Below are 56,145 nucleotides of genomic sequence, written 5' to 3'. Positions count from 1 at the left end.
TGCAGCAGCGGCTCGAGCGGGACGCCAGCACGCACGGCGAGCACCCCGGTCCCCTTCGGGGCGCCGAGCTTGTGCCCGGACAACGACAGCGCGTCGACGCCCAGGGCCCCGAGACCGATCGGCAGCCAGGGCGCGGACTGCACGGCATCGGTGTGGAACCGGGCCCCGACCTCGTGCGCCACCGCCGCGAGCGCGGGGACGTCCAGCACGGTGCCGATCTCGTTGTCGGCGTGCGCGATCGAGACGAGCGTGGTGTCCGGGCGGAGGGCCGCGCGCAGCACCGCGGGGTCGACGCGGCCGTCCGGCCCGACGGGCAGCACGGTGACGTCGAAGTCGTGGAAGCGGGCGAGGTACGCGCAGCTCTCCAGGACGGCCTCGTGCTCGATGGCGCTCGTGACGACGTGCCGACCGCGGGGTGCGGCGAGGGCGATCCCCTTGATCGCGGTGTTCGCCCCCTCGGTGCCGCCGGTGGTGAAGACGACCTCGGCGGGCCGGCACCCGAGCACCCCGGCGACGGCGGCCCGTGCGGCGGTGAGTCCCCGCGCGGCCTCGTCCCCGACCCCGTGCGTCGACGAGGGGTTGCCGAACACCCCCGTCAGGTAGGGCCACATCGCCTCGAGCACCTCGCGGCGGACCGGGGTGGTGGCGGCGCGGTCCAGGTAGAACACGGCTAGTCCCGCACCGGCACCGCGACGTGCTCCGTCGGCACCGCGACGTGCTCGGGCACCGCGACGTCGATGTCGAGTCCGAGGTCGAGCGCCCGCGCCGAGTGGGTCAGCGCCCCGACCGAGATGACGTCGACGCCGGTCGCCGCGATCGCCGCGACGGTGTCGAGCGACACGCCTCCCGAGGCCTCGACGAGCGCGCGGCCGGCGACGATGCCGACCCCGGTCACGAGTTCGTCCGGGGTGAAGTTGTCGAGCATGATCGTGTCGACCCCGGCTGCAACGACGGGTTCGATCTGGTCGATGCGGTCCACCTCGACCTCCACGTGCACGGTGTGCCCGAGCCGCTGGCGGGCCTGGGCGATCGCGTCGCCGATGCCGATCCCGCCGGCCAGGAGCACCGCCAGGTGGTTGTCCTTGGCGAGCACGGCGTCGGAGAGCGAGGTGCGGTGGTTGTGTCCGCCACCGCACCGGACGGCGTACCGCTCGAGTGCACGGAGGCCGGGCGTCGTCTTCCGGGTGTCGACGATCCGCGCCGAGGTGCCAGCGGCGGCCGCGACGTGCGCCGCGGTGGTCGTCGCGATGCCCGACATCCGCTGCACCAGGTTGAGGGCGACCCGCTCGGCCCGGAGCACGGCCCGCGCCGACCCGGTCACGGTCGCGAGGACGTCGCCCGCGACGAAGCGCGTGCCGTCGGCGACGTGCACGACGGCGTGGATCGCCGGGTCGACGGCGTGCATCACGGCGACGAACACCGCCCCGCCGCTCAGCACGCCGGGCTCGCGCGCGCCGAGGGTCGCGGTCGCGGTCGCCTCCGCGGGGATCAGGGTCTCGCTGGTGACGTCGCCCCAGGGCGCGTCCTCCTCGAGCGCGGTCTCGATCACGCGACGGAGCGCGTGCGGCGGGATGGTGCCGGGGTCGGTGGTCATGCGGGTACCTCCTGCGGGACGACTGCGGAGCCGTTGGCGCGTTCGTCCGTGTGCTCGTCGGGGTGTGCGTCGGTGTGGTCGGCGACCCAGGCGTACGAGGCCGGGGCGGTGGGGTCGGTGTCGGGGTGGTCGGTGCGGGCGTGCGCCCCGCGGGACTCGGTGCGGGCCTCGGCGGCGAGCGCGACGAGTCGCGCCAGGTCGAGGAGCGCTCGGTCCTCGTGCTCGCGCACGCCCCCGCCGGTCGGCGCGGTCAGCGCGTCGAGCTCGCGGCGTGCGCTGGCCAGCCCGACGGCGTCACGGAGCAGCCCGACGCGGTCCGTCATGACGGACTGGACCGCCTGCCGGACGGCACCGACGTCGTCGAGGTGGGTCGCGCCTCCAGGCAGGGTCGGACGGGAGGAACGGATCGCGTCGGCCGCTCGGGGCACGCTGGTGACGTGGAGACCCGCGTCCCCGCGCAGGCGGAGCAGGCCGGGTCGCGGTGCGCCGACCGCGTCCGCTGCGCGGACCGCGAAGACGAGTCCCTCGAGCAGGGAGTTCGAGGCGAGCCGGTTGGCGCCGTGGACGCCGGTGCAGGCGGCTTCACCGACGGCGAGGAGTCCGGGCAGGCTGGTGCGGCCCTCAGCGTCGGTGGCGATGCCGCCCATCGAGTAGTGCGCGGCCGGTGCGACCGGGACGCCCTCGCGGGTCCAGTCGAAGCCGGCGGCGCGGGTGGCCCGGGTGAGTCCGGGGAACCGCGTGACCAGGAACCCGGCGTCGAGGCCGGTGGCGTCGAGGAACACGGGTGCGCCGCCCTGGTCGCGCACCGCGGCGGCGATCCCCCGGGCGACGACGTCACGCGGGGCGAGCTCGGCGTCCGGGTGCACGTCGGTCATGAAGCGGTGCCCGGCGGCGTCGCGGAGGACGGCGCCCTCACCGCGGACGGCTTCGGACACCAGGCCGCCACCGGGGACGGCCAGCCGTGTCGGGTGGAACTGGACGAACTCCAGGTCGGCGAGGACGGCGCCGGCGCGCCAGGCGGCGGCGACCCCGTCACCGGTCGCGACCAGGGGGTTCGTCGTCTCGCGGTACAGGTGTCCGGCTCCCCCGGACGCGATGACGACGGCGTCCGCGTCGAGCCGGCGGGGTTCCCCGAGCAGGTCGAGGACGTCGACGCCGACGACCACGCCGCCGCGGACGACGAGGTCGGTCAGGCTCGTGCGCTCGAGGATCGTGACGTGCCGTCGGTGCAGTGCCGCGATGAGGGTGCGTTCGATGGCGGCTCCGGTCGCGTCACCGTCGGCGTGCACGACGCGCCACCGGCCGTGCGCGGCTTCACGGCCGCGGGCGAGGTCGTCGCCGTACCGGTCGAGGGTCGCCGGGTCCGACGACCGGTCGAAGGGCACCCCGAGGGCGAGCAGGTCGCGGACGCGGGCCGGCCCGTCGGTGCACAGGACCTCGACGGCCCGGGCGTCGGCGCTGCCCGCCGCGGCGACGTGGGTGTCGGCCTGGTGCAGCGCCGCGGAGTCGTCGGCACCGAGCGCCACCGCGATCCCGCCCTGGGCGTACGCGGTGGCGCTGTCGGCGAGCGCCCCCTTCGTCACCAGGGTGACGTCGTGCAGGGCACTGGCGCGGATCGCTGCGGTCAGGCCGGCGATGCCGGAGCCGACGATGACGACGTGCACGGTGGTCTCCCTCGTTCGGTCGGGTCCGCGTCTCAGCCGCGCGGCTTGGCGGCGAGCATGCGCTCGAGCGCGACCTTGGCGTCGGCCTGCACGTCGGCGGGGACGACGATCTCGTTGAGGACCTCGCCGCGGACGAGTGCCTCGAGCACCCAGGCGAGGTAGCCCGGGTGGATCCGGTACATCGTCGAGCAGGGGCAGACGACCGGGTCGAGGCAGAAGATCGTGTGCTGCGGGTACTCGGCGGCGAGCCGGTTCACCATGTTGATCTCGGTGCCGATCGCGAACGTCGTCGGCTCGGTGGCCGCGGCGACGGTCTTCCGGATCAGGTCGGTGCTGCCGGCGTGGTCAGCGGCGTCGACGACGGCCATCGGGCACTCCGGGTGCACGATGACCTGCACGCCCGGGTGCTCGCGGCGGGCCTGGTCGATCTGGTCGACGGTGAAGCGGCGGTGCACCGAGCAGAAGCCGTGCCAGAGGATGACCTTCGCCTCGAGCAGGTCCGCGGCCGTGTTGCCCCCACCCGGCAGGCGCGGGTTCCACATCGGCATCAGGTCCGTGCTGATGCCCATCGCCTTCGCGGTGTTGCGGCCGAGGTGCTGGTCGGGGAAGAACAGGACGCGCTGCCCACGCTCGAAGGCCCACTCGAGCACGGTCGCGGCGTTCGACGAGGTGCACACGATGCCGCCGTTGCGACCGCAGAAGGCCTTGAGGTCGGCGGCGGAGTTCATGTAGGTGACCGGGATCACGGGGACGCGGCCGTCGGCGTCGGGCTCGGTGCCGTACACCGCGGTCAGCTCCGCCCACGCGGCCTCGACGCTGTCGATGTCGGCCATGTCGGCCATCGAGCAGCCGGCGGCCAGGTTCGGCAGGATCACGCGCTGGTCGTCGCGCGCCAGGATGTCGGCCGTCTCGGCCATGAAGTGCACGCCGCAGAACACGATCGCCTCGGCGTCGGGTTTCGTCAGGGCGGCGTTCGCGAGCTGGAACGAGTCGCCGAGGAAGTCCGCGTGCCGGACGACCTCGTCGCGCTGGTAGAAGTGCCCGAGGACGACGACCCGGTCGCCGAGGGTGGCCTTCGCCCGCTCGATGCGCTCGTGGAGCTCGTCGGTCGGGGTCGTCTTGTACTCGTCGGGCAGGACGCCCTGGCGCGGGGCGCTCGTCGGGATGACGTCGGACATCGACGACCCCGGGCCGTACCCGGGGCGGGAGTCGAAGTCCCACGTCGGCATGGCGAGATCGGGCGTGCAGGTGCTGCCGCCGGCCTTGCCGTTGGAGATGAGTTCGATCGTCGTGGCGATGGACACGGGGCTTCCTATCGGTTCCGCTGCTGGTGCTGATCGGCCCCGGTCTGCAGCGGGCCGTTGTCCGCGTAGGCCAGGTCGGGGTTCGAGCGGTACAGCCGGGCCGGACGGTGCCGACCCCCGCTCGTGGTCTCGTCGGTCGGCAGGACCGCGTCGGTCTTCTCGACCTGCCGACGGAAGTTCGCGGGGTCGAGTGCTCGGCCGAGCACCGCCTCGTACACGCCGCGGAGTTCGGCGAGGGTGAAGCGGTCACCGAGGAACGCCTGCGCGATCCGCGAGTACGACATCTTGTTGCGCAGCCGCCACAGGGCGTACTCGACGATGCGGTCGTGGTCGAAGGCGAGCGGTGGGTGCTCGTCGGCCAGGAACCACCGGACGTTCCAGTCGTCGGGCACGACGTTCGCCTCGTCCGGGTGCACGAGTGCCCAGTACACGATCGACACCACGCGGCTCGGGGAGCGTCCGACGTCACCGAACGCGTAGAGCTGCTCGAGGTACCGCGGCTGGACGTTCGTCGTCTCACGCAGTCGGGCGGCCGCGGAGTCCTCGAGGCCCTCGTCGTCGCCGACCCAGCCGCCGGGGAGCGCCCAGGAACCCTCGAACGGTTCGGCGACGCGACGGACGAGCGGCATCCACAGCGCCGGGGCCCCGGTGTCGGGGTGCGGGCGCAGTGCGACGATCACGGTGGAGACCGCGACGCGGATGCCTGCTTCGTCCATGGTGGAGATAGTGTCAATCTGACTCGAAGTGTTCGGGTTGAGATGACACTATCACTGCCGACGCGGCGCGCTCGTCACGAGCCGGAAACAGATCGTCACGGGGCCGAAAACTCCCGAGGGGCCGCCGCGGTTAGCGTGGACGACATGACGACGGTGACGAGGGTGCATGCCGTGGTGTCGGGGACGGTCCAGGGGGTCGGCTTCCGGTACTGGACCGCTCGGAAGGCGGACGGGCTCGACCTCGTCGGCTACGCGAGGAACCTCTGGGACGGCACGGTGGAGGTCGAGGCAGAGGGACCCTCGGTCGCCGTGGACTCGTTGGTCGAGTGCCTGCGCACCGGGCCACCGTCGGCGACCGTGACCGACGTCAGCCTGCGGTCGGTGGTGCCGCACGGCGACGCCGACGGGTTCGCGATCCTGCACTGAACGGACGTGCGTGGGAGCTGCGCCGACGACCGGCGTGCTCGGCACCGATCGTTCACCTGCGGATGTCGGATCGAAGCGGAATAATCGCATCCACTCAGGGAGTTGGCCTGTCTGCGCGTCCTGCGCCACACCCGTTCCACCCGTCGTGACCCACCAGGAGCACCCGCATGACCCAGGCCGTCGATTCCGCCCCCCGCACGGGAAGCGTCTCGCAGCCGTCCGCTGCCGAGACCCGACTCGTGATCGGGCTGCTGCTCGTCTCCGCGTTCGTCGTCATCCTCAACGAGACCATCATGGGCGTGGCCCTGCCCCGGCTCATGGACGACCTGGACATCAGCGCCGCGACCGGCCAGTGGCTGACCACCGGCTTCCTGCTCACCATGGCGGTCGTCATCCCGATCACCGGGTTCCTGCTGCAGCGCTTCAACACCCGACCGGTGTTCGTCTGGGCGATGGGCCTGTTCTCGGTCGGCACGCTGATCGCCCTGCTCGCGCCGGGCTTCACCGTCCTGCTCGTCGGCCGCATCGTGCAGGCCAGCGGCACCGCGATCATGATGCCGCTGCTCATGACGACGGTCCTGACCCTCGTCGACCCCGCGCACCGTGGCCGCATCATGGGGAACATCTCGATCGTCATCTCGGTCGCTCCGGCCATCGGCCCGACGATCTCCGGCCTGATCCTCAACGCGTTCTCGTGGCGCTGGCTGTTCGGCTTCGTGCTGCCCATCGCGATCGCGGCGCTCATCCTCGGCATGGTCAAGGTCCAGAACGTCTCGACGCCGCGCAGGGCACCGATCGACGTCGTCTCGGTCATCCTCTCCGCCTTCGCGTTCGGCGGCATCGTCTACGGCCTGTCCAGCATCGGTGAAGCCGGTACGACCGGTCCGCTCGTCCCGGTGACCGCCCTGGTCGTCGGTGCCGTGGCCCTCGCGGTGTTCATCGTCCGGCAGACACGCCTGCAGCGCACCGACAGCGCCCTGCTCGATCTGCGCACCTTCCGCACCCGTGGCTTCACGGTGCCGATCGTCGCGATGGGCCTGAGCTTCATGGCGATGTTCGGCACGCTCATCCTGCTGCCGATCTACCTGGAGCGCGTCCTCGGCCTCGAGGTCCTGCAGGTCGGCCTGCTGCTGCTCCCCGGTGGGCTGCTGATGGGCCTGCTCTCCCCCGTCGTCGGGCGCATCTACGACCGCCGTGGCCCGCGCGTGCTGCTCATCCCCGGATCGATCATCGTCAGCGCCGTGCTCTGGGCGCTCTCCACCGTGGGCGTCGACACCAGCGTCTGGTTCGTCCTCGGTGCGCACGTGGTGCTGAGCATCGGCCTGGCCCTGACCTTCACGCCGCTGTTCACCGCGGCGCTAGGCGGGCTGCCCCCGAAGCTGTACTCGCACGGCAGCGCGGTGCTCGGCACGGCGCAGCAGCTCGCCGGTGCGGCGGGCACGGCCCTGTTCGTCACGCTGCTGACGATCGGTGCGGCCACCGCCGTCGAGGGCTCCGGTGCCCGTGGGGTCCAGGTGGCCACCGCGTCGGGCGTCGGCACCGCCTTCATGGTCGGCGCGATCATCTCGCTGTTCGGCATCCTGGCGTCGGTGTTCGTCCGCCGGCCCGAGGTGCCCGAGGGCGCGCCGACGCCCCCGCCCGTCCACTGACCGACGAGCCTCGCGCACCGACCGACGAGCCGGGCCGGACGCCGAACCCGTGACGGGACCGGCGCCCGGCCCGCGCCCGTCTCCGGACCGCGTGGCAGGGTGGGCGCCATGCGGTCGACGACGAGCGAGCTCAACTGGTCCGGCACGGTCACGTACACGGCCGGACGGGTGGTCCGCCCGTCGTCGATCGACGAGGCCGCCCAGGTCGTGGCCGACGCCGACCGGGTGCACGGCCTCGGCACCCGGCACTCGTTCAACGACGTCGCCGATACCGCAGGCACCCTGCTCGACCTGACCGGCATCCCCACCGACCTGGTCGTCGACACCGAGCACCGCACCGTCACGCTCGGGGCCGGCACCCGGTACGGCGACGTGGCGGCCGACATCGACCGTGCCGGGTTCGCCCTGCACAACACGGGGTCCCTGCCGCACATCTCGGTCGGGGGTGCGGTCGCGACCGGCACCCACGGTTCCGGCACGACACTGGGCTCGCTCGCCACCGCCGTGCGCGCGTTCGAGGTGCTCGGTCCGGACGGCTCCGCCCGGACGATCGACCGGACGGACCCCGCGTTCGACGGTGCCGTGCTGCACCTCGGACTGCTCGGCATCGTGACCCGGGTGACCCTCGACGTCGAACCCGCCTACCGGATGCGTCAGGACGTCTACGGCGCGATCCCCTGGGACACCTTCACGGCGAACGTCGCTGCCGTGCACGCCGCCGCGTACTCGGTGTGCGCCTACACCGTGTTCGGCGATGCGATCACCGAGGTCCTGGTGAAGTCGCGCGTCCCCGAGGGCGCCGAGGACGTGCCGGTCCCGGAGACCTTGGCCGGCGCACGGCGCCTGCCCGGCACCCCCGGCGACGACCGCCGGACCGCGCGCGACGGCTCGGTCGGCCCGTGGTGGGACCGCCTGCCGCACTTCCCGATCGGGTCCGTCCCGAGCCACGGGTCCGAGGTACAGAGCGAGCACTTCGTCCCGCTCCGGCACGCGGCGGCCGCCCTCGACGCGCTCCGGGGGCTCGCCGACCGGATCCAACCGCACCTGCACGTCTGCGAACTCCGGACGATGGCCGCGGACGACCTCTGGCTCAGCCCGACCCAGGGCGAGGACGTCCTCTGCATCGCGTTCACCTGGAAGAAGCACCCGGCAGAGGTCGCCGCGCTCCTGCCCGACCTGGAGTCCCGGCTCGCGGCCTTCGACGGCCGACCACACTGGGGCAAGATGAGCTCGCTCGACCACGCGGCGATCGCCGGGCTGTACCCGCGGCTGGCGGACTTCCGCGACCTCGTCGCCCGGGCCGACCCGGAGCGGACGTTCGCATCCGCGTTCGGCGAGCGGGTGCTCGGGACCTGACCCGGGCCTCCAGGCCGCGCCCCGCTAGTCGGTCGTGAACGCGAGCGGCGTGATCATCCGCGTCTCGCCATCCCAGTGCCGCACGCCGCCGACGTCGAGCGTCTCGGGCAGCGGCACGGCACGCAGCGCAGCGACGGCGCGCGGCAGGTCCTCGTCGCGCACCCGACGGGCCAGCGTGAGGTGCGGCGACCAGTGCCCGGGCACCGACGTCTCGACGCCATCGGGCGCGACCGCGTGCACCTCGCCGTGGAAGGTCGTGAGCGCCGCGTCGAGGACCACCGCGCGCACGAGGACCGACCGACCGGCACCCGCGGGGAAGAGCAGCAGCCCGCCGAGCCGGATCGAGGTCGGCACCGACGTGCGGAACCCGGCCGGCACGGGCAGCGTGTCCCCGGCGGCCAGGGTGACGTGCGGGGCGTTCGACGGCGACGGGTGCCGACCGAGGCTCGGCAGGTCGGCGTCGATCAGGGCCTGCCAGGCGGACCGCACGGCGGCGTCCGACTCCGGGCCGAGGACGAGTTCGATGCTGCGCACGATCCGAGTCAACCAAGTCGTGTCGGGACGCGTGCTCCGACGCAGGCGGCACGGATCGAGTGCTGCGTAACACGACGGAACGGAACTCGCACCGGGGGTGGACCGCACGTCACACTCGTCTCCACGCCGCGGACCACCGCGGCTCCCCCACACGCACTGCCCACGAGGAGCACCAGCATGTCCGCAGCCCCCGCACTGCCCGAGAAGCCGAAGGGCAAGCGCCCGATCGGCTGGATCGTCGCGGCCGCGATCGTCGTCGTGGCGATCGTCGTCGCCGTCGTCGTCGGCGCCCTCCGCTCCGGGAGCAACGACGCCGGTGCCGCCGGTGACGCCGCCCCGAAGACCGTCACGATCGGTGTCGCAGACAAGTCGCTCGGCTACTGGAGCACGTACACGAAGCTCGCGAAGGACAAGCTCAACGTCACCGTCAAGCTGACGAACTTCTCGGACTACTCGCTGCCGAACCCCGCCCTCAAGGACGGTCAGCTGGACATCAACCAGTTCCAGCACATCCAGTACCTGGCGGACTACAACGTCACCTCGAACGACGACCTGCAGCCGATCGGCTCGACCGCCGTGTACCCGCTGCCGCTCTACGCGACGAAGTACGACAAGCCGTCCGAGCTGCCCGCGAACGCGAAGGTCGCGATCCCGAACGACTCGATCAACCAGGCCCGTGCGCTCCTGATCCTGCAGGCGGCGGACCTGATCACCCTGAAGGACGGCGGCTCGGCGTTCTCCACCGCGGACGACATCGAGACGAAGAAGGTCGACGTCCAGCCCCTCGACGCCTCGCAGACCGCGAACGCGCTGCAGCAGGGCTCCGTCGCCGCCGCCGTCGTGAACAACAACTTCGCCACCGCCGCCGGCCTGCCGATCTCGGACGCGATCTACCAGGACGACCCCTCGAGCGCGAGCGCCGCCCCGTACGTGAACGTGTTCGCCGTCCGCGACGAGGACAAGGGCAACAAGACCTACCTCGACCTGGCGGAGCTGTTCCAGGACGACGCCGTGCAGAAGGCCTTCGCGAAGGACCTGCCCGAGGCGGTCGCCCGCGACGAGAGCGCCTCGAAGCTGCAGGACGAGCTCGCCCAGGTCGAGCAGGACGCGAAGGCGGCCAAGCAGTAGTGCCGGTCCTCGTCGAACTCCGCGGCGTCTCGAAGCACTACCGCCGCGCCGACACCGGCGAGACCGTGGTGGCCGTCGAGGACGTCTCCCTGGACGTGCACCAGGGAGAGGTCCTCGGCGTCATCGGGTACTCCGGTGCCGGCAAGTCCACCCTGGTCCGCCTGGTCAACGCGCTGGAACTGCCGAGCTCCGGCACGGTGACCGTCGCGGGCCGCGAACTGACGGCGATCCCCGAGCGGGACCGCCGTCTGGCGCGTCGCAACATCGGGATGATCTTCCAGCAGTTCAACCTGTTCCGGTCCCGCACGATCGCCGGCAACGTCGCGTACCCGCTCAAGGTCGCCGGCGTGCCGAAGGCCGAGCGGAACCGTCGCGTCGCCGAGCTGCTCGACTTCGTGGGCCTGCTCGAACGCGCCCACGCCTACCCGGAGCAGCTGTCCGGCGGCCAGAAGCAGCGCGTCGGCATCGCCCGCGCCCTCGCCGCGTCGCCCGACCTGCTGCTCGCCGACGAGGCGACCAGCGCTCTCGACCCGGAGACCACGTCCGAGGTGCTCGCGCTGCTCCGCCGGGTCAACCGGGAGCTCGGCGTCACCATCATCGTGATCACACACGAGATGGACGCCGTCCGGCAGATCGCCGACCGGGTCGCCGTGATGGAGCAGGGGCGGGTCGTCGAGGTCGGGGACGTCTACGACGTGTTCTCGACCCCGAAGACCGGCGCCGCGCAGCGCTTCGTCCGCACCGCGCTGCACGACCGGCCCTCCCCCGAGACGCTCCGGCGCCTGCGGGACCGCCACCCGGGTCGGCTCGTCACGGTGCAGATCACCGACGAGGCCGGGCTGCAGAACCGCATCGACGCCGCGTTCCGCGCCGCCGGGGTCACCGCCGAGCTCGTCTACGGCGGGGTCGGCGAGATCCGGGAGCGTCGGATCGGGTCGCTCACCTACGAACTGAGCGCGCCCGGCGCCGAGCCCGACGCCATCGATCGCGCGATCGCCGCACTCCGTGCCGACGGCGTCACGACCGACGAGGAGGCCGCCGCGTGAACAACAACTCGTTCCAGAGCGTGATCGACACGTTCGACGTCTTCCTCGCCGCCATCCGCGACACCATCGTGATGTCGCTGATCTCGCTGGTCATCGCCGGGGTCATCGGCCTCGCGCTCGGCCTGCTGCTCTACGCGACCCGGCCGGGCAACGTCCTCGGCAACCGCACCGCGTACACGGTGCTCAACGTGTTCGTGAACCTGATCCGCCCGATCCCGTTCGTGATCTTCCTCGCCGCGATCGCGCCGCTGTCGCGGGTCGTCGTGCAGACCACGATCGGTGTCCCCGCGGTGACCTTCGCGATCTCGTTGGCCGCGGCCTTCGCGGTGTCCCGGATCGTCGAGCAGAACCTGCTGTCGGTCGACCCGGGCGTCGTCGAGGCTGCTCGGGCCTCGGGTGCGCACCCGGTCTCGATCCTGCTGACCGTGCTCATCCCCGAGGGTCTCGGCCCCCTGATCCTCGGCTACACGTTCATCTACATCGGCATCGTCGACATGACGGCGCAGGGTGCGCTGATCGGTGGCGGCGGGCTCGGCGAGTACGCGATCACCTACGGCTCGCAGCGCTACGACTGGTGGGTGGTCTACGTCTCGGTGGCGGCGATCGTCGTCATCGTGCAGCTCGGCCAGTTCATCGGCAACCGCTTGGCGCGGGCAACGCTGCGTCGCTGACGCGGGCTCGCGGGCTCTGAGGGCAACCGCCTGGAGGCCCGGTGCCGGTCCACGAGACCGGCACCGGGCCTCCGGTGCGTCGCCGCCCCGACGGACGCGCCCAGTGTCGTGCGCCGAGCGGTCACGACTCCCCGCTCATCTCCGCCGAGGTCGCACGAACCGTCGCCCGGCGCCCCCCGCAACCGACAGTTTGCGACCACTCGGCGACGCACCCGCGGCATGTCGTGCAACCTCGGCGCGCGCCGCCGACGCGCCCGACGGCCCCTGCCGAGCGGTCACAACTCCCCGCTGACCTCCGCCGAGGTCACACGAACCGTCGCCCGGCGCCCCCGCAACCGACAGTTTGCGACCACTCGGCGACGCACCCGCGGCATGTCGTGCGACCTCGGCACGCGCCGCCGACGCGCCCGACGGCCCCTGCCGAGCGGTCGGAACTCCCGGCTCACCTCTGCCGAGGTCGCACGAACCGTCGCCCGCCGGGCCCGCAACCGACAGTTCCCGACCACTCGGCGCCGCGCACACGGCACGTCGTGCGACCTCGCCACGCGCCCTCCGACGCTCCCGACGGCCCACCGCCGAGCGGTCACGACTCCCCGCTCACCTCCGCCGAGGTCGCACGAACCGTCGTTTACCGGGCCCGCAACCGACAGTTCCCGACCACTCGGCGATGCGCACGCGGCATGGCGTGCGACCTCGGCGGCCGGCATCAGAGCCGCCGACGCGGGTCAGGCGGCGGGAGCCTCGACGGTGGTGACGGCGCCGGTCTCGCCGGGGTGCTCGTAGTGGGCACGGACCAGGATCGGGCGGTGGTCGGAGATGCCGGCCGGCAGGGTCTCGACGCCCGCGATGTGCAGGCCGACACTCGTCGCGAAGTCGAAGTGGCCGGTGAACTTGCGGTAGCGCAGGTACGTCGGCTGGTCGGACAGCGACAGCGCGAACCCGCCCTGCTCGATCTTGCGGCGCAGGTTCGTCTGGAACCACGGGTAGTTGAAGTCGCCGACCATGACCGCGGGGACGTCCTTCGCCAGCTCGCGCAGGAACTGGTGCGCGGCCTCGATCTGCTTGCGGCGCAGGGAGTTCGTCGCGGTCAGGGGTGAGGCGTGGAACGAGGCGACGACGACCTCGGCATCGGCCTCGGTGTCACGCAGGTGCATCGCGATGAGCCGCTCGTGCGCTGGTGCGAGGACCCGGTCGTGCAGCGACTTCTGCAGCGAGTGGATGCTGAAGTCCTGCACCTCGAAGCGGTCGTCGCGCTTGTAGATCGCGAGCCCGAGCCGGTTGGTGCGGGTCGAAGCGGCGAGCGAGAGGCCACCGATCGACGGTGCGAGGTCGTTGCTGTCGCACTCCTGCACGCACAGGACGTCGGCGTCGGACGCCTCGGCCAGTGCGGCGAGCTCGCTGTTCGCGGTGTGCTCGCGGAGGTTGTAACTGACGACACGGAGCTGCGTGGGCTGCACGGTCTGCTCTGATGCGATCGTGCTCTGCTGCTCTGGCGCGGCCATGCTGCCTTCCTGTCCGGGTGTTCCGGTCACCCTGCCGCGGTCACCGTACTCGGGTACCGCGGACGGTTGCTGAGACTGTAACGCCTGCCGGGTTTCGTCCGTGTGACCGTGACGGAAACGGACAGCGGCGGGATCAGGCGCGGACACGGCGGACCGGGCGGACGGTGTCGCCCGCTGTGCGACTCATCAGGATGCCCTCCACGCAGGCGACCACGAGCAGGGCGGCGATGACCCAGAACGCGGCCGCGTACGGCCCGTCGCCGCCCAGCCCGGAGGCCGCGCGGATGACCACGGCGGCGACCGCGACACCGAAGCCCGCGGCGGTCTGCTGCAGCGTCGACGACAGCGTGTTCGCGGGGGTCATGTCGGCCTGCTCGACGTCGGCGAAGGCGATGGTGTTGTACGCCGTGAATCCCACGGAGCGGGCGGCACCGCTGACGACGAGCAGGACGGCGAGCAGCCAGAACGGGGTGCCCTCGGTCATGAACGCCATCGCGACCACGGTCAGCGCGGCGACGGCCGACGACACGATGATCACCGGGCGGTAGCCGAACCAACGGAGGAACGGGGTCGTCATCGGCTTGATGCCGAGGTTGCCGACGAACACCCACAGGACGGCGGACCCGGCGAGCACGGCGCTCCAACCCCAGGCGTCCTGGAACAGCAGCGGGAGCACGAACGGCACCGCGGACACCGCCAGGCGGAACAGGCCGCCGCCGGCGTGCGACACCCGGAAGGTCTCGAGCCGGAACGCGTCGAGCCCCATGATCGGGTGCGGAGCCCGGCGGAAGTGCCGGATCGCGAGCCAGCAGCACACCGCGCCGAGGATGCCGGAGACGACGACCGCGGTGACCGGCACGACGTCGAGCGCGAGCAAGGACGCCATGACCACGAGCGAGCCGAGCCCGACGCAGGCGAGCAGCGACCCGAACCAGTCGAACGGCACCCGCTGCGCCGCACGCTCCTGCGGCACGAGCACCAGGGCGGCGACGAAGGCGATGACGCCGAGCGGGATGTTGATGAGGAAGATCCAGTGCCACGTCAGCGTCTCGACGAGCACACCGCCGATGAACGGCGCGATGATCGGTGCGGCGAGGGCCGGCCAGGTCAGGATGGCGATGGCGGTGACGAGTTGTTCGCGCCCGGCGCTCCGGAGCACGACGAGCCGGCCGACGGGCACCATGAGCGCCCCACCGAGGCCCTGCAGGATGCGCCACAGCGTCAGCTCGACCAGCCCGGTGGACAGCGCGCACAGGGCCGACGCGATCGTGAACAGCGCGATGGCCCCGGCGAAGACGGTCCGCGAACCGATCCGGTCGGTGAGCCAGCCGGACACCGGGATGAACACCGCGAGGGTCACGAGGTACGCGGTGATCGTGACGCCCACCGCGGCGGAGTCGACCCCGAGGTCACGCCCCATGGCCGGGGCGGCGGTCGCCAGGATCGTGCCGTCCAGGAGCTCCATGAAGAAGGTCCCGGCCACCAGCACGGCGACCGCCGTGCTGCGCGTCCGTCGTCTGGGTGTCGTCGCCGTCGTCGTCATCGCCCACCGAGACTATGCCCGCGGACGTCCGCGCCGTCACGGACGTCCGCGCCGTCACGGACGTCCGCGCAGTCACGGACGGGCCGCCCACCGGACGGGACACCGGACGCGACACCGGACGCGACACCGACCACCCGCCGGACGCCGCACCAGCCACCCACCGGGGGCGACGCAGCGCACACGACGCGGGACGGGCCTCCAGGCGCAGTTCCGGGCGATCCTCATGCTCGGGCCGACTACCCTGGCCGGGTGCCGACCCGACCACCCGAACGCCGAGGAACTCGCGCGTGAGCCGCACCGACAGCGCCGGTGTGGTCGCCGCGGGCACGGCCAGCGGTCGACGACGTGTCCTGGACACCGTTGCCTCGTTGCCGGCGTGGGCGGCGGTCCTGCTCGTCTGGACGGGCGGCCGGGTCCTGTCGACCCTGTGGCTCGCGCTCGCGTACCCGCTCATCGGTCGTGCACTGCCGGGCAACGCGATCTGGGGCAACGAGCACGGGTTCGGCGCCTTCCTGGTGGCCTGGGACGGGCAGTACTACGAGCAGATCTCGCTGCACGGTTACCCCGACGCGCTGCCGCTCGACGCCGCCGGCAACGTCGCGCAGAACGCCTGGGCCTTCCTGCCGGCGTTCCCCTTCACGATCCGGGCGCTGACCGCCTCGACCGGGGTGCCGTTCGAGCTCGGCGCCCCGCTCGTCGCGATCGTCGCCGGACTGCTCGCCACCTACCTGCTGCACCGCCTGGTGCGGGACCGCGCCGGGCACGCCGCCGCGATGTGGGCGGTCTTCTTCTTCAGCTGCGGTCCGCTGTCGTTCCTGCTGCAGGTCGGGTACGCGGAGAGCATGTTCCTCGCGCTGTCGTTCGGGGCGCTGCTCGCCCTGGAGCGTCGGCGCTACGGGCTCCTGACGGCACTCGGCGTCGCCGCGGCGTTCACCCGCCCCGGTGCCCTGGCGATCCCGCTCGTGCTCGGCGTCGTCGCACTCGTGCGGTGGGTCCGTGCACGGCGCGAGACCGGCAGGGTGTTCGAGGGCTTCCCGCTGCGCGAGCAGGTCCGGGTCGTCGCCGCGGGGTTGACCATGGTCCTCGCGGGGCTCGCCTGGCCGGTGATCGCCTCGCACGCCACCGGGACACCGAACGCCTACCTGGAGACCGAGATGTCCTGGTGGGTGAACTTCATCGGCCGGGTGGACTTCGTGCCGCTGACGCCGTGGTTCCTCATCGCGGGCCGCTGGCTCGGCGTGGGCGGGATCCTGATCGTGGTGTTCCTGCTCGTCGCGTACCCGATCTGGCTGCTCCGCCGCTCGACGCTGCGGCTCGGGCCCACGACGGTGCTGTACTCGGCCGCGTACGCGCTGTACATCTTCGCGGTGTCGCTGCCGATGGCCTCGACCCCGCGGCTGCTCATGCCGCTCGCGCCGCTGTTCGGGTCGCCCGAGCTGGTCGCAAAGCCCTGGATGCGGTGGACCTTCGTGACGGCCGCGTTGGCCGGGCAGCCGGTGCTGGTCGCGGTGCTGTGGCTGCTCGGCCCTCCGTGAGCGGCTGACGCGCAGCACTCGCAGGCACGCGCCCCGACATGACGCGACGCCGCCGTCCGGACAGGACGACGGCGTCGCGCGTCAGGCGCCTCGCCTCAGAGCTCGACCGTGCCGTGGTCGCCGGTGTCCGGCTGGCTCTGCTTACCGAGCGCCGCCTTGAACATCTGCACCAGACTGCCGACCGGCCCGGTGTCCTGGGTCCAGTACTCGACCGAGACCCCCTCGACCGTCAGCAGCCGGATCGACGGGTCCTGACGGCCCTCGGGGAACCAGGCCTCGGCGAACGGGGACCACAGCTCGTCGACGACCGAGTCGTCCTGGGTCACGGTCGCGGTCCCGGCGATGGAGAGGTACCCGCCCTGCGACTCGATCGAGACGTTGACGTGCGGGTTCCGCGCGATGTCCTCGACCTTCTCGCTGCCGTCCTGCACCAGGAACCGCAGGGTCCCGTGGAACGTCTTGTCCTGCACCGCGAGTGGCCTGGCGTGCAGGTTCCCGTCCTCGCTCACCGTGGTGAGCAGTGCCGTGTGGGCGCCGTGGACGATGTCCGAGATGGCGGCGCGCTGGTCCGTCTGTGTGTCGGTCATGGTGCTCCTTTGCGTCATGCGCCCCGCTCCTGCCGACGTGCGACCGTCGGTGCACGGGGCCGTACCGTTCCGACCAGTGTGCCCCTCCGGCGCTGGACGCGTCAGCCCGGCGCGTCGACGTGGTCCGGTCACGGTCGGCCTGGAGGCCCGATGCACGCCCGCCACGCCGCCCCCGCCCGGCGCGCGCCGGCCTCCGAGCCGTGCATGCGTGTGCAGGAAGCGACACCACACGCGTCGATCGACAGGTGGAACGTCGTTGCATGCACACGCACCGGATGCATGTGCATCGAGCGACCGGACACGAGTCGATCGACGCGCGAATCGTCGGAACATGCGCACGCACGGAACCGGCGGGCGGCACCGTGGGCGGGCCGGCCGGCGTCAGGCGGGTTCGCGGATCGTGGTCTCGACGTCGACGACCTGGGGGATCTTCGGCATCGAGGCGAAGCCGAACGCCACGGGCGGGTCGAGGGGCGCCAGGTCCCCGAGGGGCTCCCCCGCCCAGGTCCCCCGCACCCCGGTGACGTCGTGCGCCCCGGTGACGCCGTAGTACTCGCGCCGGCCGTTGCCCGCCGAGCCAGCGGTACCGGACCCGGGCGCGAGCAGCCGTGCCACGGGGTCGATCGCGGCGAGCCAGCGCGGGTCGCGGGCGATCGGCTTCGGGACGATGCGCAGGATCCGGCCGAGCGGCGAGATGCCGCCGACGTCGATCGAGGCCTGCAGTGCCCCGGCGGACAGCTCGAGCCCGCTGGCGGTGCGGCGGGCGCGGACGTCGACGACCGAGACGGTGTCGAACCGGTAGGTGCCGGAGACGTACGCGGCGACGATCTCGTCGGGCGCGAGCAGCACGCTGGTGCCGTCGGGGAGTTCGAGGAACACGTCCGTGAACGGGCCGAACGGCGAGCGGTCCCACATGCCGACGACGATCCGGACGCACGAGGTGGTGCCGACGCCCATGATCCGGCCGCGGAACCGGCGTTCGACGACGGAGTCGGAGGCGTGACCAGCAGCGGGACCGGAGGCGTGGTCGGGGCGTGACGACATGCCCTGGACCGTACCCGCGGCCCCCGTGAGCCGATCTCGGCGGCCGCCCCGGGCCTCCCGGCCGTCACCCGCGCGCCCGTGTCAGACCGACCCTGAACGCAAAACACCGGTGTCCACGCTCCGAACACCCGCGAAGGGTGGTGTGGAGCGCGAACACCGGTGTTTTGCGGACCGAACCGGACCGGACCCCGGACGGGCCAGCGACCGTCAGGCGACGGGGACGGGCTGCGCCAGCAGCTCGCGCACGCGGGGTGCGACCTCGGTGCCGTAGAGCTCGATCGAGCGCATCATGTCGGCGTGCGGCAGGCGACCCGTGGCGTACCGCATGTCGAAGCGCGAGGCGCCGAGGATCCGCATGTTGCGCGCGACCTTCCGGGCGACGGTCTCCGGGGAGCCGACGTAGAGCGAACCGCCGGCCGACAGGCTCGCGCGGTACCCGGCGACGTCGAGGGGCGGCCAGCCGCGCTCCCGGCCGAGCTGGTCGGTGACCGCCTTGTGGTACGGCCAGTAGCGCTCGGCGGCCTCTTCGTCGGTGGCGGCCACGAAGCCCGGGGAGTGCATGGCGATGGGCTGCTGCGGCAGGTCGAGCTGCGCGAGGGCCTGGCGGTACAGGCGCGAGAACGGGGCGAACTGGGCCGGCTGCCCGCCGATGATGGCGAGGAACAGCGGCAGGCCGTAGGACGCGGCACGGATGACCGACTGCGGGGAGCCACCGACACCGATCCACGTCGGGATGGCGCCGTGCTCGAGCTTCGGGAAGACGTCCTGGTCGACCAGGCCCGCACGCTTCGTGCCGGACCAGGTCACGGCGTCGCCGCCGCGCAGGGCTGCCCAGAGCTGGAGCTTCTCCTCGAACAGGACCTCGTAGTCGCTCAGCTCGTAGCCGAACAGGGGGAACGACTCGGTGAAGGAGCCACGGCCCAGGATGACCTCGGCGCGGCCGTTCGACAGGGCGTCGACGGTGGCGAAGCGCTCGTACACGCGGACGGGATCGTCGGAGGACAACACGGTGACCGCGGAGCCCATCCGGATGCGCTCGGTGCTGGCGGCGATCGCGGCGAGGACGACCTCGGGGGCGCTCACGACGAAGTCGGCTCGGTGGTGCTCCCCGACGCCGATGAAGTCGACGCCGACCTGGTCGGCGAGGACGGCCTGGTCGACGACGTCGCGGATGCTCTGCGCGTCGGACTGCAGGCTGCCGTCGGCGCGCTCGGTGACGTCACCGAAGGTGTCGAGGCCGAGCTGCAGCGGTCCGATCCGGTCGGGTGCGGGCGGCGGGACGTCCGAGGGACGGTCGGTGCCGAATGCGTTGCTCATGGTGTCCTCCTGGTCGCACTTTCATGCGTTTGCATCAACATAGCACGACCGCGGCGTGCGCGCACGGGGTCGGCGGCCGGGTCGGCGCCCGGGTCGGTCCCCGCCCGCACCGGGCCCGGACCGGGGTCGACCAGCCCGCACGAGTACGGTCACCCGCATGCCGAACCTTCCCGACCAGACCGGACGCCGCATCGTCGTCACCGGGTCCAACAGCGGCACCGGACAGGAGGCCGCCCTGCGCCTCGCCGGAGCCGGCGCCAGTGTCGTGCTCGCCGTCCGCAGCACCGAGAAGGGCGAGACCGCCGCCGCCGGCATCCGCGCCGCCCATCCCGCAGCCGACGTGGAGGTCCGCGAACTCGACCTCGCCGACCTGGCGAGCGTCCGCCGCTTCGCCAGCGGCATCGTCGACGAGGAACGTCCGATCGACGTCCTGGTCAACAACGCCGGTGTGATGGCCCCGCCGGAGCGCTTCGAGACCGTCGACGGCTTCGAGCTGCAGTTCGGCACGAACTTCCTCGGCCCGTTCGCCCTGACGAACCTGCTGCTGCCGTCGCTGCTGCGCGCGCGCACGCCCCTCGCCGACGGCCCCCTGGCCGAGGCACCCCGGGTCGTCACGATGTCGAGCCTCGCCGCGATCCCCGGACGGATCCGCTTCGCCGACCTGCAGTGGGAGCGCGGCTACAACGGCTGGCGCGCCTACGCGCAGTCGAAGCTCGCCGACCTGCTGCTCGCACTGCACCTGCACCGCCTGACCGTCGAGGCCGACGTGCCACTGGTCAGCACCGCCGCCCACCCCGGCTACACCCGGACGAACCTGCAGGCAGCGGGACGCTCGCTCGGTCGGTCGAAGCCGGTGCGGTCGAGCAACCGCGCGCTGCCGTTCACCCAGGCCGTCGAGCAGGGCACCGAGCCGCTGCTGTACGCGGCGGTCGGGCCGAACGCCGTGGGCGGCGCGTACTACGGTCCCTCGGGTCCGTTCGGCATGACCGGTCCGACCACCACCGTGTCGATCCCCGGGTCCGCGCGGAGTGCCGACCTCGCCCGCTCGCTCTGGGCCGTCGCCGAGGACCTCACCGGGACGCGCCCGCCGCTCTAGCCGAGACGCCGGCGTCTCGCCAGGACGCCGGCGTCTCGCCAGGACGCCTCCAGCGCCACGAGACGCCGCCGAATCCGGAGGCGTCTCGCGCACCTGGCGGCGTCGTACGGGCACGCCGGCGTCTCGCGCGCTCGAGAACGCGGGGACTGACGGACGGGAGGCCCGTGGTCACGCCACCACGGGCCTCCCGTCCGGTGGTGGGGAGCGCACGCGGCACGCCGGCGTCATCCCGAGGCGCCCCGGAACGCACGAGACGCCGCCGTGTTCGGCGGCGTCTCGGCGAGACACCGGCGTCTCGCGCCGGGCGCGGGCGCGGAGCGCGGCCGGGAGGCCCGGGTCGGGTCCGTCGCGTCGCCAGCGTCAGGCGCGGTGCAGCTCCACCGACCCGTCCAGCTTCCCGGGTTCGGTCAGGCGGGCGTGCTGCAGGACGGTGCGGCCCGGCGCGATCGCCGCGGCGACGATCGACAGGGTCGTCATGTGCCCCTCGGCCTCGTGCACGTCGCGGAGGATCGCGTCGGGGTGGTCGCTCGGCAGCGCTGCGGACTCCGCCAGCACGCCGAACCAGCCACCCCAGCCGTCCCCGGCGTCGCCACCGGAGTCCACGGTGCGGAGTTCGTCGAACGGGCCGAGCACCGGCGGGCCGGCCGGGGCGTCGACGGCGCGGAAGGCCTCGAGCCACCGACCGATGCGCGGCGCCGCGGGGTCGTCGGCCGCACCGTGCGTGACCATGTGGACGCCGGGGCCGAGGTCGGTGGTGCGGACCTGTTCGCCGTCCCAGGTCAGCACCGAGGCGCCCTCGGCCGTGGCGCGCACCAGGTTGAAGGCCCGCGTGGTCGGCAGCGTGCCGTCGTGTCCGGGCAGCAGGTCGTCGGCGACGGCGTCCACCGGCACCACCCCGCGGGTCGTCCACGTGCCGTCGACGCTCGTCACGGGTTCGGCGCGGTTGAGCACCACGGCCAGGCCGGCGCGGTCGGACGCGGCGAGCCACGCACCACCGGCGGAGCGGTCACGGACACCACGGAGGTCCGGGTCCCGGTCCGGCCACCAGGCAGCGGGCGGGTCCCACGGGCGCTCGGGCGACTCGTCCCGCAGGGCGAGCACGGTGACGGGCCACGCGGACCCGGGGTCGACGCGGACGACGACGGTGCACATGCCGTCGATCCTCGCACGTGGCCCCGGTAGCGTGAGCCAGGTGAACGCAGCAGCAGAGCGCGCCCTGACCGTCATCGTGGGGATCACCGGGGGCATCGCCGCCTACAAGGCCGTCGGGGTCGTCCGCGACCTGGTCAAGCGCGGCCACGACGTGCACGTCGTCCCGACCGAGGGCGCCCTGCGCTTCGTCGGGCTGCCGACGCTCGAGGCCCTCAGCCGCAACCCCGTCACCACGAGCGTGTGGGACGACGTCGCCGAGGTGCGCCACGTCGCGCTCGGTCGCCGGGCGGACCTGGTCGTCATCGCCCCGGCCACCGCCGACTCGCTCGCCCGGATGGCGCACGGCCTGGCGAGCGACCTGCTCGGCACGACGCTGCTCGCGACCGAGGCGCCCGTCGTCGTCGCCCCGGCGATGCACCCGCAGATGTGGGAGCACCCCGCGACCCGTGCGAACGTCGCCACGCTGCGTGACCGCGGCGTCCACCTGGTCGGCCCGGTCGTCGGCGCGCTCACCGGCGACGATGCGGGCATCGGTCGGATGGCGGAACCCGAGGACATCGTCGCCGCAGCACTCGGCGTGCTCGACCAGCACCCCGCCCCGGCCGGCCGCCGCAGTGCTGAGACCGGCACCGCGGCCAGCACCGGGGCCCGTGGTGAACAGGGCGACCTTGCGGGCGTCCGCGTCGTCGTCAGCGCGGGCGGCACCCGCGAGCCCTTCGACCCGGTGCGGTTCGTCGGCAACCGCTCGAGCGGCCGCCAGGGCATCGCGATCGCCGCCGACGCCGTCCGTCGTGGCGCGTCCGTGACCCTCGTCGCCGCGAACGTCGAGGGTTCGCTGACCGCCGGGCTGGACGCGACCGTGGTGCCCGTCGGGTCCGCTCTCGAACTCGCCGAGGCCGTGCACGCCGCCGCCACCGAAGCGGACGTCGTCGTGATGACCGCCGCCGTCGCCGACTACCGTCCGGCCGAGGTGCTCACCGAGAAGCTCAAGAAGGACGCCCAGGGCGAGCGCATGACGCTCGAGCTGGTGCGGAACCCGGACGTGCTCGCCGACCTCGTGGCGGCACGGCGGACCGGGCAGATCATCGTCGGGTTCGCCGCCGAGACCGAGCCCGACCGCGACGCGCGGATCGAGCTCGGGCGCGCCAAGATCAGCCGGAAGCCGGCGGACCTGCTCGTCGTGAACCACGTCGGCTGGTCGGCCGGCTTCGAGCGCGAGGAGAACGCGATCGAGGTCCTGGTGCCCGGTGGCGAGGTGGTCCGCGAGACCTCCGGCACGAAGGCCGAGGTGGCGACGGCGGTCCTCGACCTCGTCGCGACAGCCCTGACGTGAATGCGCACTGACGTGAATGCACACTGACGTGAATGCGCACTGACGTGAGCAGCGTCTCCGGCTGCTTCCGAGGACGAGCGAGCACGATGGGGCGCATGCGACGACGTGAGCGGATCCGACGTGCCAACCGCACGGCCACCATCCTGGCTGTGATCCTCGGCGGAGCCGGGATCACCCACTTCCTACGCCCGCGCCACTACGACCGGATCGTGCCGGACGCGCTGCCCCCGCGGTTGACCACGCTGGCCTCCGGGGTGGCCGAGCTGGGCATCGCCGCCGGGCTCGCGTTCCCCGCCACCCGCCGTGCCTCGGGGTGGGCCGCCGCGGCGCTGTTCGCGGCGGTGTTCCCGGCCAACGTCAAGATGGCGAACGACCTGCTCGACCACCCCCGCTCGAGCCGAGCGATGCGGCTGGTCTCGGTGCTGCGGCTCCCGCTTCAGGCGCCGTTGGTGCTGTGGGGCGTGCGCGTCGGTCGGCACGCACCGAAGCCGTGACCCAGCCGTCGTGGACCCGCGCGGCGGTGCCCTTGCTGCACCGCCCGGTCACCCAGCACGCCTGGGAGGACATCGTGTTCGCGCACTGGCGGCACGACCCGGCGTCGCTGCAGCGGCTCGTCCCCCGCGGGACCCGTCCGGACGTGGTCGACGGCAGCGCCTGGGTGGGGCTGTCGGCGTACGTGTTCCGGGAGACCCGGGTGCCGCCGTTCCCGTCTGCCGGGCGGCTCGGCACCATGACCGAGGTCACGATCGAGGTGCTCACGGTGGACGACCAGGGGCGGCGCGGGGTGACCTACCGCACGGTCGACACCGCGAACGTGCCCGCCATCGTGGCCGCGCACGCACTGCTCGGCGTGCCGTACACATTCGCGCACGCACGTTCCCGTCGCCGCGGTGACGCGGTGGCGCACCGCTCCGTCCGGCACCCGACCCGCGCGCTGCACCCGGTGCGGTGGGCGCGGTCGCTCCGGCAGGAACGCCCGACCGGTGCGGTGCGGCCGAAGCACGCGGCCTCGGTGCGGGTGACCGCCGGCGAGGTCGTCGACACCCCGCTGGCCGCCGAGCTCACCACCCGCGCCGGCATCCACGCGCGGTACCTGGCGCAGACACTGTTCTGGCAGCGACAGCACCCGGTGCTCACCACCCGTTCGGCCACGCTCGACCGACTCGAGGGCGACCTGCCCGACGCCGTCGGCATGCCGGGGTTGTTCGACCGCGCCCCGGACTCCCTGCTCGTGGTCGACGGCACGACCGTCCGGTACGGCTGGGGCGGGGTCGTCCGGTGACGCACGAACAGCCCTACCCACAGGCCGACGACCCGTTCGACCTCGACCGCTTCGTCCGGGCCCAGCAGGGCGTGTACGACCTCGCGCTCGACGAACTCCGCCGGGGCCGGAAGTCGTCGCACTGGATGTGGTTCGTGTTCCCGCAGCTGGCCGGTCTGGGGCGGAGCGCCACGGCCGTGCGCTACGCGATCACCGGCGTGGACGAAGCCCGCGCCTACCTGACGCACCCGGTGCTCGGGCCCCGCCTGCTCACAGCGACCGACGTCGCACACCACGCCCCCGCCCGCTCCGCCGACGCTCTGCTCGGGGGCATCGACGCGGTGAAGCTCCGGTCGTCGATGACCCTCTTCGCCCGGGTCGCGACCGGCCCACAGCCGTTCGTCGCCGTGCTCGACCGCTGGTACGACGGCGCCGAGGACCCGGCCACGCTCCGCTTGCTCGGAGAGCGCCCGGAACACGAGTGACGCGCGCGACGCACGCGACGCACGACGCGCGTGACCGGCATCTGAACGTCCACACTGACACGCGCTGAGCCGACCGCAACGCCGTTGTCATATCAGGTACGGTGATGCGAGCACGTGCGATGTCGACCGTGCCCGTTCGCCCGGCGCCCCGACGCCGCCGCCCCCGAAGGAGAACGCATGCCGGTCCCCCGCAGCGCCCCGACCGAACACCAGCTGCTCCGTGACACCGTCCGCCACAAGATCCACGACGCGATCATGGACGGCACGCTCCTGCCCGGGGAACGGCTGAACGACGACGAGCTCATCTCGTGGCTCGGCGTCTCCCGGACACCCATCCGCGAGGCCCTGAGCCAGCTGTCCCGCGCCGGCCTGATCGAGATGGCCCCGAACCGGTACACCCGGGTCACCACGCCGGACCCCGCCGAGGTCATCGAAGCGATGCAGACCCTCGGTGTGCTGTTCGGCGGCGTGGTCCGGCTCGCGGTCCCGCGCCTCGGTTCGGCGAGCCGGAAGAAGATCCTGGCCCAGCTCGACAAGACGATCACCGAGCTCGAGGCCCACGAGGTCGCCGCCGTCAACCACGACGCCCTCGACGTCTTCGCCCTGTACGTCGCCGAGTGCGGCAACGAGAACCTGCAGCGCGTCTGCCGCGACACGATGGACGGCCTGGCGTTCCGGTTGCGCCTGCCGAACCTCGACGAACTGGTCGACTGGGACCGGATGACCGAGGACTTCCGGCGGCTCCGGGCGGCGACGGAATCCGGCGACAACGTCACGGCCGAGCTCGCGACCGAGGCGATCCACCAGCTGCCGGGCGAGAAGCACTGAGTCGACCTGTACTCCCGTACAGGAACCGCCCGTCTCGCGCACGCGAGGCGGGCGGTCGACGTTCCACGGGCCTCCCGGTCGGTGGCCCGGCCACGCGCGTGACGCTCCCAGTCCCGGGGCCGCGCGGACCGATAGCATCGCTGGCGACCACCTGAACCAGGCACCCGGAGCAGCACATGAACCCCCGCCCGACGGACCGTACCGAGGTCGCCGCACGCCTGGCCGCCGCGGTCGGTCGGATCAACCGACGGGCCCGCACCGACTCGGCCTCGCTCGGGTACGGCATCGTGTCGGCGCTCGCGTCGATCCAGCGGCACGGACCCCTGCGCCCCGGCGACCTGTCGCGGATCGAGGTGGTCACGAAGCCCACGATGACCCGCATCCTGACCGAGCTCGAGCAGCGCGGCTTCATCCAGCGCGAGGCCGACCCGCGCGACGGCCGGGCGTTCATGGTGACGGCCACGCCGGAGGGCATCGAAGCGGTCGAGCAGGCCCGCGCGAACCGCACCGGGATCGTCGCCGAACTCATCGCCGAGCTCGACGAGTCGGACGTCCAGGCGATCGCCGGTGCCCTGGCCGCGCTCGAGCGTGTCGCCCAGGGCGAGCACGCCCAGGAACCTCACACCTTCTAGGCCCCGCACGACCGTTACCGAACCGTTACCAAGCGGTGGACGGACCGTTCTGCCAGCGTTCCTGGACGCGCTGCCCAGTCTGACCGGTCATGGTGTCGGCTCCGCCTGACCGCGGCCACCCCACGGCTGCTCCCGGCGGACGGACGGGCCCCACACCACCGTCCGGTCCTCACCGGCTCGAGGACTCCTCGTCGTCGCCGACGGTGTCACCGACACCGCCAGCCTCCGGCGTGCTCGCACGACCTCGTTCGTGCGAGCAGGAGTCCCTCCCCCACCGAGCCGCCGACCTGCGGAACCGATGCGACACACCCCTGAGCTCCCCACCACGACGGCCTCGACCCGACGTGAAGCCCTGAACACCCCCACCCGCCGGATGCGCCGGGCCCTGCGGCACCGCGCGACGCTGATCGCCGGCGGCGCAGCGGTCCTGGCCGTCGCCGGTGGCGCCCTGACCGTCGGCACGCAGCCCGCCATCGGCGAGGCCCTCGGCATGCCGACGGGCACCCCGAGCGCCTCGGCGACCGCGGAGCCCGCCCTGCGCGGCACCGCGCTCGACCGCGCCCAGGCCGCCGCCACGATCACCACGGCGAAGACCGTCATGCAGACCGCGAACCACAAGGTCGACACCTCGGCGCTCGAACAGCGCGTCGACGCCCTGAGCGACTACCCGGACCTGTCCGGCGCTGCGCTGACGAACCGCATCTCGACGACGGTCGCGTCGACCACGCACGTCGCCCAGGCCAGCGCCACGCAGGACAAGCGGGACGTCGACGCGAAGGCCGCGGCCGCAGCGAAGGCCGCAGCCGAGCGGAAGGCCGCCGCCGAGGCAGCGGAGGCCGCCCGGAAGCTCGCCGCCGGCAACACCGTCGCCGGTGCCAAGGCCACGGCGACCTCGCTCGCGTCGTCGGAGTACGGCTGGGGTGCCGACCAGTTCCAGTGCCTGGACAACCTGTGGACCAAGGAGTCCGGCTGGAACTACCAGGCCGTCAACGCGAACGGCGGCGCGACCGGCATCCCGCAGGCGCTCCCCGGCTCGAAGATGGCCACGATCGCCGCGGACTGGCGCACCAACGCCACCACCCAGATCACCTGGGGCCTGCAGTACATCAGCTCGGCCTACGGCACCCCGTGCGCGGCGTGGGGGCACTCGCAGGCGAACAACTTCTACTGATCGGCGCGGGTCGCGACGGCGACCGGCAGACGGACGGGAGGCCCGTGGCGGATCCGCCACGGGCCTCCCGTCCGTTGCGTGGTCGCGGTCAGCCCACCCGCGCGACGCGTACGTCGGAGCGGGCGGGCATCGGACCACGTCGGGCCGACCGTCGTGCCTGCTCCTCAGAGCGACCGGCGGAGGACGACGGATGCCTCGGGGGTGTTCACCTGGAACGCGAAGGTCTCCTCGACGTACATCGTGACGACGACGGCGTCGTGGCCCAGGTAGCCGAGGGCCAGGTCCTCGCCGACGGTGAACACGAAGTCCCCGCCGCGCTGACTGATCAGCAGCGACTCGTCGATGCCGGGCGCTCGCTCGACCCGACCGCCGGTGATGCCCTCGAGCTGCTCACGCAGGGGTGTGCCGGCGTCGTCGGTCTCGACGATGTCCGCCCAGTCACGCGGGCTGCAGGCCAGGGCGTACGGCCCGGCGACCCCGACGTCGCGGAGTGCGGCGACCGCAGCGGTGACCGCGGCCCGGAACGACGCCGGCGAGCCGTCGTGCGACTGTGCGGGCTGGGTCGACGCGTGGCCGGCCCCGGTGATGCCGCCCTCCGGCCACCCGCGCAGTGTCGCCCGGTTCTCGTGGGCCGCGAGCCGCAGCACGGCAGCGTCGAGGTCGCCCAGGTCGACGTCGGTGGCGCCGCGGGAGGAGTCCACGAGCTCTTCGAGCGCGACGGTGAAGGTCGCGCGGACCTCGCAGAGCGGCAGGACCCGGCGTCGCCGTGCGGTGATGCCGTCGGCGACCCCGCCGGTCACCGCGTCGGTGCGGCCGAGGTCGACCGAGGACCACTGCCAGCCGCGCGGTCCGTCGAAGTCGACGATGCGCCGTGCGGCGAGCGCCGGGACCAGGCGGTCACGGGCCTCGGCGTCGAGCACCGCCCAGGTGTCGTCACCGAACGGTGCGAGTTCGCGGAGGAGGTGGTTCATGGCGTGTGCCCTTCCGTGCTGCGGAGTGAACCGATGCCGAGGCCGGGACCGGTGGCGTCGGGGGCCGCCACCACGGACGGCGACGGTGGTGCCGCGAGCGCGGCGAGGTCCACCAGACGATCGCGTGCGGGTGCGAAGAACGTCGCTCCGGTGATCGCACGCGAGAAGTCGAGCAGCCGGTCGTACGTCCCGGGAGGATCGCCGACGAACATCCGTTCCAGCATCCGTTCGAGCACCCAGAGCTCACCGCTGTAGCCGATGAAGTAGGTGCCGTACTCCCCGCTGCCGGGTCGACCGAAGGGCATGTTGTCGCGGAGGACGTCGTGCTCAACCCCGTCGTCGTCGACGATGGTCGCGAGCGACTTGTGCGACGGCCGGACCTCGGTGGCGCTGTCATGCTCCACGTTGTCCGACTTCGACCGGCCGATGATGCGTTCCTGCGCGTCCGTCCCGAGGGCGTTCCACGCCGCCAGGTCGTGCAGGTACTTCTGGACGACGACGTAGCTGCCACCGGCCCAGTCCGGGTCGTCCGCGCCGACGAGTGCGGAGGCTGCCAGGTCCTGCGCGACCGGGTTCGCCGTGCCGTCCACGAAGCCGAGCAGGTCGCGGGTGTCGAAGTACCGGAAGCCGCTGACCTCGTCGACCACGGTGACGTGGTCCCCGAGCGCGGCGAGCAGCAGGCGTTCGAACTCGAAGCAGACGTCGGTGCGTTCACCCCGGATGTGGAAGAGCAGGTCTCCCCCGGTGGACGGCGCCGAGTGGACCGGCCCGGTCAGCGCGGGGAACGGGTGCAGCGCGTCCGGGCGGGCGTGCGGCGAGAACCGGTCCCACGCCACCGCCCCGATGCCGACGACGCAGGACAGGTGCGCGTCGAGGTCGCGGAACCCGACCGTCTTCAGCAGGCCGTCGAGGTCGCTGAGGACGTCGCGGACGGCATCGAGGTCGTCGTCGTCCGGCCCGACGTCGAGGGTCAGGAACACCGCCGAACGGGAGAGCGGTGCGTCGACGCTCTGCGCGTCGATGGGGACGCGGCTGCCCGGTGCGCCGGGCATCAGCGTGTGCCGTGGACGGAGGCCATGGTGTCCGCCTTTCCTCCGCAGCCGTCCTGACGGTGCGGTTCGGTGCCGTGGGGTGTCTCCCGTCGAGCATCGCCACACGGTGCCCCGTCACGCCTGAGTCGGATGACCCGCTCCGCAAGGGGGGATGCCCGCGCGACCACGGGGTGATGTGGTGACCGCGTCGTCGTCGCTAGCGTCCGGAGCAGCCGCCACGGGCCTCCCGGGCGGCGGACGACCGACGATCCAGGAGCGACGATGACGATCAGCATCTCGGACGCACGACCGGCGCACGACGACGGCACGGGGCGGGCGCTGCGCTCGCCGTCCGGCGGCACCGATCCCTTCGTGGTCGTCACCGGACCGGACGCGTCCGCCCGGGCACGGGCACTCGCGGACATCACGGACGCCGCCCGGGCGGACGGCCACACGGTCGTCCGGTGGCGTGCGGTGGGCGGTGACCCCGTCATCGAGGCCGCGTCGCTGGCCCCGTGGCTCGCCCTCGTCCGGGCGCACGACGCCGGGGCACCGGGGCCCACCCGCAGCGTCGTGCTCGTCGAGGACTTCGACGCGCTCGACGAGGACGCCAGGACCGTGCTGCACGACCTGCTCGCCGCACTGGCGCGGGACCTCGGGACGGTCGTGGTGGTCGCCGTGCGCGAGGGCCGGGCCTTGGCGGGATCGGGCACCCGGCTGCCGTCGGCCGACGTCTCCGTCACCGTCACGGCCGCCTTCACCGGGGACTTCGGTCTCGTCGACACCGAGGCCGAACGGGCCGTCCGCCGGGGCACCCGACCCGATCCGTCGCTGGTAGCGGCGGTCGAGTTCGTCCGGGCGGTCCGGTCCGGTGACGTGCACGCCGGCAGGCGGACCGTCCTGACCGCGCTCCGGGAGTCCGACCGGGCGGGCACCGACGACGTCCTGGTCGCGACGCTGCACGTGCTCTGCTACCTCGGCGGACACGACTCCTGGTGGGGCGAGGCGCTGGCGCTGACCGCGGACCGCGACCTCGACCCGGTGCTGCGGCTCGTCGAGGACTGCGTGGACGGCTCCGGCCGGACCGAGCACGAACGTGCCGCGCTGTACCGCGAGGTGCAGGCATCCGCTGCCGACACGCAACCGTGGAAGGCCGTGGCACTGCACATCGCGTGGACGCTGCTCGACTCGACGGATCCGCGCCGGGACCACGTGGAGGCCGCGCTCCGACGAGCGGGCGACGCCGGGCTCCTCGGCTACTTCAGCTCGTGTCGTACCGCCGTGACGCACTACCAAGCGGGGCGGCTCGACGCGGCGCGGGCTGCGTTCGACCACGTGCACCGAGCGGCCGAGCGCTGGCAGGCCGGGACGCTCGTCGCGCTGACCGAGGCGCTGCAGGCACTGGTGCTCTCCGTGCAGGGCGAGCCGGAGCAGGCGGCACGGAAGGCCGACCGCGCAGCACGGTGGGCGGCGCAGCACGGCACGCCGCTGGTCGCCCGGGCTGCGGAGCACGCCCGCTCCGCGCTCGACGTCGCGACGGGACGGTTCGAGGAGGCCTACAGCCGCTCGGCGACGCGACCGGGCAGGGCGGGGCGCTGGCTCGAGAGCAGCTACGGACCGATCGAGCTGCTCGACGCGGTGGAGTCGGCTGCGCGGCTCCGCCTGGCCGACCACGGTGCCGCACTGGTGGCCCGGGCGGAACGGGCGTTCACCGACCAGCCGACCCCGCGCCGCTCCCTGGTGCTGCTCGCCTGCCGAGCGGTCGTCGACGAGACGCACGGAGCCCGCGCCCTCTTCGAGGACGCGCTGGCCAGCGTCGACGGCGACGTCTCGCCGTTCGAGGTGGCCCGCGTCCGCCTGGCCTACGGCGAGTGGTTGCGTCGCGGGATGCACGCCCTGGAGGCCCGGGGCCAGTTCCGGATGGCGGCGCGCGCCTTCGAGGTGCTCGGTGCCGGTGACTGGCAGGCCCGCGCGGAACGCGAGCTGCGCGCAGCCGGTGCCGCCCGTCCGCTGCCGACCGCGCTGGAGGCGGTCGACCTGAGCGAACAGGAACGCCGTGTGGCGTCCCTCGCCGCGGCCGGACTGACCAACAAGCAGATCGCCGGGCAGCTGTACCTCTCGCCGCGCACCGTGAGCGGGCACCTGTACCGGCTGTTCCCGAAGCTCGGCGTGACGACGCGCGCCGGACTCCGGGATGCACTCCTGCGACTGGGAGGCGACGCGACGGGCGACGCCCGGACGTGACCCTGTCAGGGACACCCTCGCCGGCCGCCCGCCCCGTGGGCCCCGGATGCTCCCGATACCGCCCGCGACACCCCGGGCGGACGGTCCGAGAACGTCACCGGAACCCGTCGCCGGGGTAACGGCAGGGCCCGTCGCGAGCCCGCGGTCCGTTCGTAGACTCCAGCCACCGACGAGGACTGGTGGCCGCCGTGTTGACGGACGAGGAGTTGCTCCCCCGCGGAGACGAGGTCTCCGTGCCGGTGTCCGCCGTGCCCAGCAACCGGCTGCCGATCCGCGGCCGGAGCATCGAGCAGGCCCTCGTCGCCGATGCCGTGGCCGGTCTGGCACGGGGTGCTGGTGACGTGCTCGTCGTCCGCGGAGCAGCGGGGGTCGGCAAGTCGCGTCTCCTCGAGGACGTCGTCGACCAGGCGACCGCGGCCGGCCTCCGAGTGGCCGTCGGTCGCACGGACCGCGACGCACGCCTGATCCCGCTCGCACCGATCATGGACGCGCTCGGCGCCGGGCCCCGGCCGATCTCCGACCGCGTCCGGCTCAGCGCGGTGACGCTGGACCCGGAGGCGCGGTACTGGCTCCTCCAGCAGCTCCAGGACGACCTGGAGCGAGCCGCGGCGTCGGACGGCGTCGTGGTCGTCGTCGATGACCTGCAGTGGTGCGACACGACGTCCCTGGCGGTGCTCCGATCGCTGTCGCGCCGACTCGCCGACGTCCCCGTGCTCTGGGTCGTCGCGGTCCGGACCGAGCACCAGGACCCGCCGGTGACGGCGACCGTCGACGAGCTCGCCGCGACGGGACGGATCGTCGACCTCGACCCGCTGGACGAGGAGGCCACCGCCGCGATGATCGCCGACCTGGTCGGCGCGACGCCGGACGGCTCGGTCCTGCGTGCGGCGCGCAGGACGGAGCACATCCCGATCCTCGTCGCCGAACTCGTCCGCGGGCTCGTCGACGAAGGCCTGCTGGCGATCGCGGACGGCGTCGCCACGATGCCGGGCGCCGCGCTGCCCGCGAGGTTCGGTGCGTCGATCCGCGAGGGCCTCCGACGCCTGTCGAAGCCCACGCAGCAGCTCGTGCAGGTCGGAGCGACCCTGGGACGCTCGTTCTCGGTGCGGTCGTTGTCGGCGATGCTCGACCAGCCGGTGCAGCGGCTGCTCCCCGGGCTGCAGGAGGCGATCGAGGCGGGGGTGCTCGTCGACGACGGCACGGACCTGTCGTTCCGCCACGACGTCCTCCGCGAGGCGGCGGAGTCGATGATCCCCGCGGCCGTCCGCGACGACCTGCTCCGGCAAGCGGTGGACGAACTCCTGCGGCAGGGTGTCCCACGGGTCTCGATCGCCGCGCGCATCGCCACCGTGGCGCAGCGCGGGGACGTCCGGGCCGCCGAGGTCCTGCGCACGGTGGCGATCGACCTCGCGAGCACGGATCCCACCGAGGCCGGCGCGCTCGCCCTCCGCGCCGCCGACCTCGCGCACGGCACCCCGGCGTTGCCCGGCGTCGTCGTCGACGTCCTGCCGCTGCTCTGGCACAGCGGTCGGACGGCCGAGGCCCGTGCGCTACTCGACGACCTGCAGGGCCGCCTCGCCCCGGAGGACGACGCACGCCTGCACCTCACCCTGGCGCGGCTGCAGACCGAGGGCTCGACGCCGGAAGCGCTGCGAACGGTCGAGTCCGCTCTGGCCCTGCCCGGCGTGAGCGCCGGCGTGCGGTCGCGTCTGCTCGCCGTCCGCGCGCTGAACCTCGCCCAGGCCGGACGGCACGCGGACCTCGCGACCGCGCTGCGGGAGGCCCGGGCGACGGGCGACGGTGACGCGGACCCGGTCGCCGTCGCCACCTTCGAGGCCAGCGCGTCCGTGCTCGCCTTCAACGAGGGCCGGTTCGCGGACGCGACGCAGGCGATCACGTCGGCGATGAGCCGGATCGCTGCCACCGGGGGCTCGTCGAGCACCTGGTTGCCCGAGGGACTCTGGGTGGCGTTCCTCGCGGGTGCACTCGGCGACACCGAACGGGCAGGACGCATCGCCGAGGCGAACGCCATCGAGACCCGTCGCAACCACCTGGCCCGCCCGACCGCCGCCTGGATGATGCTGCGCACGCGGGTGCTCTTCGACCAGGGCCGCCTGGAGGACGCCAAGACGTCGGCCGAGTCGGTCCTCGACCTGGCCGAGGACCTGGAGCTCGGTCAGTTCGCGGCGCTCACGGCCGGGACGGTCCTCTTCCGCACGGCGCTGCTGCAGGGCGACCGCTCAGCAGCCGACCGGACGCGGCACTTCGCCGAGGCCCTGCACGCCGATCCGGCCTTCGCACGCTCCGGCTCGTGGCTGCTGGCGCTCGAAGCGGACGCACACGGCGACGCCCGGGCCGCCGTCGACCGCAGCGAGGTGGCGTGGCGGAGCCTGGAGGAACCGATCGCGTCGATGTCGAGCCCGGCCGACTTCGCCGACGACGTCCACCTGGCGCGCATCGCGATCCGTGGAGGCCGACGGGACCGGCTCGAGCGGATCGAACGGGTGGCGCGGCTCCGGGCCGCGGCGAACCCGGACAACGACCTGTGCGGCGGGACCTGGCTGCACGTCCACGGACTCGTCCACGACTCCGTGGAGCACCTCGGCGCGGCGGTGGAGCGGCTGCGCCGGGTCGACCGCCGGCTCGTGCTGGCCGCGGCGCTCGAAGACCTCGGGAGCGCCCTGCGGCGGCGCTCCGTGCCCGCGGCCGTCGAGGTGTGGCGGGAGGCGACCACGCTGTTCGACGACTCCGGCGCCCTGCGCGAGGCCGAACGGTCGCGGCGGCACCTGCGGGGCGTCGGCGTGACCGTCCGGGCGGCCACCGCCGACCCCGCTGCGTCGGGCGCCTCGGGACTCCCGGGGCTCACCGCTCGCGAGGCCCAGGTCGTCGAACGGGTCGCCGCCGGCCTGACGACGCAGCAGATCGCGTCCGACCTGTTCATCTCGACCCACACGGTGACGAGCCACGTCCGCCACGTCTACGCGAAGTGGGGCGTGGCATCCCGCCGGGAGCTCGCGGCGCGGTTCCGGCAGCACCGCTCCGGCTGACCTCCGGTCGGGCAGCACCGGGTCACGCCGGGTCACATCGGGCCACATCGCGGTCGTCGTCGAACCCGGCACCGAGCGCACGAACCGCCAGGTGCGGCGCGGTGGAGAAGCCGAGCTCGATCCGCCCGGAGAACCCCGCGAACCCGGCGAGCGCTCCGGCGCGGGTGCGGGTGGCGTCGAGGAACCCGAGGTGCAGGTCGGCACGGACCCCGCCCGGGCCCGGCGTCCGGAAGCCGACGAGACGCCCCGTCACCGCGCGGTGCACCGTCGTCCCGGTCGTGCCGTCCTCGGTCCGGACCTCGTCGAAGACGCCGTCGACCGAGACCGCCACCGCGAAGTCGCGCGGCGGCAGGACGGCGGCGATCCGGGCCTCCAGGTCGGCAACGGAGGCGACCGACGCGACCGTCACCACCAGGTCGGGCGAGAACGTCGAGACGACCGCGAACGCGACCGGGTCGGCCGCGTCCGCGACCGCTGCGGCGCCGTCCGGGAGCATCCGGAAGCACCGGCGGTCGAACACGACCAGGCCATCGGCGGTGCCGGTGCCGGTGCCGGTACCGGCGAGCGCGCCGAGCCCGAGGGTGCCGTGCCGACCGAGGTCCGCGACGGCGACCGGGACGTGGACGGCCGGTCGTCGGTGCCGAGGATCGTCGACGACCTGCTGCGCCCACGTGGCGAGGGTCGTCAAGGACGTGGTCCTGTCATCCGTCGTCTCCCGCACCACGCACTCCTCGTCCGGCCTCGGTTCGACCGTAGGAAGTCCGCCCGCGCGGTACCAGCGCCGTTTGACTCAAGCGCTCCGGCGGGTGCTCGACGCACGGTTGGACCATGAGTGCACGCGCGAACATGGTCTCCCCGTCCGTCCCCCCGTCCGGCACGGGGTGCGTGGAGTGCGACGCGACGGGCTCGTGGTGGGTGCACCTGCGTCGGTGCGCCGCCTGCGGGCACGTCGGGTGCTGCGACGACTCCCTGAACCGGCACGCCACCGCGCACTTCGCGGTCACCGGGCACGAGGTCATGCAGTCGTTCGAGCCCGGCGAGGGGTGGTTCTGGGACTTCGTCACGCAGGACTTCGTGGACGGACCCCGCCTCGCCGACCCGCAGGCGCACCCGACGACCCAGTCGGTCCCGGGCCCGGCCGACCGGCTCCCCCGCGACTGGTCGGAGCAGCTGGCCGAGCGACGCTGACACCGGCCGCGGCCGGTCGCGGCCTCCCGCGACCGGTCAGGGCAGCCTGCGGTCGGTGTCGAGCGCCTCCGACCGGGCGATCACCTCGTGCATCGTGGTGTGCGACCGCACCTGGTACGACAGGTGCGCCACGGCCAGCACCACCGCCGATCCGACGCCCCACGCGATCGAACCCGGGTCGTCGACGCCGAGCTGGTCGACCAGGATGGCGACCCCGGCGCCGGCGACGATCGAGTTCACCACCGCGATCGCGGACGACATCGTGAACAGCAGCCGGTACCACGACGGGGCCCGCCCGATGTCGAGCAGCTCGTTCGCCGCGTGCCGCCCGCGGGGCATCGGGAAGTACGTGTCGGCCTCGGGCAGCAGCCGGCCGTAGTAGCGACGGATCCGTTGCATCGCGGCGAGCGCGGCGACGTCCTCGAGCGAGGTCTCGACGAGGCGTTCGTAGGTGAACGCGCCGAGCAGGACGATCACCGGGATGATCGCGCCGAGGAACCCGAGCGCGAAGGGCGTGTGCGCGAGGAACCCGAAGGCGACGAGCGAGCTGGAGAGCGTGGTGAGGTACAGCGAGGAGCGACTGCTCGACTCACTGACCGTGATGCTCCGCGCGCTCTCGAGGACGAAGTGCTCGGTCATCAAGGCGTTGAAGAAGGCGGTCGGCCGGTCCAGGGAGGTGATCGACTCGGCGGCGGTCGGCAGTGTCGTGTCGGGTTCGTCGGGCATCGCGGGACTCCTCGGTCAGTCGCTCGTCGCCAGGTGGCGGTGGACGAAGGTCACGGCCATGGCGCCCTCGCCGACCGCTGCGGCGACGCGCTTGACGGACCCGGCGCGGACGTCCCCGGCGGCGAAGGACCCCGGCACGTTCGTCTCGAGCCAGAAGGGACGCCGCTCGAGCGGCCAGTGCTCGAGCGAGCCGTCGACGGCGTCCAGGTCCGGGCCGGTGACCAGGTACCCGAGGCGGTCACGGACCATGGGTGTCTGTTCGGCCCAGCTCGTGTCCGGTCGTCCGCCGATGCAGATGAACAACCGCGTGGCCGGCAGCGACACCGTGGCACCGTCGCCGTCGGTCACCTCGATCGACTCGAGTCGGGTGTCTCCGTGGAGCGCCGAGACCTGGCAGCCCGTCCGGACCGTCACGTTCGGTGCGGCCGCGATCCTGGCGCTCAGGTACTCCGACATCGTGGCCGACAGCGACGCGCCCCGCACGAGCATCGTGACGTGCGCCGCGGAACGGGACAGGTTCATCGCCGCCTGGCCCGCCGAGTTCGCCCCGCCGACCACGAAGACCTGCTCGCCGGCGCAGCCGTCCGCCTCGCTCGTCCCGGCACCGTAGTAGACACCGCAGCCGAGCAGCTCCTGCTCGCGCTGCAGCCCGAGCCGACGCCACTCGACACCGGTCGCGCAGATGTTCGCACGGGCGACGACGTGGCCGCCGTCGGCGAGGTCGGCGTGGATGCGGCCGTCGTGGAAGACCCCGCGCACCCCCTCGCGCATCACCAGGAGTTCGGCGCCGAACCGGACCGCCTGTTCCCGGGCACGCTCGGCGAGGTCCGCCCCGGCGATGCCCTCGGGGAACCCCAGGTAGTTCTCGATGAGGCTGCTCGAACCGGCCTGCCCGCCCACGGCGTCCCGTTCGAGCAGGACCACGTCGAGCCCTTCGGAGGCGGCGTACACGGCCGCGGACAGCCCGGCGGGACCGGCGCCGTAGATCGACAGGTCGTACTCCTGGCGGCGCGGTGCGTGGATCCACCCGAGCCGGTCGGCGACCTCGCGCAGGGTCGGTGCGACCAGTTCCGTGCCGTCGGGGAACACCACGAGCGGGAGCCGCGACGGATCGACCTGGACGGCGGCCGCGACCTGGTCGTCGGGTCCGGCACCACCGACGTCGACCGGGAACCAGTCGAACTGCACCACGGAGCGCGACAGGAAGTCCCGCAGGGCGTAGGAGTCCGCGTCGAACGGCCGTCCGTACACGCGGACGCGACGTGACGGGACCACGGCGGCGTCGGTCTCCATGGTTCCTCCGGTCCGTGCGACGACGATCGGTGCGGAACTGCTGCCGCTCCCTCACGAGCACGCTACGGACTGCCGGCGCGCTGCACGTGGTCCTGCGAGGGTCTCCTTCGGCACCGGAGGCGGCGTCGGGTCGCGTCGGGCGGGGTCAGCTGCGCCCACGGCGGACGGGAGGCCCGTGGCGGCGTCGCCACGGGCCTCCCGTCCGGTCTGTGGTCGCGGTCAGCCCACCCGCGCGACGCGTACGTCGACGCGGCTGAGCGCCAGGCCGTGCGCTGCCGCGGTCGCCAGGGCGACGTCGTGGACGGCGCGGGCGACCTCGGGGGCCGGGCGGAAGCCGTCGGTGCCGATGACGACGCGCAGGGCGTCGTCGTCGACGACGATCCGGAGCGGCCCGGTGCTCGTGGCGATGCTGCGGACCGCCTGCACGGCGCTCGCGACCGTCGGGCGGGAGCGGTACAGGTCGGTGACCCCGGGGACCTCGAGGACGGCGGCCTCGATCGCGGCGAGGGTCTCGTCGGTGGTGCTCATCGGGCCTCCTCCGGGTCGGTGCCGGGCTCGTCGGTGCCTGTTTCGTCGGTGCCGGGCTCGGGGTCCGGCAGCAGGTCGCGGACGACGACGTCGATCGCCTCGACGAGCAGGTCGGTCTGCTCGGCCAGGGCGCCGGCCACGGCGGCGCGGACCAGCTCGGCGGTCGCCGGGATCGACGGACCGGACGCGATCGCGATCTCGACGACCACCCGGATCGGGGACGCGAGTTCGGTGACGTCGCCGTCGAGGTGGCAGCGGGCCACGAGCACGCCGGGGACCTCGTCGCCGGTGCGGCGGATGAGGGACCGGATGGCGCCCTCGGTCATCACCGGGCGCTCGGTCTCGGACAGGGGGCGGAGCGGGACGTCGCGACCGGAGCGGGACTCGATCGAGATGTTCGCCAGGACGCCGCTGATCCAGGACTCGTCGGCCGGGGCCTCGTCGCGGGCGGCCGCCTCGAGCGAGCGGAGCGACGCGTGGCGGACGCGGATGATCGCGGCCAGGGCGTTCTGGCAGGCGGGCGAGTCGTCGATGCTCGGGTCCGCCGGCTGCATGCCGGCGTCGAGGTAGTCGGCGAGTTCGTCGATCGAGTGGCCGTCGAGGTCACCGGGTTCGAGGGCGTCGAGTGCTTCCGGGCTGTCGGGCAGGTCCGGCCGGATGCCGTCGTGGTCGGTCATCGCCATCCCTCCATGAGTCGGATCATGTTCTTCCTCGCTCGGGACAGCAGTCCCCGGACCGTCGAGGGTGGCAGGTCGAGTTCGGCGGCGATCTCGTCGTACCGGTACTCGAGCACCTCCTTCATGATCCAGCACCGTCGTTGGGCTTCGGGCAGTTCGGCCAGCGCACGTTCGACCGCGTCCTCGCGCGAGCGTGCCTCGGCGACCCGGTCGGGTGCGTCGTCGGCCGGCGCGGCGACCTCGAGCTCGGTGACGTCGTCGTGGACGCGCCGCGCGCGGATCCGGTCGAGGCACTTCCGGCTCAGGATGCGCATCAACCACGACTTCACGCGCGCGAGGTCCTCGAGGGAGTCGAGGCGGTCCCACGCGGTGATGAAGGTCTCCTGCACGACGTCGTCGAGTTCGTCGGTGGAACCGAGGGTCCGACGGGCGTAGGCGCGGAGCAGCGGGGTGTGGCGACGGATCAGGACCTCGAAGGCCCGGACGTCGCCGTCGGACGACCGGCCGGCGAGGACCGCGTCGTCGAGCTCGGCGAGGGACTGGTGGTGCACGCGTTCCTTCTACTGGTGGTGGATGGTGAACGGCTGGGTGCGTCCGTCCACCGTCGTCGGACGGGTACTGGTGGGACGCAACCCGCACCGCGTTCGTCACACACCGAAGGGGCGCACACCGGACGGTTCCGGTGCGCGCCCCTGACGTCGTGCGTGTCGGCTCGCCCTACTGCTGGTCGGCTCGTCCTCCTGCCGGTCGGCTCGTCCTCCTGCTGGTCGGCTCGTCCTACTGCTGGATGAAGGCGAGCAGGTCGGGGTTGATGACGTCCGCGTGGGTCGTCAGCATCCCGTGCGGGTAGCCCTCGTAGATCTTGAGCGTGGCGTTGCTGAGCAGCTCGGCCTGCTTGAGCGAGGCCGCCTTGTACGGCACGACCTGGTCGTCGTCGCCCTGCGTGACGAGGACCGGGACGGAGATCGCCTTGAGGTCCTCGGTCTGGTCCGTCTCCGAGAACGCCTTGATGCCCTCGTAGTGGGCCAGGGCGCTGCCCGTCATCCCCTGGCGCCACCAGTTCGCGACCACCGGGGCGGAGACCTCCACGCCGGGACGGTTGAACCCGTAGAACGGGCCCTCGGCGACGGCCTGGAAGAACTCGGCGCGGTTCGCGGCGAGGGCGCTCCGGAACCCGTCGAGCACCGAGATCGGCGTGCCCTCCGGGTTGGTGTCGCTCTGCAGCATGATCGGGGGCACCGACGAGACCAGGACGGCCTTGGCGACGCGGCCCTGGGGCTCGCCGTACTGCGCGACGTACCGTGCGACCTGGCCACCACCGGTGGAGTGCCCGATGTGGACCGCGTTCTGCAGGTCGAGGTGCTGCACGAGCGCATCTGTGTCGCTCGCGTAGTGGTCCATGTCGTGACCGGTGCCGATCTGCGACGAACGCCCGTGCCCGCGGCGGTCGTGCGCGATCACCCGGTACCCCTTGCCCAGGAAGAACAGCATCTGCGCGTCCCAGTCGTCCGACGACAGGGGCCATCCGTGGTGGAAGACGATCGGCTGCGCGTCGCGCGGCCCCCAGTCCTTGTAGAAGATCTCTGCACCATCGCTCGTGGTGACGAACGCCATCGTGAACCTCCGTGAGTTTCTGCTCCACATGTGACGCGGACTGGCCGCTGCCTCCCGTTCGGCGGGAGACCGAAGCCCCTTCACCGTAGGACCGGCGCTCCGTCGACCGCTTGGGTCATTCATCCCGATCCGGCCGGGCCGGGCACGGCTTGGTGCGCGGGCGTGTGTGCACCAGAGTTGATCCCATGTCGCTCGTCACCGCCGTCTGCCGCGTCGACCGTCTGCTGCCCGACTCCGGCATCATCGGCGTCACCGCCATCGACAAGCGTCCGGTCACCGGCAGCGTCCGGGTCCGGCCGCTCGGCCTGCGCGCCGACGTGCAGGCGAACCGCAAGTACCACGGCGGTGTGGACCAGGCCGTGTACGCCTACGCCGACGAGGACGCCGCGTACTTCGCCGACCTGCTCGAGCGCGAGGTCCCGCCCGGCCTGTTCGGCGAGAACCTCCGCACCAGCGGCATCGACGTCACCGGGGCCGTGACCGGGGAACGCTGGCGGATCGGTGACACCCTCGTGCTCGAGGTGACCGTCCCCCGCACTCCCTGCGGCACCTTCGCCCGGCGCATGGGGATCGACGGGTGGGTGAAGCGGTTCGCCGACGAGGGGCGGCCCGGGGCGTACTTCCGCGTGGTCAAGTCCGGTTCGGTCGCCGCGGGTGACCCCGTCGAGGTGATCCACCGGCCGGAACACGGGGTGACCATCGGCGAGATCTTCGGCGATCTGGCACCCGATCGAGCACGGGCCGTACTCGAGTCGGGCGAACGGCTGGCACCGAAGGTCGTCCACGACCTGTCGAAGGTCGCCGCCCGGGCCTGAGCCGGTCGAGCCAGTCGGGCCCGTCGAGCCCGATCAGCTCGGCAGCACGCCGCGCGAGGGGTCGATCGGACGCTTCGCCACGGGCAGCCCGGCCACGACCAGGTCGTAGGCGTTCGCCACGAGGTCCTCGACCAGGGTCTCGTCGATGCCGTCGCCCGGCGTCAGCGTGATCCAGTGCCGCTTGTTCATGTGCCACCCGGGCGTGATCTCGTCGTGGTCCCGCACGAGCGCTGCCCCGTGCGGCGGCGCGCACTTGAGGTTCACGATCGGGGTCCCACGCACCTCGCTCACCATCACGAACATCTTGCCGACGACCTTGTAGACCACCGAGCCCTCGCCGAACGGCTGGGTCTCGACGGCCGCCGGCAACGCCAGCGCCGTGCGGCTCGCGATGTCGTGCAGCTGCTCGCCGTCCATGTGACCAGGATGCCGCAGGCCGCCGACAGCGCACCCCGTTCGGGGGCAGGTCATGAGTGTCGATCACGTCGTAGGATCACCACGCCGCGCACCCGACGCGGCGGTCGCTCGCGCGATCACCACCAGTTCCAGGGGGAACCCGTGCGCATCATCCGTACCCTCGGCATCGCCGCCGCCACCGCCGTCCTCGCGACCACCGTCGTCGTCGGCGGGACCTCGACCGCGCAGGCCGCGCCGAAGTCCTACGCCAACTGCACCGCGGTGCACAAGGTGTACTCCGGCGGCATCGCCAAGAAGTCCGTCACGAAGAACAAGGTCGTCTCCGGCGGCAAGACCACCTACCGTGCGCTCAAGGGCACGGTGAAGAAGGACGACGCCCTGTACAAGGCGAACACCAAGCTCGACCGCGACAAGGACGGCATCGCCTGCGAGAAGAGCTGACGCTCCCACTCGCTCGGTGACACCGGCAAGACACCGGTGTTCGCGTCCTGAACACCCGCACGCCGGGGTGCGATGCGCGAACACCGGTGTTTTGCGTGCCCGGTGCGCCCCGGCGTACGCGGGTGGCGCGACGCGACGCGACGCGGGGCGGCGCGGGGCGGCGCGACGCGCTCAGAGCGTCGGGACGCCCTCGTGCCCGGATCGGGGACGCGGAGTCCCGGCGACGCCCGTGACGACCGACCCCGCCGGCACGTCCTTCGTGACCACCGTGTTGGCACCGACGACGGAGTCCGGCCCGATCGTGATCGCCCCGATCAGTGACGACCCGGCGCCGAGCACCACGCGGTCCCCCACCACCGGGTGCCGTCGGGCTCCCGGCCCGTGGTCTCCGCCGCGTCCGCCCAGGGTGACGCCGTGGAACACGAGCACGTCGTCACCGATGACCGAGGTCTCGCCGATGACGACGCCCATGCCGTGGTCGATGAAGAACCGGCGGCCGATGCGCGCGCCGGGGTGGATCTCGATGCCGGTGACCGACCGTGCGATCTGCCCGAGCAGGCGGGCCGCGAACCGGGACCCGGGCAGCCCCTGCGCGTTCCAGAGACGGTGGGTCACGCGGTACGTCCAGATGGCGTGCAACCCGGAGTAGACGATCGCGTTCTCCAGGTCACCCCGGGCAGCGGGGTCACCGCGGCGTGCTGCGGACAGGTCCTCCCGGATGGTCCGCAGCACGCCTCGTCGAAGAGGACGACTCACGCAGTGAGCCCCTCGAAGAGCACCGTCGACAGGTAGCGCTCTCCGGTGTCGCACACGATGGCGACGATCCGCTTGCCGGCGTTCTCGGGGCGTGCGGCGATCTCGAGGGCCGCGTGGATGATCGCGCCGGACGAGATGCCGGACAGGATGCCCTCCTGCGTCGCCAGCGCACGGGCGACCCGGAGCGCGTCGTCGAGCTCGACGTCGAACACCTCGTCGATGACGCTCTGGTCGAGGACCTCGGGCACGAAGTTCGCGCCGATGCCCTGGATCTTGTGCGGACCGGCCTTGCCCTCGGTGAGCAGCGGCGAGTCCTTCGGCTCGACGGCGACGATCTGCACGCCGGGCACGCGCTCCTTGAGCACCTGCCCGACACCGGTGATCGTGCCGCCGGTGCCGACACCCGCGACGAACACGTCGACGTGTTCCTCGGTGTCGCGGAGGATCTCCTCCGCCGTGGTCTTCCGGTGGATCTCGGCGTTCGCAGCCGTCTCGAACTGGTGGGCGAGGATCGCGCCGGGGGTCTCCGCGACGATCGACTCTGCCTTGGCGACCGCGCCCTTCATGCCCTCGGGCCCGGGGGTCAGGACGATCTCGGCCCCGTACGCACGGATGACCGCACGGCGCTCGACGCTCATGGTCTCGGGCATCGTGATGACGACCCGGTACCCGCGAGCAGCGCCGACCAGGGCGAGGGCGATGCCGGTGTTGCCGGACGAGCCCTCGACGATGGTGCCACCGGCCTGCAGCGCACCGGAGGCCTCGGCGGCATCGATGATCGCGACGCCCAGACGGTCCTTGACGCTGGCACCCGGGTTGTAGAACTCGAGCTTGGCGAGCACCTCGGCCCCGCCCGCCTTCGGCAGCCGGTTCAGCTTGACGAGGGGGGTGTTGCCGAACGCCTGGGAGATGTTCTCGTAGATGGTGCCGCTCATCCGGTCCGTCCTTCGCAGCTCAGGTCGCGCATCGCTCTTCCTGGAGGCGCGGTGTGCGCCCGATCCTAGCGACCGGACCCCAGGCGGTCCTGTCCGTGACGGCGCGTGCGCGCCGGACGCGAGTCGCGCCTCCAGGCCCTTCCTGCCCCGGCCTGCGAAAGCGACAGATACCCGCGGAAGGTTCGCAGGGTTCTGTCGCTTTCGCGGGAGTGAGCACGACCAGCGCCGAGGAGAGTCGCTTTCGCGGCGCGAAACACACCGCGTCAGCGCACGAACGCCGTCCGGGCGAACCGCTCGTCGGTCGCCTCGAGCACCCGCAGCACGTTGCCGCCGGCCAGCGCACGAAGGTCCGACTCACCCCAGCCGCGCCGGACGAGCTCCGCCGCGAGCACCGGGTACCGCGACACGTCCCGCAGGTCCGGCGGCAGCACCGGGGTGCCGTCGTAGTCGCCGCCGAGGCCCAGGTGCGCCACACCGGCGACATCGCGGGCGTGCTCGACGTGGTCGGCGACGTCCGACACCGTGACCAGGGGCGGTTCGCCGGACATGCCCGACTCCTCCCAGTCCGCCCATGCTCGCGACACGAACTTCGGCACGAAGGTGATCATCACGACGCCACCGTTGTCGGCCAACCGGGGGAGCACGTCGTCGGGCACGTTCCGCGGGTGGTCGTCGATCGCGACGGTCGACGAGTGGCTGAACACGACGGGCCGGGTCGCCACGTCGAGGGTGTCCCGCATGGTTTCCGGGGCGGTGTGGGACAGGTCGACGAGCATGCCGATCCGCTCCATCTCGGCGACGATCTGCCGCCCGCGGTCGGTGAGGCCGCCGTGCGCCCGCTCCCCGGTCGCGGAGTCGGCCCAGGGGGTGTCGTCGTTGTGGGTGAGCGTCATGTAGCGGACGCCGAGCCGCGCGAGGGTCCGGAGGACCGCGAGGTCGTCGCCGATCGAGTGCCCGCCCTCGGCGCCGAGCAGCGACGCGATCCGGCCGGAGTCGACGGCGGCACGGACCTCGGCGGCGGTGCGGGCGAGCGCGAGGTCGTCGGGGTAACGCTCGATGATCCGGTGTGCGAGGTCGACCTGCTGCAGCGTCGTCGTCACGGGGTCCGGGTCGTCCGCGGGCACGAACACCGACCAGAACTGCCCGACGACGCCGCCGGCGCGGAGCTTCGGGATGTCGGTGTGCAGCGAGTCGGTCTCGGTGTCGATGCCCTCGACGCCGGAGTCGTGGCTGTCACGGCGCTCCCACGGCAGGTCGTTGTGGCCGTCGATGACCGGGAACGGGAGCGCGTCGAACGTCATCCCCCGACGCTACCGCCCACGCCGTCGTGGCTAGGCTCGAACCGTGCAGCCCGTCACCCTCCGCACCGAGCGACTGGTGCTCTCGGCCCCCGAGCTCGGCGACGCCGACGACGATCGGTCCGACCCGATGGTCTGGCCGGCGTCGTGACCGTCTCGTTCCGGGTCGTGACGGACCTACCGGTTCCGCCGGAGCGCGCCTTCGCGCTGTCGCTCGACATCGGCGCGCACGAGCGATCGATGGCCGCGACCGACGAACGCGCCGTTGCCGGCACGACGGCCGGCACGATCGGCCTGGGCGAGTCCGTCACCTGGCGTGCGCGGCACTTCGGGATCGTCTGGCGGATGACGAGCAGGATCACCGCCCTGGAGGCGCCCCACCGGTTCGTCGACGAACAGGTGCGTGGGCCGTTCGCCCGGTTCCACCACGAGCACCGCTTCGAGCCGTCGGCCGGCGGCACGCGCATGGTCGACACCATCACGTTCCGCGCACCGCTCGGCCCGCTGGGGCGCCTGGCCGAGGTGCTCGCCCTGGCCCGGTACATGCCGAAGCTCATCGCCGACCGCAACGCCTCGCTCGCCGCCGAACTGCGTGCCGAGCTGCGCGCCGGATCGGACGGCGATCAGGGCGCAGCGAGCTCCCCCAGCGCGTCGTAGGCGGTGGCGACGGCGTCGACCCGCACCCGGCCACCGGGACCCGAGGCGTCGTAGACGTCGTTCGTGATCGCGGCGACGACGGCGAACAGCGCGGCCATCGAGTCGAACGCCGACGGTGAGTCGACCGGGCAGAGGATCGCGGTGGCGGCGGGAGCGGCGATGACCGCGGCCGTCGGGTCGCCGAGGACGATGACGTCCGCCCCGGAGTCGACGCAGTGCCGGACGATCCGTTCGACCCCGGCGGTGTGCCGACGCACGGTCACCAGGACCACGAGGTCGTGCCGGTCCAGGTCGGCGACCTCTTCACCGAGTCGCTGCCCGGGCGACGGACCGACCCGGACGTCGGACCGCACCTGCGCCAGCTGGGACCGCAGTTGCAGCGCGATCGGGTACGCGCCGCGTTCACCGAGGACGAGCACCCGGCGGGCCCGGACGATCCGACGGGCCAGTCGCGGGCGGTCCGCTCGGCCGAGGGATGCGAAGGCCGCGTCGAGGTTCCGCGCCTCGACCGCGCGCTGGTCGACGTGGGCGGCGTCCTCGGCGACCCACGGCAGGCCCGAACCCCGCGCGGACATCAGGTTCTGCCGGACCTCGGCGGCGTCCTGGAACCCCAGCGACCGCACGAGTCGCGAGACCGTGGCCTTCGAGGTGCCGGACTCGGCCGCGAGTTCGGCGGAGGTGCCGACGAGCAGGAGTTCCGGGTCGTGGCGGACCATCGCGGCGACCCGACGTTCGGCGGGCGAGAGCTGTTCCCACACGGAGTCGATCCGGGCGCGGACGTCGGGGCCGGCGGTGCTCATGCGCGGGCCACCCGGTCGACGGCGACGGCCAGGGCGTCGAGGCCGAGGGCGATGTCCGGCGTCGACACGAACTCGTCCGGGTGGTGACTGATGCCGTCGGGGTTGCGGAGGAACAGCATCGCGACGTCGGTCACGAGCCCGAGCGACATCGCGTCGTGGCCGGCTCGTGAGAACAGCTCCATCGGCGCGGTCTCGCCCGTCGACACGATCCCTGCTCGGACGGCGTCCATCAGCCGGGGCGAGCAGAACACCGCGGGCGCACGGTGCACCTCGGTCGGGGTGACGCTCACCCCACGCCGTTCACCGATGAGCGTGAAGGCCTTGGTGAGTTCGTCCCAGACCTCGTCGCGCTCGTCGTCGAACTCGCCGCGCAGGTCGACGGAGAACCGTGCGAGCCCGGGGACGACGTTGACGGCTCCGGGCTCGACGGTCATCGTGCCGACGGTGCCGACCTGGTGCGATGCCCGACAGATGCGTTCCACCGCGAGCGCGGCCTCGGCGGCGGCGAGCAGCGCGTCGTGCCGGCGCTCGTAGGGGGTGCCGCCGGCGTGCCGGGCCTCTCCCACGGCCTCGACCGAGAACCGGCGGGCACTCGCGATGCTCGTGACGACCCCGAGGGCCTGCCCGGCCTGCTCGAGGTACGGCCCCTGCTCGATGTGCGCCTCGAGGTAGCCGACCACCGACGCCGGGTCGACCGCGGCGTCGCCGACGCGCTCCGGGTCGAGGCCGAAGTCGGTGAAGGCCTGCCGGAGCGTGACGCCGTCACCGTCGGCCAGGTCCCACCAGGCGTCGTCCCAGACCCCGGCCACCGCGGACGACCCGAGCAGGGCCTTGCCGAAGCGCGTGCCCTCTTCGTCGGAGAACGCGATGACCTCGAGCGCGACGGGCAGCGGACCGTCGGCGGTGAGCCGGGCGACCGTGCGGATCGCCATGAGCACCCCGACGACGCCGTCGTACCGTCCGGCGTCCACCACGGTGTCCAGGTGCGAGCCGAGCAGCAGCACGGGGGCGTCGGGCGTCGCGCCCGCGGCCCGGCCGTGCAGGTTGCCGGCGGCGTCCTGCCAGGTGGACAGTCCGGCGTCCTGCATCCAGCCCGCGACGAGGGCGTTCGCCCGGGCGTGCTCGGGCGACAGGTAGACGCGGGTGATCCGGCCCGGTTCGGCGCTGAGGGCGGCGAGCTCGTCGCACCAGCGGGCGACGAGTTCGGCGTCGGCGGTGCCCACGGCGGTCGCGTTCAGGACGGGCACGGCGCTCACGCGAGCACCTCCGCCCCGACGGGAGCGACCGCGGCGGGGTCGTCGCGGAAGACGTCGAGGGCGGCGTCGACACCGCCGCCGTGCGGGACCGCGTGCCCGGCCCGACGCAGGGTGTGCTCGAGCGCGGCCAGGGTCGTGACGACGGTGTCCTTCCGGGCGTTGTAGCCCATCGTGCCGATGCGCCAGACCCGACCGTGCAGCGGCCCGAACGAGGTGCCGATCTCGATCCCGTGGTCGTCGAGCATCGCGCCGCGCACCTGGTCGCCGACGACGTCGGACGGGATCTCGACGGCGACGACGTTGTGCATCTTGTGGGCGACGTCGCCGAAGACCGGGAGCCCGAGGGCCTGCACCCCGGCGAGCATCGCGCGCCCGGCCGTCTCGTGGCGGGCGACGACGGCGTCGCGGCCTTCCTCGAGCAGGATGCGGGCGCACTCGTGCGCGGCGTAGAGCATCGAAGCGGCCTCGGTGTGGTGGTTCAGGCGGCGGGGGCCCCAGTAGTCGAGGATCATCGCGAGGTCGAGGTAGTTCGAGCGGATCGGTTCGTCGGCGACGTCGTCACCGGGTTCGCGGATGCCGGCCTCGACGCTCCGCCGCTCGTCGAGCACGGCCACGGCCTTGGGCGACAGCGTGACGGGTGCGCTGCCGGACGGGCCGCCGAGGCACTTCTGCAGCCCGGCGCTCACGGCGTCGATCCCCCAGGCGTCGACCTCGAGCGGGTTGCCGCCGACCGTCGCCGTGGCGTCGGTGTAGAGCAGGACGCCGTACCGCTCGCAGATCGCACCGAGCTCGTCGAGCGGCTGGTTCATCGTGGTCGAGGTGTCGCCCTGCACGACCGCCAGCACCTTCGGCCGGACGCGGGCGATGGCCGACTCGATCGCGGACGGCGTGAAGACCTGGCCCCAGTCGGTCTCGATGGTGTGGACCTCGGCACCGGCGCGGCCGGCGATCTCGGCGAGCAGGTGCCCGAACCGGCCGAACACCGGCACGAGCACGCGGTCCCCCGGGGCGAGCAGCGACACCAGCACCGCTTCGATCCCCGCGCGCGAGGTGCCGTCCACGAGCAGCGTCGCGTCGTTGCCGGTGCCGAACACGCGGCGGTAGAGCGCCTGCGTCTCGTTCATCGTCGAGGTCATCCAGGGGTCGTACTGGCCGACGAGCGGCGTCGACAGGGCACGGAGCACGCGCGGGTCGGCGTCGATCGGACCGGGCCCCATGAGGAGACGAGCGGGTGGGTTCACTGGGAGCATGGTGGTTCCTTCCGTTCCTGATCTGACGATACCGGAACGATCGTTACAGGGGTGTTTCCGCCGCGAGCACGGGCCGTCCGGCCAGCTGCCCCTCGACGCCGACCACGCCGCCGTCCACCGTGGCGATGCGACGGCCGCGGAGCCAGGTCTCGGTGACGCTGCCGCGCACGCGGAGACCGTCGAACGCCGACACCGGGTTGCGGTGCTCGAGCCCGGCGACGTCGACGACGGACTCGGCGGACGGGTCGAACACGGCGAAGTGCGCCAGGGCACCGGGAGCGATCACCCCGCGGTCGCGCAGCCCGACCAGGGCGGCCGGACCGGTCGTGAACAGCGGGAGCAGCGCCTCGAGCGGGATCCCTCGGTGCTCGGCCTCGGTCCACACCGCCCGGAACCCGACCTGCAGGCCGGCGACCCCGCCCCAGGCCAGACCCCAGTCGTCGGTCTTCAGGTCGGCGGTGGAGGGCGAGTGGTCCGACACGACGAGGTCGATCGTGCCGTCGAGCACACCGGCCCACAGCGCGTCGCGGTTGGCGTCGTCGCGGATCGGTGGGCAGCACTTGTAGGCGGTCGCGCCGTCCGGGATCGCGCCCGCTTCGAACGACAAGTAGTGCGGGCAGGTCTCGACCGTGATCCGGACGCCGTCGTCCTTCGCGGCACGGAGCATCGGCAGCGCGCCCGCGTCGGACAGGTGCAGCACGTGCACCCGCGCACCGGTCGCCCGCGCGCCGTCGATGACCTGCGCGATCGCGGACCGTTCGGCGGCGACGGGCCGGGTGGCCAGGAAGTCGGCGTACCGACCACCGAGCGCCTGGTGCGGCACGAGGTGTTCCGGGTCCTCGGCGTGCACGATCAGCAGGGCGTCGATCCGGGCGACCTCGGCGATCGCGGCGCGGAGCTGCTCGGGGTCGAGGTGCGGGAACTCGTCGACACCGCTCGGCGCCGTGAAGCACTTGAACCCGAAGACGCCGGCATCGTGCAGGGCGTCGAGCGAGCCGAGACTCGCGGGGACCGCGCCGCCCCAGAACCCGACGTCGACCGCCACCCGGCCCTCGGCACTCGCACGCTTGACGGCGAGCGCCTCGACCGTGGTCGTCGCGGGGATGGAGTTGAGCGGCATGTCCACGATCGTGGTGACGCCGCCCATCGCAGCGGCCCGGGTCGCGGACGCGAAGCCCTCCCACTCGGTGCGGCCTGGCTCGTTGACGTGCACGTGCGTGTCGACGAGTCCGGGGAGCAGCACCTGCCCGGCCGGCACGGTGTGGACCTGCACGGCGTCGACGACCGCGTCGACGGGCAGGACGCCGGTGACCCGGCCGTCGTGGACGACGACCGCGGCCGGGCGGAACGCCCCGTCGATCCAAGCTCGCTGCGCGCGGACGACCAGGTCTGCCGTGTCGCCCGCCGGGAGGCCCGTCACGCGCCCGCCCCGGCCGTCGCGACCGCCGCCGGGTGGCGTTCGAAGCCCGCCAGCAGCCCCGACATCGCCTTCACCGGCGGCAGGCCGTACTCGCCGCGCTTGCCCGTGGACAAGCCGAGCCGGACGAGCGACTCCGCCAGGACCGTGGCCGCCGCGACGCCGTCGACGACCGGTGCCCCGATGGCCAGCGAGACCTCGGCGCAGAAGTCGGCCATGCCCGCGCACCCGAGCACGACGACGTCGGCTCCCCCGTCGATGACCGCTCGGCACTCCTCGATCACGAGCGCCCGTGCACCGGACTCGGGGTCGTCGAGCTCGAGCACCGGGACCTCGCACGCCCGGATCTCCGTGACGAGCGGGGCGAAGCCGTAGCGCTGGGCGAGCTCGTGGGCGCGGCCGGTCGTCCGCGCCAGGGTGGTGACGACGCCGAACCGCCGGCCGAGCATCGCGGCGGCGTGGAACCCGGCCTCGGCGATCCCGATCACCGGCACCGTCGCGAGCTCCCGCGCGGCGTCGAGCCCCGGGTCCCCGAAGCAGGCGACGACGAACGCGTCCACCCCGTCCTGCTCGCCGCGGCCGATCTGCTCGAGCAGCCCGGGCACGGCCAGGGCCTCTTCGTAGTGGCTCTCGATCGAAGCCGGCCCCATCGAGGGTTCGACCGCTTCGACCAGCGTGCCGGGAGCGGCGACGGCCTGGGCCGCGACGCCGATCGCCCGCGTCATCGACGCGGTGGTGTTGGGGTTGACGACGCGGATGCGCATCGGGGTCCTTCCGGTGGAGCGAGTGGAGCGGTGGAACCGGTGGTGCTGGGTGGTGACCATCGTGGCGGGGGCGGGGCGGGCCTCCCGGCCGTGGTCTGGATCTGTGGACGACCGAGCGCCGCGACCCGCCCTGTGGAGGACGGGCCGCGACGCCGGCGGTCAGGCGCGACCGACGGCCGCGCCGTCGTCGACCGAGGGGTCGTCCGCGTCGAGCACGGGCATGCTCGGCCGGACACGCTCGAGCGCCCAGAAGACGACGAGGCCCAGGCCGCACCCGATGAACCAGCTGTAGCTCGCCAGCCACGGCAGCACGCCGAGTGCCGGGGGCAGGACCGCGCTCGCCACCGAGATCGCGCCGGTGACCACGAGGGTCCAGATGGCGTTCGGGTTGAACCCGCCGCGGTACCAGTACCGGGCGGTGCGGCTCGTGGAGTACATGTCGTCGATCGCGATGCGCTGCTTGCCGACGATGTAGTAGCCCGCGATGAGGATGCCGAACAGCGGGCCGATCAGCGCACCGAGCACCCCGAGCGTGTACAGGATCGCCTGGTCGTTGCCGTACCAGTTCCACGGGGTGAGGAGCACGGAGCCGACCGCGGCGATCATGCCCCCGGCCCGCCACGAGATCTTCCGGGGTGCCACGTTCGAGAAGTCGAACGCGGGGCTGATGAAGTTCGCCACGATGTTGATGCCGACGGTCGCCGTGACGAAGGTCAGGCCGCCGAGCAGGATCGCGAAGGGTGCTCCGATGGCCTGCACGGTCTCGATCGGGTCGGTGATGAGCTTGCCGAACACCGGCACCGTCGCGCTGGCGCAGAGGACCGTCAGGACCGAGAAGAACAGGAAGTTGATCGGCAGACCCCAGAAGTTGCCGCGCTTGACCGCACGGAACGACCGGCCGTAGCGCGAGAAGTCCCCGAAGTTCAGCATCGGGCCGGAGAAGTAGCTGACCACCAGGGCGACCGCGGACAGCATCACCGGGATCGACGCCCCGAACGACAGCGGCTCGCCGACCGACAGGGTGAACGAGATGTTGCCGATGCCCGCCTGGCTGACCAGGTAGACCGCGAGCGCGATCATCACCACGTAGACCGCCGGTCCGGCCCAGTCGATGAACCGCTTGATGGCCTCCATGCCCATCCAGAACAGCGCGCCCTGCGCCACCCAGAGGATCGCGTACGAGATCCACCCCAGGGCCGAGAGCCCGAGGAACGAGTGGTCGAGCAGCCCCGCCGACGCCGGGATGAACTTGAGGAAGATGATGTTCAGCGACTGGGCGGCGAGGAAGGTCTGCACGCCGTACCAGGCCATCGCGATGAGGCCGCGGATGATGGCGGGGACGTTCGCGCCGAGCACCCCGAACACCGCGCGGTTGATCACCGGGTACGGCACGCCGGTGCGCTGCGACGGCTTCGCGACCAGGTTGGCGAAGACCTGCACGATGAGGATGCCGACCACCAGGGCGATGAGCACCTGCCAGCTCGCGATGCCGAGGGCGAAGAGCGACCCGGCGGTGACGTAGCCGCCGACGGAGTGCACGTCGGACATCCAGAACGCGAAGAAGTTGTAGCTCGTCCAGCGCTGCTCGCGCAGCGGGGCGAGGTCCTCGTTCGTGAGCGCCGGGTCGTACCCGGGCTTGACGACACCGGCACCCGCTGGGGCGGGAGCGGCGGTCGTGGTGGGGGCGTGGGGCGCGGCGACTGGTGTCGCGATGTCGGTAGCCATGGCGTCCTCCGAGGGAGTGGGAAGCGGGGCGGTGCGTGCTTGAGCACGAAGCTACGGAGCGACTTCGCCCCCGCCGTTTCCCTCGTGTAACGGTCGTGTGTCCCGCACCCCGTCCTGGAACGACCGTTCCGGGACGGTCACCGAGACCGGCGCCGACCGCGCCAGGAGCCGCGGTGCGGCTTGCCGCATCGATGGGCACCGACCCCGCACGGACCCCGCCCCGACCCGAGCCGCGGGGACCGCCGGTGGTACGAATCGACCATGAGCAGGGGAATCAGGATCGACCACGTGGGCGTCACGGTGCCGGACATCGACGCAGCCACGCAGTTCTTCGAGGCGGCGTTCGACGCCGTCGTCCTGTACGACATGCGGCGTCGTGACGAGACGCCGAACAGCAGTTCCGAGGCGCACGGCTACCTCGGCATCCCGAGCACCATGGCGCAGGGGGCCATGCGGATGCTCGCGCTGCCGGAGGGGCCGGGGCTCGAGCTGTTCGAGTACCTGGGGCCCGAGCAGCGGAACGCCGCACACCCGTCCGACCTGGGGTGGCAGCACCTGGCGATGTACGCCGACGACCTGGACGAGACGCTCGCCCGGGTCGAGGCGGCCGGCGGCACCCGGAACTCCGACCCGCGCGACCTGCGTGGTGACGAGGCGGGGGCCGGCAACCGGTTCGTCTACACGCGCACGCCGTGGGGGTCGACGCTCGAGCTCGTCAGCTACCCGACGCCGCAGCCGTACCTGGTGTACGCGCCGCGGCCGAAGTGGGCGCCGTGGCCGATGCCCGACGACGTCTACCCGGTGCCGGCACCCGCCGTGCACTGACGACCGACCGCCGCACCGACCGACCAACACACCGACCGACAGACCGTCCTCTCAGTGGCGGGGCACCTGCCCCGTCCGCCGTACGGCCCGTTCGAGCAGTTCGACGTCGATCCCGACGTGCTGCCGGGCGATCACGCCCGCCTCGGGCGCCCGCCCTGAACACACCGCGTCCACCAGCAGTTCGTGCTCGTGGAGCGCGCGGGTCTCCATCTCCGCCATGCCCTCGGCCGTGCCCCACAGGTGCGCCGGAGCGGCGATGGAGATCTGCGCCTCCAACCCGGCGAGCGCCGTCCGCAGGGCGTCGTTCCGCGCGGCGTCGATGATCGTCCGGTGCAGCACGGCGTCGGCCTGCTGCTTCTCGAGTCCCGAGGTGGCGTCGCGGAACACCTCGAGCCGTGCACGGATCAGGGCGGCGTCGTCCGGGGTGACCCGTTCCGCGGCGGCCGTCGCGAGCGCCCCGTGCAGCAGCGCGATGGCGTCGGCGGTGTCCTGGATCGCCTCCCACCGGGCGAGCAGCACCCGTCCGACGGCGTCCGAAGAGTTGTCCGGCCACTCGGTGCGGACGAACGTGCCGCCGCCCCGGCCTCGACGGGTCTCGAGCAGCCCCCGTTCGACGAGCCGCGCGATCGCACCGCGCACGGTGACCCGGGCGACGCCGAGCAGGCCGGCCAGTTCGCGTTCCGGCGGCAGGTTCGCGCCGGGCAGGTACTCACCCACGGCGACGGCGGTCACGAGGCGGTCCTCGACCTCGTCGACGCGCGTCTCGGTCGCACGATCGGACACACGGACCCCCTTCGCGGTGTTACGACCACGTTAAGGCAGCAGAAAAGGTATTGCGTGGGACCTTTTTCCGCTCCATGCTGACCCCCATGTCCAGCATCACCGAATCCACGATGCCGTTCCGCGACGGCGAGACCTGGTACCGGGTCACCACGCCCGACACCCCGGTCGCGGGCGCGCTGCCCCTCGTCGTCCTGCACGGCGGGCCCGGCATGGCCCACGACTACCTCCGGAACCTCGCGGCCCTGGCCGACGAGACCGGCCGGACCGTCGTCCACCACGACCAGTTCGGCTGCGGCCGGAGCAGCCACCGCCCGGACGCGCCGGTCGACACCTGGCAGCCGCAGCTGTTCGTCGACGAGTACGCCGCCCTGGTCGAGCACCTCGGGATCGGCGACCACCACGTGCTCGGGCAGTCGTGGGGCGGCATGCTCGGTGCCGAGATCGCGGTGCAGCAGCCCGCGGGGCTCCGGTCGCTGGCGATCTGCAACTCCCCCGCGTCGATGCAGCTCTGGGTCGACGGCGCCGCCGAGCTCCGCGCGCAGCTGCCCGCCGACGTGCAGGACGCCCTGACCCGGCACGAGACGGCCGGCACCGTCGACGACCCCGAGTACCTGGCGGCGACGCAGGTCTTCTACGAGCGGCACGTCTGCCGCGTGGTCCCGATGCCGCAGGACTTCGTCGACTCCGAGGAGCAGATGGAGCGCGAGCCGACGGTCTACCGCACGATGAACGGCCCGAACGAGTTCCACGTCATCGGCACGATGCGCGACTGGACCATCGTCGACCGGCTCGACCGTGTCGCCGTGCCGACGCTCGTCGTCGCCGGCGAGCACGACGAGGCCACCCCCGCCACGTGGGCGCCGTTCGTCGAGCGGATCGCCGACGTCCAGCAGCACGTCTTCCCCGGCGCGAGCCACTGCTCGCACCTGGAACAGCCGGCGGAGTTCCGCCGGGTCGTCGCGGCCTTCCTGGCCGCGCACGACGACGCCTGACCCGGCCACCTTCGGTCTGGAGGCGCGGGACGGGCCCGCCCGCCTCCAGACGGAGGGTGGCCGGGTCAGGCGTCGTCATGAGCGGGCAGGAACGCCGAGGCGAAGGAGCGGATCTCCGCAG

General features: G+C 72.7%; 55 protein-coding genes (1 of these 55 only partly in view). 23 read left to right on the top strand and 32 right to left on the bottom strand.

Features of this window, described 5'->3' with window-relative positions:
- The 5 genes in view from DEJ01_RS08210 to DEJ01_RS08190 are tightly spaced (at most 32 nt apart) and all read right to left on the bottom strand, a layout consistent with a single transcriptional unit that may run on beyond the window.
- On the bottom strand, positions 1-668 hold the 5' portion of the coding sequence (locus DEJ01_RS08210; RefSeq protein WP_111092702.1) for a cysteine desulfurase family protein. 472 nt of this gene lie to the left of the window's left edge; only the first 668 of its 1,140 coding nucleotides appear in the window; it begins with the start codon at positions 666-668; its stop codon lies beyond the left edge, outside the window.
- A gap of 2 nt (positions 669-670) precedes the next feature.
- A complete protein-coding gene (nadC, locus tag DEJ01_RS08205; protein ID WP_111092701.1) occupies positions 671-1,594 on the bottom strand; it encodes a carboxylating nicotinate-nucleotide diphosphorylase in 924 nt (307 codons plus the stop codon).
- Entirely contained in the window at positions 1,591-3,258 is a 1,668-nt protein-coding gene (nadB, locus tag DEJ01_RS08200; RefSeq protein ID WP_111092700.1) for an L-aspartate oxidase, read from the bottom strand. The genes nadC and nadB overlap by 4 nt, the downstream gene beginning before the upstream one ends.
- Positions 3,259-3,290: 32 nt before the next feature.
- Positions 3,291-4,562 (bottom strand): quinolinate synthase NadA, encoded by a 1,272-nt coding sequence (gene nadA / locus DEJ01_RS08195; RefSeq protein ID WP_111092699.1) that lies wholly within the window; start codon positions 4,560-4,562, stop codon positions 3,291-3,293.
- A gap of 8 nt (positions 4,563-4,570) precedes the next feature.
- On the bottom strand, positions 4,571-5,278 hold the full coding sequence (locus DEJ01_RS08190; RefSeq protein WP_035808830.1) for an NUDIX domain-containing protein: 708 nt from the start codon (positions 5,276-5,278) through the stop codon (positions 4,571-4,573).
- A 144-nt stretch (positions 5,279-5,422) separates the two neighbouring features.
- On the opposite strand from DEJ01_RS08190, the gene DEJ01_RS08185 reads away from it, so the two are divergent.
- From DEJ01_RS08185 to DEJ01_RS08175, 3 genes are all read left to right on the top strand, one after another.
- Positions 5,423-5,704 (top strand): acylphosphatase, encoded by a 282-nt coding sequence (locus DEJ01_RS08185; protein WP_071247546.1) that lies wholly within the window; start codon positions 5,423-5,425, stop codon positions 5,702-5,704.
- A gap of 167 nt (positions 5,705-5,871) precedes the next feature.
- Entirely contained in the window at positions 5,872-7,353 is a 1,482-nt protein-coding gene (locus DEJ01_RS08180) for an MDR family MFS transporter (RefSeq protein ID WP_111092698.1), read from the top strand.
- A gap of 108 nt (positions 7,354-7,461) precedes the next feature.
- Positions 7,462-8,709, top strand: a complete 1,248-nt coding sequence (locus DEJ01_RS08175; RefSeq protein WP_111092697.1) for a D-arabinono-1,4-lactone oxidase — start codon at positions 7,462-7,464, stop codon at positions 8,707-8,709.
- A 24-nt stretch (positions 8,710-8,733) separates the two neighbouring features.
- Here DEJ01_RS08175 and DEJ01_RS08170 read toward each other — a convergent pair whose 3' ends face one another.
- Positions 8,734-9,243 carry a 2'-5' RNA ligase family protein gene (locus DEJ01_RS08170; protein WP_111092696.1) on the bottom strand — a complete coding sequence of 170 codons (510 nt, stop codon included), beginning with the start codon at positions 9,241-9,243 and terminating at the stop codon, positions 8,734-8,736.
- Positions 9,244-9,420: 177 nt separating this feature from the next.
- On the opposite strand from DEJ01_RS08170, the gene DEJ01_RS08165 reads away from it, so the two are divergent.
- From DEJ01_RS08165 to DEJ01_RS08155, 3 genes are read left to right on the top strand one after another with little or no spacing between them, the layout of a single operon-like run.
- Positions 9,421-10,371, top strand: coding sequence for a MetQ/NlpA family ABC transporter substrate-binding protein (locus tag DEJ01_RS08165; RefSeq protein ID WP_110863447.1), 951 nt, complete (start codon positions 9,421-9,423; stop codon positions 10,369-10,371).
- Entirely contained in the window at positions 10,371-11,417 is a 1,047-nt protein-coding gene (locus DEJ01_RS08160) for a methionine ABC transporter ATP-binding protein (RefSeq protein ID WP_110863448.1), read from the top strand. Before DEJ01_RS08165 ends, DEJ01_RS08160 begins: the two co-directional genes overlap by 1 nt.
- Entirely contained in the window at positions 11,414-12,088 is a 675-nt protein-coding gene (locus tag DEJ01_RS08155) for a methionine ABC transporter permease (protein WP_017888525.1), read from the top strand. The genes DEJ01_RS08160 and DEJ01_RS08155 overlap by 4 nt, the downstream gene beginning before the upstream one ends.
- A 725-nt stretch (positions 12,089-12,813) precedes the next feature.
- Here DEJ01_RS08155 and DEJ01_RS08150 read toward each other — a convergent pair.
- Both DEJ01_RS08150 and DEJ01_RS08145 read right to left on the bottom strand, forming a co-directional pair.
- Positions 12,814-13,590 (bottom strand): endonuclease/exonuclease/phosphatase family protein, encoded by a 777-nt coding sequence (locus DEJ01_RS08150; protein WP_071405095.1) that lies wholly within the window; start codon positions 13,588-13,590, stop codon positions 12,814-12,816.
- A 133-nt stretch (positions 13,591-13,723) separates the two neighbouring features.
- On the bottom strand, positions 13,724-15,133 hold the full coding sequence (locus tag DEJ01_RS08145; protein WP_111092695.1) for an MFS transporter: 1,410 nt from the start codon (positions 15,131-15,133) through the stop codon (positions 13,724-13,726).
- A 287-nt stretch (positions 15,134-15,420) separates the two neighbouring features.
- Between DEJ01_RS08145 and DEJ01_RS08140 the strand changes: the two genes are divergently transcribed.
- Positions 15,421-16,668 carry a hypothetical protein gene (locus DEJ01_RS08140; protein WP_084740916.1) on the top strand — a complete coding sequence of 416 codons (1,248 nt, stop codon included), beginning with the start codon at positions 15,421-15,423 and terminating at the stop codon, positions 16,666-16,668.
- 95 nt (positions 16,669-16,763) lie between these two features.
- Here the strand turns inward: DEJ01_RS08140 and DEJ01_RS18095 are convergent, their stop codons facing one another.
- The 3 genes from DEJ01_RS18095 to DEJ01_RS08125 form a co-directional block, all read right to left on the bottom strand.
- A complete protein-coding gene (locus tag DEJ01_RS18095) occupies positions 16,764-17,255 on the bottom strand; it encodes a pyridoxamine 5'-phosphate oxidase family protein (protein ID WP_071405093.1) in 492 nt (163 codons plus the stop codon).
- Between the two features lie 381 nt (positions 17,256-17,636).
- Positions 17,637-18,299 carry a hypothetical protein gene (locus DEJ01_RS08130; protein ID WP_111092693.1) on the bottom strand — a complete coding sequence of 221 codons (663 nt, stop codon included), beginning with the start codon at positions 18,297-18,299 and terminating at the stop codon, positions 17,637-17,639.
- A 207-nt stretch (positions 18,300-18,506) separates the two neighbouring features.
- Complete coding sequence (locus DEJ01_RS08125; RefSeq protein ID WP_111233255.1) at positions 18,507-19,616, bottom strand: LLM class flavin-dependent oxidoreductase; 1,110 nt, start codon at positions 19,614-19,616, stop codon at positions 18,507-18,509.
- A 157-nt stretch (positions 19,617-19,773) separates the two neighbouring features.
- On the opposite strand from DEJ01_RS08125, the gene DEJ01_RS08120 reads away from it, so the two are divergent.
- Positions 19,774-20,712, top strand: coding sequence for an SDR family oxidoreductase (locus DEJ01_RS08120; RefSeq protein WP_027466280.1), 939 nt, complete (start codon positions 19,774-19,776; stop codon positions 20,710-20,712).
- Between the two features lie 360 nt (positions 20,713-21,072).
- Here the strand turns inward: DEJ01_RS08120 and DEJ01_RS08115 are convergent, their stop codons facing one another.
- Complete coding sequence (locus DEJ01_RS08115) at positions 21,073-21,864, bottom strand: NRDE family protein (protein WP_181431630.1); 792 nt, start codon at positions 21,862-21,864, stop codon at positions 21,073-21,075.
- A gap of 64 nt (positions 21,865-21,928) precedes the next feature.
- On the opposite strand from DEJ01_RS08115, the gene DEJ01_RS08110 reads away from it, so the two are divergent.
- The 7 genes from DEJ01_RS08110 (at position 21,929) to DEJ01_RS08080 (ending at position 27,574) form a co-directional block, all read left to right on the top strand.
- Entirely contained in the window at positions 21,929-23,197 is a 1,269-nt protein-coding gene (locus DEJ01_RS08110; protein ID WP_111092750.1) for a phosphopantothenate--cysteine ligase family flavoprotein, read from the top strand.
- 95 nt (positions 23,198-23,292) lie between these two features.
- The gene (locus tag DEJ01_RS08105; protein ID WP_111092691.1) at positions 23,293-23,691 is read left to right on the top strand and encodes a hypothetical protein; all 399 of its coding nucleotides are present in this window, start codon (positions 23,293-23,295) and stop codon (positions 23,689-23,691) included.
- Positions 23,688-24,479 (top strand): YqjF family protein, encoded by a 792-nt coding sequence (locus DEJ01_RS08100; protein ID WP_163342685.1) that lies wholly within the window; start codon positions 23,688-23,690, stop codon positions 24,477-24,479. The genes DEJ01_RS08105 and DEJ01_RS08100 overlap by 4 nt, the downstream gene beginning before the upstream one ends.
- Complete coding sequence (locus DEJ01_RS08095; RefSeq protein ID WP_111092689.1) at positions 24,476-24,943, top strand: DUF1810 domain-containing protein; 468 nt, start codon at positions 24,476-24,478, stop codon at positions 24,941-24,943. Before DEJ01_RS08100 ends, DEJ01_RS08095 begins: the two co-directional genes overlap by 4 nt.
- A 177-nt stretch (positions 24,944-25,120) precedes the next feature.
- On the top strand, positions 25,121-25,771 hold the full coding sequence (locus DEJ01_RS08090) for a GntR family transcriptional regulator (RefSeq protein ID WP_111038155.1): 651 nt from the start codon (positions 25,121-25,123) through the stop codon (positions 25,769-25,771).
- A gap of 176 nt (positions 25,772-25,947) precedes the next feature.
- Positions 25,948-26,403, top strand: coding sequence for a MarR family winged helix-turn-helix transcriptional regulator (locus tag DEJ01_RS08085; protein ID WP_027466277.1), 456 nt, complete (start codon positions 25,948-25,950; stop codon positions 26,401-26,403).
- Between the two features lie 298 nt (positions 26,404-26,701).
- On the top strand, positions 26,702-27,574 hold the full coding sequence (locus DEJ01_RS08080) for a phospholipase (protein ID WP_111092688.1): 873 nt from the start codon (positions 26,702-26,704) through the stop codon (positions 27,572-27,574).
- Positions 27,575-27,738: 164 nt separating this feature from the next.
- On the opposite strand, the gene DEJ01_RS08075 is transcribed toward DEJ01_RS08080, so the two are convergent.
- The gene (locus DEJ01_RS08075) at positions 27,739-28,545 is read right to left on the bottom strand and encodes a family 1 encapsulin nanocompartment shell protein (protein ID WP_111092687.1); all 807 of its coding nucleotides are present in this window, start codon (positions 28,543-28,545) and stop codon (positions 27,739-27,741) included.
- Positions 28,542-29,597: a Dyp-type peroxidase gene (locus DEJ01_RS08070; RefSeq protein ID WP_111092686.1), complete on the bottom strand. Its 1,056-nt coding sequence runs from the start codon at positions 29,595-29,597 to the stop codon at positions 28,542-28,544. Before DEJ01_RS08070 ends, DEJ01_RS08075 begins: the two co-directional genes overlap by 4 nt.
- Positions 29,598-29,858: 261 nt before the next feature.
- On the opposite strand from DEJ01_RS08070, the gene DEJ01_RS08065 reads away from it, so the two are divergent.
- Both DEJ01_RS08065 and DEJ01_RS08060 read left to right on the top strand, forming a co-directional pair.
- Positions 29,859-31,820 carry a LuxR family transcriptional regulator gene (locus DEJ01_RS08065; protein ID WP_111092685.1) on the top strand — a complete coding sequence of 654 codons (1,962 nt, stop codon included), beginning with the start codon at positions 29,859-29,861 and terminating at the stop codon, positions 31,818-31,820.
- 179 nt (positions 31,821-31,999) lie between these two features.
- Positions 32,000-34,867: an AAA family ATPase gene (locus tag DEJ01_RS08060; RefSeq protein ID WP_111092684.1), complete on the top strand. Its 2,868-nt coding sequence runs from the start codon at positions 32,000-32,002 to the stop codon at positions 34,865-34,867.
- Positions 34,868-34,889: 22 nt separating this feature from the next.
- Here the strand turns inward: DEJ01_RS08060 and DEJ01_RS08055 are convergent, their stop codons facing one another.
- Positions 34,890-35,555 (bottom strand): acetolactate decarboxylase, encoded by a 666-nt coding sequence (locus tag DEJ01_RS08055; protein ID WP_181438392.1) that lies wholly within the window; start codon positions 35,553-35,555, stop codon positions 34,890-34,892.
- Between the two features lie 140 nt (positions 35,556-35,695).
- Between DEJ01_RS08055 and DEJ01_RS08050 the strand changes: the two genes are divergently transcribed.
- Positions 35,696-36,055 carry a UBP-type zinc finger domain-containing protein gene (locus DEJ01_RS08050; RefSeq protein ID WP_111092682.1) on the top strand — a complete coding sequence of 120 codons (360 nt, stop codon included), beginning with the start codon at positions 35,696-35,698 and terminating at the stop codon, positions 36,053-36,055.
- Positions 36,056-36,091: 36 nt separating this feature from the next.
- Here DEJ01_RS08050 and DEJ01_RS08045 read toward each other — a convergent pair whose 3' ends face one another.
- From DEJ01_RS08045 to DEJ01_RS08020, 6 genes are all read right to left on the bottom strand, one after another.
- Positions 36,092-36,781 (bottom strand): hypothetical protein, encoded by a 690-nt coding sequence (locus DEJ01_RS08045; RefSeq protein ID WP_110863464.1) that lies wholly within the window; start codon positions 36,779-36,781, stop codon positions 36,092-36,094.
- 15 nt (positions 36,782-36,796) lie between these two features.
- Positions 36,797-38,074, bottom strand: a complete 1,278-nt coding sequence (locus tag DEJ01_RS08040) for an NAD(P)/FAD-dependent oxidoreductase (RefSeq protein ID WP_111092681.1) — start codon at positions 38,072-38,074, stop codon at positions 36,797-36,799.
- Positions 38,075-38,293: 219 nt separating this feature from the next.
- The gene (locus DEJ01_RS08035) at positions 38,294-38,602 is read right to left on the bottom strand and encodes a hypothetical protein (protein ID WP_110863466.1); all 309 of its coding nucleotides are present in this window, start codon (positions 38,600-38,602) and stop codon (positions 38,294-38,296) included.
- Entirely contained in the window at positions 38,599-39,279 is a 681-nt protein-coding gene (locus DEJ01_RS08030; RefSeq protein WP_146245650.1) for a hypothetical protein, read from the bottom strand. Before DEJ01_RS08030 ends, DEJ01_RS08035 begins: the two co-directional genes overlap by 4 nt.
- Positions 39,276-39,830: an RNA polymerase sigma factor gene (locus tag DEJ01_RS08025; RefSeq protein ID WP_027466268.1), complete on the bottom strand. Its 555-nt coding sequence runs from the start codon at positions 39,828-39,830 to the stop codon at positions 39,276-39,278. Before DEJ01_RS08025 ends, DEJ01_RS08030 begins: the two co-directional genes overlap by 4 nt.
- 226 nt (positions 39,831-40,056) lie before the next feature.
- Entirely contained in the window at positions 40,057-40,893 is an 837-nt protein-coding gene (locus DEJ01_RS08020) for an alpha/beta fold hydrolase (RefSeq protein ID WP_111092680.1), read from the bottom strand.
- A 185-nt stretch (positions 40,894-41,078) separates the two neighbouring features.
- Between DEJ01_RS08020 and DEJ01_RS08015 the strand changes: the two genes are divergently transcribed.
- A complete protein-coding gene (locus DEJ01_RS08015; RefSeq protein WP_110863469.1) occupies positions 41,079-41,708 on the top strand; it encodes an MOSC domain-containing protein in 630 nt (209 codons plus the stop codon).
- 33 nt (positions 41,709-41,741) lie between these two features.
- On the opposite strand, the gene DEJ01_RS08010 is transcribed toward DEJ01_RS08015, so the two are convergent.
- Positions 41,742-42,125, bottom strand: a complete 384-nt coding sequence (locus DEJ01_RS08010) for an MmcQ/YjbR family DNA-binding protein (protein WP_111092679.1) — start codon at positions 42,123-42,125, stop codon at positions 41,742-41,744.
- Positions 42,126-42,266: 141 nt separating this feature from the next.
- On the opposite strand from DEJ01_RS08010, the gene DEJ01_RS08005 reads away from it, so the two are divergent.
- On the top strand, positions 42,267-42,566 hold the full coding sequence (locus DEJ01_RS08005) for an excalibur calcium-binding domain-containing protein (protein ID WP_209049853.1): 300 nt from the start codon (positions 42,267-42,269) through the stop codon (positions 42,564-42,566).
- 171 nt (positions 42,567-42,737) lie between these two features.
- Here DEJ01_RS08005 and epsC read toward each other — a convergent pair whose 3' ends face one another.
- From epsC to DEJ01_RS07990, 3 genes are all read right to left on the bottom strand, one after another.
- A complete protein-coding gene (gene epsC / locus DEJ01_RS08000; RefSeq protein WP_111032065.1) occupies positions 42,738-43,298 on the bottom strand; it encodes a serine O-acetyltransferase EpsC in 561 nt (186 codons plus the stop codon).
- 20 nt (positions 43,299-43,318) lie between these two features.
- The gene (gene cysK / locus DEJ01_RS07995) at positions 43,319-44,257 is read right to left on the bottom strand and encodes a cysteine synthase A (RefSeq protein WP_027466262.1); all 939 of its coding nucleotides are present in this window, start codon (positions 44,255-44,257) and stop codon (positions 43,319-43,321) included.
- Between the two features lie 263 nt (positions 44,258-44,520).
- A complete protein-coding gene (locus DEJ01_RS07990) occupies positions 44,521-45,558 on the bottom strand; it encodes a dipeptidase (protein ID WP_111092678.1) in 1,038 nt (345 codons plus the stop codon).
- Positions 45,559-45,702: 144 nt separating this feature from the next.
- Here DEJ01_RS07990 and DEJ01_RS07985 point away from each other — a divergent pair, with 144 nt between their 5' ends.
- Positions 45,703-46,212 (top strand): SRPBCC family protein, encoded by a 510-nt coding sequence (locus DEJ01_RS07985; protein ID WP_111092677.1) that lies wholly within the window; start codon positions 45,703-45,705, stop codon positions 46,210-46,212.
- Here the strand turns inward: DEJ01_RS07985 and DEJ01_RS07980 are convergent.
- From DEJ01_RS07980 to DEJ01_RS07955, 6 genes are all read right to left on the bottom strand, one after another.
- Positions 46,179-47,012 carry a MurR/RpiR family transcriptional regulator gene (locus tag DEJ01_RS07980; protein WP_111029315.1) on the bottom strand — a complete coding sequence of 278 codons (834 nt, stop codon included), beginning with the start codon at positions 47,010-47,012 and terminating at the stop codon, positions 46,179-46,181. The genes DEJ01_RS07985 and DEJ01_RS07980 overlap by 34 nt on opposite strands.
- Positions 47,009-48,268: an allantoate amidohydrolase gene (locus DEJ01_RS07975; RefSeq protein ID WP_111038169.1), complete on the bottom strand. Its 1,260-nt coding sequence runs from the start codon at positions 48,266-48,268 to the stop codon at positions 47,009-47,011. Before DEJ01_RS07975 ends, DEJ01_RS07980 begins: the two co-directional genes overlap by 4 nt.
- Complete coding sequence (locus DEJ01_RS07970) at positions 48,265-49,518, bottom strand: alanine--glyoxylate aminotransferase family protein (RefSeq protein ID WP_111092676.1); 1,254 nt, start codon at positions 49,516-49,518, stop codon at positions 48,265-48,267. Before DEJ01_RS07970 ends, DEJ01_RS07975 begins: the two co-directional genes overlap by 4 nt.
- A gap of 43 nt (positions 49,519-49,561) precedes the next feature.
- Positions 49,562-50,938, bottom strand: a complete 1,377-nt coding sequence (allB, locus tag DEJ01_RS07965) for an allantoinase AllB (protein ID WP_181438391.1) — start codon at positions 50,936-50,938, stop codon at positions 49,562-49,564.
- Complete coding sequence (locus DEJ01_RS07960) at positions 50,935-51,699, bottom strand: aspartate/glutamate racemase family protein (protein ID WP_111092675.1); 765 nt, start codon at positions 51,697-51,699, stop codon at positions 50,935-50,937. The genes allB and DEJ01_RS07960 overlap by 4 nt, the downstream gene beginning before the upstream one ends.
- A 159-nt stretch (positions 51,700-51,858) precedes the next feature.
- Positions 51,859-53,424 (bottom strand): NCS1 family nucleobase:cation symporter-1, encoded by a 1,566-nt coding sequence (locus DEJ01_RS07955; protein ID WP_111092674.1) that lies wholly within the window; start codon positions 53,422-53,424, stop codon positions 51,859-51,861.
- A 261-nt stretch (positions 53,425-53,685) separates the two neighbouring features.
- On the opposite strand from DEJ01_RS07955, the gene DEJ01_RS07950 reads away from it, so the two are divergent.
- On the top strand, positions 53,686-54,249 hold the full coding sequence (locus tag DEJ01_RS07950; RefSeq protein WP_035808811.1) for a VOC family protein: 564 nt from the start codon (positions 53,686-53,688) through the stop codon (positions 54,247-54,249).
- Positions 54,250-54,300: 51 nt separating this feature from the next.
- Here DEJ01_RS07950 and DEJ01_RS07945 read toward each other — a convergent pair whose 3' ends face one another.
- Positions 54,301-55,032: a FadR/GntR family transcriptional regulator gene (locus DEJ01_RS07945; protein WP_111022162.1), complete on the bottom strand. Its 732-nt coding sequence runs from the start codon at positions 55,030-55,032 to the stop codon at positions 54,301-54,303.
- A gap of 86 nt (positions 55,033-55,118) precedes the next feature.
- Between DEJ01_RS07945 and DEJ01_RS07940 the strand changes: the two genes are divergently transcribed.
- Positions 55,119-56,024: a proline iminopeptidase-family hydrolase gene (locus DEJ01_RS07940; RefSeq protein WP_258375664.1), complete on the top strand. Its 906-nt coding sequence runs from the start codon at positions 55,119-55,121 to the stop codon at positions 56,022-56,024.
- The last annotated feature ends 121 nt before the right edge of the window (positions 56,025-56,145 follow it).

Source organism: Curtobacterium sp. MCLR17_040 (assembly GCF_003234735.1).
Taxonomy (GTDB): domain Bacteria; phylum Actinomycetota; class Actinomycetes; order Actinomycetales; family Microbacteriaceae; genus Curtobacterium; species Curtobacterium flaccumfaciens.
The sequence above is the reverse complement of the archived record's forward strand: the minus strand, read 5'-3'. Positions and strand labels throughout refer to the sequence as shown.

Excerpts from the sequence above, each read along its gene's own strand:
- DEJ01_RS08070 (WP_111092686.1), bottom strand. The coding sequence starts at position 29,597 with ATGCCCGGCGCACCGGGCAGCCGCGTCCCCATCGACGCGCAGAGCGTC.
- cysK (WP_027466262.1), bottom strand. The coding sequence starts at position 44,257 with ATGAGCGGCACCATCTACGAGAACATCTCCCAGGCGTTCGGCAACACC.
- DEJ01_RS07955 (WP_111092674.1), bottom strand. The coding sequence starts at position 53,424 with ATGGCTACCGACATCGCGACACCAGTCGCCGCGCCCCACGCCCCCACC.
- DEJ01_RS08130 (WP_111092693.1), bottom strand. The coding sequence starts at position 18,299 with ATGTCGTCACGCCCCGACCACGCCTCCGGTCCCGCTGCTGGTCACGCC.
- DEJ01_RS08075 (WP_111092687.1), bottom strand. The coding sequence starts at position 28,545 with ATGAACCACCTCCTCCGCGAACTCGCACCGTTCGGTGACGACACCTGG.
- DEJ01_RS08045 (WP_110863464.1), bottom strand. The coding sequence starts at position 36,781 with ATGCCCGACGAACCCGACACGACACTGCCGACCGCCGCCGAGTCGATC.
- DEJ01_RS08050 (WP_111092682.1), top strand. The coding sequence starts at position 35,696 with ATGAGTGCACGCGCGAACATGGTCTCCCCGTCCGTCCCCCCGTCCGGC.
- DEJ01_RS08165 (WP_110863447.1), top strand. The coding sequence starts at position 9,421 with ATGTCCGCAGCCCCCGCACTGCCCGAGAAGCCGAAGGGCAAGCGCCCG.
- DEJ01_RS08015 (WP_110863469.1), top strand. The coding sequence starts at position 41,079 with ATGTCGCTCGTCACCGCCGTCTGCCGCGTCGACCGTCTGCTGCCCGAC.
- DEJ01_RS08125 (WP_111233255.1), bottom strand. The coding sequence starts at position 19,616 with ATGAGCAACGCATTCGGCACCGACCGTCCCTCGGACGTCCCGCCGCCC.
- DEJ01_RS07980 (WP_111029315.1), bottom strand. The coding sequence starts at position 47,012 with ATGAGCACCGCCGGCCCCGACGTCCGCGCCCGGATCGACTCCGTGTGG.
- DEJ01_RS08020 (WP_111092680.1), bottom strand. The coding sequence starts at position 40,893 with ATGGCGTTCGTCACCACGAGCGATGGTGCAGAGATCTTCTACAAGGAC.
- DEJ01_RS18095 (WP_071405093.1), bottom strand. The coding sequence starts at position 17,255 with ATGACCGACACACAGACGGACCAGCGCGCCGCCATCTCGGACATCGTC.
- DEJ01_RS08090 (WP_111038155.1), top strand. The coding sequence starts at position 25,121 with ATGCCGGTCCCCCGCAGCGCCCCGACCGAACACCAGCTGCTCCGTGAC.
- DEJ01_RS08065 (WP_111092685.1), top strand. The coding sequence starts at position 29,859 with ATGACGATCAGCATCTCGGACGCACGACCGGCGCACGACGACGGCACG.
- DEJ01_RS08105 (WP_111092691.1), top strand. The coding sequence starts at position 23,293 with ATGCGACGACGTGAGCGGATCCGACGTGCCAACCGCACGGCCACCATC.
- DEJ01_RS08030 (WP_146245650.1), bottom strand. The coding sequence starts at position 39,279 with ATGACCGACCACGACGGCATCCGGCCGGACCTGCCCGACAGCCCGGAA.
- DEJ01_RS07990 (WP_111092678.1), bottom strand. The coding sequence starts at position 45,558 with ATGACGTTCGACGCGCTCCCGTTCCCGGTCATCGACGGCCACAACGAC.
- DEJ01_RS08035 (WP_110863466.1), bottom strand. The coding sequence starts at position 38,602 with ATGAGCACCACCGACGAGACCCTCGCCGCGATCGAGGCCGCCGTCCTC.
- DEJ01_RS08150 (WP_071405095.1), bottom strand. The coding sequence starts at position 13,590 with ATGGCCGCGCCAGAGCAGCAGAGCACGATCGCATCAGAGCAGACCGTG.
- DEJ01_RS07950 (WP_035808811.1), top strand. The coding sequence starts at position 53,686 with ATGAGCAGGGGAATCAGGATCGACCACGTGGGCGTCACGGTGCCGGAC.
- DEJ01_RS08080 (WP_111092688.1), top strand. The coding sequence starts at position 26,702 with ATGCGACACACCCCTGAGCTCCCCACCACGACGGCCTCGACCCGACGT.
- DEJ01_RS08085 (WP_027466277.1), top strand. The coding sequence starts at position 25,948 with ATGAACCCCCGCCCGACGGACCGTACCGAGGTCGCCGCACGCCTGGCC.
- DEJ01_RS08190 (WP_035808830.1), bottom strand. The coding sequence starts at position 5,278 with ATGGACGAAGCAGGCATCCGCGTCGCGGTCTCCACCGTGATCGTCGCA.
- DEJ01_RS08145 (WP_111092695.1), bottom strand. The coding sequence starts at position 15,133 with ATGACGACGACGGCGACGACACCCAGACGACGGACGCGCAGCACGGCG.
- DEJ01_RS08010 (WP_111092679.1), bottom strand. The coding sequence starts at position 42,125 with ATGGACGGCGAGCAGCTGCACGACATCGCGAGCCGCACGGCGCTGGCG.
- DEJ01_RS08120 (WP_027466280.1), top strand. The coding sequence starts at position 19,774 with ATGCCGAACCTTCCCGACCAGACCGGACGCCGCATCGTCGTCACCGGG.
- DEJ01_RS08040 (WP_111092681.1), bottom strand. The coding sequence starts at position 38,074 with ATGGAGACCGACGCCGCCGTGGTCCCGTCACGTCGCGTCCGCGTGTAC.
- DEJ01_RS07970 (WP_111092676.1), bottom strand. The coding sequence starts at position 49,518 with ATGCTCCCAGTGAACCCACCCGCTCGTCTCCTCATGGGGCCCGGTCCG.
- nadC (WP_111092701.1), bottom strand. The coding sequence starts at position 1,594 with ATGACCACCGACCCCGGCACCATCCCGCCGCACGCGCTCCGTCGCGTG.
- DEJ01_RS08175 (WP_111092697.1), top strand. The coding sequence starts at position 7,462 with ATGCGGTCGACGACGAGCGAGCTCAACTGGTCCGGCACGGTCACGTAC.
- DEJ01_RS08185 (WP_071247546.1), top strand. The coding sequence starts at position 5,423 with ATGACGACGGTGACGAGGGTGCATGCCGTGGTGTCGGGGACGGTCCAG.
- DEJ01_RS08115 (WP_181431630.1), bottom strand. The coding sequence starts at position 21,864 with ATGTGCACCGTCGTCGTCCGCGTCGACCCCGGGTCCGCGTGGCCCGTC.
- DEJ01_RS07960 (WP_111092675.1), bottom strand. The coding sequence starts at position 51,699 with ATGCGCATCCGCGTCGTCAACCCCAACACCACCGCGTCGATGACGCGG.
- DEJ01_RS07940 (WP_258375664.1), top strand. The coding sequence starts at position 55,119 with ATGTCCAGCATCACCGAATCCACGATGCCGTTCCGCGACGGCGAGACC.
- DEJ01_RS08180 (WP_111092698.1), top strand. The coding sequence starts at position 5,872 with ATGACCCAGGCCGTCGATTCCGCCCCCCGCACGGGAAGCGTCTCGCAG.